The organism is Pseudomonas aegrilactucae, assembly GCF_019168305.1.
GTDB lineage: Bacteria > Pseudomonadota > Gammaproteobacteria > Pseudomonadales > Pseudomonadaceae > Aquipseudomonas > Aquipseudomonas aegrilactucae.
On sequence record NZ_JAHTBI010000037.1, the window covers coordinates 112210 to 169880 of the forward strand.

At 63.5% G+C, this 57671-nt stretch carries 53 protein-coding genes, 1 tRNA gene and 1 pseudogene (2 of these 55 only partly in view); 45 read left to right on the top strand and 10 right to left on the bottom strand.

What is annotated here, in order from left to right; all coding sequences use genetic code 11:
• From cyoE to KUO17_RS11305, 14 genes are all read left to right on the top strand, one after another.
• Positions 1-770: the 3' portion of a heme o synthase gene (gene cyoE / locus KUO17_RS11240; RefSeq protein ID WP_043864408.1), read on the top strand. 118 nt of this gene lie to the left of the window's left edge; the window shows 770 of its 888 coding nt (coding positions 119-888); the start codon falls outside the window, past its left edge; it ends in the stop codon at positions 768-770.
• 205 nt (positions 771-975) lie between these two features.
• Positions 976-2103: a hypothetical protein gene (locus tag KUO17_RS11245; protein ID WP_217975637.1), complete on the top strand. Its 1128-nt coding sequence runs from the start codon at positions 976-978 to the stop codon at positions 2101-2103.
• Between the two features lie 126 nt (positions 2104-2229).
• On the top strand, positions 2230-3465 hold the full coding sequence (gene alaC / locus KUO17_RS11250) for an alanine transaminase (RefSeq protein WP_217975638.1): 1236 nt from the start codon (positions 2230-2232) through the stop codon (positions 3463-3465).
• Positions 3466-3645: 180 nt separating this feature from the next.
• Complete coding sequence (locus tag KUO17_RS11255) at positions 3646-4020, top strand: YkgJ family cysteine cluster protein (RefSeq protein ID WP_217975639.1); 375 nt, start codon at positions 3646-3648, stop codon at positions 4018-4020.
• 248 nt (positions 4021-4268) lie between these two features.
• Positions 4269-14504, top strand: a complete 10236-nt coding sequence (locus tag KUO17_RS11260) for an autotransporter-associated beta strand repeat-containing protein (protein WP_217975640.1) — start codon at positions 4269-4271, stop codon at positions 14502-14504.
• 96 nt (positions 14505-14600) lie between these two features.
• The gene (locus tag KUO17_RS11265) at positions 14601-16295 is read left to right on the top strand and encodes a molecular chaperone HscC (RefSeq protein ID WP_217975641.1); all 1695 of its coding nucleotides are present in this window, start codon (positions 14601-14603) and stop codon (positions 16293-16295) included.
• 10 nt (positions 16296-16305) lie between these two features.
• Positions 16306-17913 (top strand): J domain-containing protein, encoded by a 1608-nt coding sequence (locus tag KUO17_RS11270; protein ID WP_217975642.1) that lies wholly within the window; start codon positions 16306-16308, stop codon positions 17911-17913.
• Complete coding sequence (locus KUO17_RS11275) at positions 17910-18467, top strand: GNAT family N-acetyltransferase (RefSeq protein ID WP_217975643.1); 558 nt, start codon at positions 17910-17912, stop codon at positions 18465-18467. The genes KUO17_RS11270 and KUO17_RS11275 overlap by 4 nt, the downstream gene beginning before the upstream one ends.
• Before the next feature lie 73 nt (positions 18468-18540).
• Positions 18541-19086, top strand: coding sequence for a hypothetical protein (locus KUO17_RS11280; protein WP_217975644.1), 546 nt, complete (start codon positions 18541-18543; stop codon positions 19084-19086).
• Positions 19087-19611 carry a hypothetical protein gene (locus tag KUO17_RS11285; RefSeq protein WP_217975645.1) on the top strand — a complete coding sequence of 175 codons (525 nt, stop codon included), beginning with the start codon at positions 19087-19089 and terminating at the stop codon, positions 19609-19611.
• A 17-nt stretch (positions 19612-19628) separates the two neighbouring features.
• Positions 19629-20150, top strand: coding sequence for a hypothetical protein (locus KUO17_RS11290; RefSeq protein WP_217975646.1), 522 nt, complete (start codon positions 19629-19631; stop codon positions 20148-20150).
• Between the two features lie 34 nt (positions 20151-20184).
• Entirely contained in the window at positions 20185-20565 is a 381-nt protein-coding gene (locus tag KUO17_RS11295) for a lysozyme inhibitor LprI family protein (protein WP_217975647.1), read from the top strand.
• A gap of 47 nt (positions 20566-20612) precedes the next feature.
• Positions 20613-20996, top strand: coding sequence for a lysozyme inhibitor LprI family protein (locus KUO17_RS11300; RefSeq protein ID WP_255263527.1), 384 nt, complete (start codon positions 20613-20615; stop codon positions 20994-20996).
• 90 nt (positions 20997-21086) lie between these two features.
• Positions 21087-21632 (top strand): sterol desaturase family protein, encoded by a 546-nt coding sequence (locus KUO17_RS11305; protein WP_217975648.1) that lies wholly within the window; start codon positions 21087-21089, stop codon positions 21630-21632.
• Here the strand turns inward: KUO17_RS11305 and KUO17_RS11310 are convergent.
• Complete coding sequence (locus KUO17_RS11310) at positions 21544-22467, bottom strand: DMT family transporter (protein ID WP_217975649.1); 924 nt, start codon at positions 22465-22467, stop codon at positions 21544-21546. The two genes, KUO17_RS11305 and KUO17_RS11310, sit on opposite strands and share 89 nt — an antisense overlap.
• An 81-nt stretch (positions 22468-22548) precedes the next feature.
• Here KUO17_RS11310 and KUO17_RS11315 point away from each other — a divergent pair, with 81 nt between their 5' ends.
• Together KUO17_RS11315 and KUO17_RS11320 are read left to right on the top strand one after the other, a co-directional pair.
• Entirely contained in the window at positions 22549-23355 is an 807-nt protein-coding gene (locus KUO17_RS11315) for an AraC family transcriptional regulator (protein WP_217975650.1), read from the top strand.
• A gap of 108 nt (positions 23356-23463) precedes the next feature.
• Entirely contained in the window at positions 23464-24000 is a 537-nt protein-coding gene (locus tag KUO17_RS11320; RefSeq protein WP_217975651.1) for a hypothetical protein, read from the top strand.
• Here KUO17_RS11320 and KUO17_RS11325 read toward each other — a convergent pair.
• Positions 23946-24536 carry a hypothetical protein gene (locus KUO17_RS11325; RefSeq protein WP_217975652.1) on the bottom strand — a complete coding sequence of 197 codons (591 nt, stop codon included), beginning with the start codon at positions 24534-24536 and terminating at the stop codon, positions 23946-23948. The two genes, KUO17_RS11320 and KUO17_RS11325, sit on opposite strands and share 55 nt — an antisense overlap.
• Before the next feature lie 14 nt (positions 24537-24550).
• On the bottom strand, positions 24551-25078 hold the full coding sequence (locus tag KUO17_RS11330) for a UPF0149 family protein (protein WP_217975653.1): 528 nt from the start codon (positions 25076-25078) through the stop codon (positions 24551-24553).
• Positions 25079-25316: 238 nt separating this feature from the next.
• On the opposite strand from KUO17_RS11330, the gene KUO17_RS11335 reads away from it, so the two are divergent.
• The 4 genes from KUO17_RS11335 to KUO17_RS11350 all read left to right on the top strand — a co-directional run bounded on the left by KUO17_RS11335 (position 25317) and on the right by KUO17_RS11350 (position 30719).
• Entirely contained in the window at positions 25317-27017 is a 1701-nt protein-coding gene (locus tag KUO17_RS11335; RefSeq protein WP_217975654.1) for a type I secretion system permease/ATPase, read from the top strand.
• Positions 27014-28309 carry an HlyD family type I secretion periplasmic adaptor subunit gene (locus KUO17_RS11340; protein WP_217975655.1) on the top strand — a complete coding sequence of 432 codons (1296 nt, stop codon included), beginning with the start codon at positions 27014-27016 and terminating at the stop codon, positions 28307-28309. The genes KUO17_RS11335 and KUO17_RS11340 overlap by 4 nt, the downstream gene beginning before the upstream one ends.
• Before the next feature lie 4 nt (positions 28310-28313).
• Positions 28314-29633: a TolC family protein gene (locus KUO17_RS11345; RefSeq protein WP_217975656.1), complete on the top strand. Its 1320-nt coding sequence runs from the start codon at positions 28314-28316 to the stop codon at positions 29631-29633.
• A gap of 69 nt (positions 29634-29702) precedes the next feature.
• Positions 29703-30719, top strand: a complete 1017-nt coding sequence (locus KUO17_RS11350; RefSeq protein WP_217975657.1) for a calcium-binding protein — start codon at positions 29703-29705, stop codon at positions 30717-30719.
• Between the two features lie 52 nt (positions 30720-30771).
• Here the strand turns inward: KUO17_RS11350 and KUO17_RS11355 are convergent, their stop codons facing one another.
• The 3 genes from KUO17_RS11355 to KUO17_RS11365 are packed head-to-tail and all read right to left on the bottom strand — an operon-like array spanning position 30772 to position 32463.
• Complete coding sequence (locus tag KUO17_RS11355; RefSeq protein ID WP_217975658.1) at positions 30772-31227, bottom strand: hypothetical protein; 456 nt, start codon at positions 31225-31227, stop codon at positions 30772-30774.
• 28 nt (positions 31228-31255) lie between these two features.
• Positions 31256-31693, bottom strand: a complete 438-nt coding sequence (locus KUO17_RS11360) for a hypothetical protein (protein WP_217975659.1) — start codon at positions 31691-31693, stop codon at positions 31256-31258.
• A 50-nt stretch (positions 31694-31743) separates the two neighbouring features.
• Entirely contained in the window at positions 31744-32463 is a 720-nt protein-coding gene (locus KUO17_RS11365; RefSeq protein ID WP_217975660.1) for an SDR family NAD(P)-dependent oxidoreductase, read from the bottom strand.
• Between the two features lie 167 nt (positions 32464-32630).
• Here KUO17_RS11365 and KUO17_RS26950 point away from each other — a divergent pair, with 167 nt between their 5' ends.
• On the top strand, positions 32631-33347 hold the full coding sequence (locus tag KUO17_RS26950; RefSeq protein ID WP_217975661.1) for a CPBP family intramembrane glutamic endopeptidase: 717 nt from the start codon (positions 32631-32633) through the stop codon (positions 33345-33347).
• Between the two features lie 50 nt (positions 33348-33397).
• Here KUO17_RS26950 and KUO17_RS11375 read toward each other — a convergent pair whose 3' ends face one another.
• Positions 33398-34180 (bottom strand): AraC family transcriptional regulator, encoded by a 783-nt coding sequence (locus KUO17_RS11375; protein ID WP_217975662.1) that lies wholly within the window; start codon positions 34178-34180, stop codon positions 33398-33400.
• 93 nt (positions 34181-34273) lie between these two features.
• Here KUO17_RS11375 and KUO17_RS11380 point away from each other — a divergent pair, with 93 nt between their 5' ends.
• The 4 genes from KUO17_RS11380 to KUO17_RS11395 all read left to right on the top strand — a co-directional run bounded on the left by KUO17_RS11380 (position 34274) and on the right by KUO17_RS11395 (position 39293).
• Positions 34274-35164 carry an EamA family transporter gene (locus tag KUO17_RS11380; RefSeq protein ID WP_217975663.1) on the top strand — a complete coding sequence of 297 codons (891 nt, stop codon included), beginning with the start codon at positions 34274-34276 and terminating at the stop codon, positions 35162-35164.
• A 221-nt stretch (positions 35165-35385) separates the two neighbouring features.
• Positions 35386-35901, top strand: a complete 516-nt coding sequence (locus KUO17_RS11385) for an RNA polymerase sigma factor (protein ID WP_255263528.1) — start codon at positions 35386-35388, stop codon at positions 35899-35901.
• Positions 35898-36752 (top strand): FecR family protein, encoded by an 855-nt coding sequence (locus tag KUO17_RS11390; protein ID WP_217975665.1) that lies wholly within the window; start codon positions 35898-35900, stop codon positions 36750-36752. The genes KUO17_RS11385 and KUO17_RS11390 overlap by 4 nt, the downstream gene beginning before the upstream one ends.
• A 171-nt stretch (positions 36753-36923) precedes the next feature.
• Positions 36924-39293 carry a TonB-dependent siderophore receptor gene (locus KUO17_RS11395; protein WP_217975666.1) on the top strand — a complete coding sequence of 790 codons (2370 nt, stop codon included), beginning with the start codon at positions 36924-36926 and terminating at the stop codon, positions 39291-39293.
• 370 nt (positions 39294-39663) lie between these two features.
• Here KUO17_RS11395 and KUO17_RS11400 read toward each other — a convergent pair whose 3' ends face one another.
• Positions 39664-40533, bottom strand: coding sequence for a hypothetical protein (locus KUO17_RS11400; RefSeq protein ID WP_217975667.1), 870 nt, complete (start codon positions 40531-40533; stop codon positions 39664-39666).
• Positions 40534-40676: 143 nt separating this feature from the next.
• Between KUO17_RS11400 and KUO17_RS11405 the strand changes: the two genes are divergently transcribed.
• Positions 40677-41456, top strand: coding sequence for a hypothetical protein (locus KUO17_RS11405; RefSeq protein WP_217975668.1), 780 nt, complete (start codon positions 40677-40679; stop codon positions 41454-41456).
• A gap of 69 nt (positions 41457-41525) precedes the next feature.
• Positions 41526-41642, top strand: a pseudogene (locus KUO17_RS11410) (IS5/IS1182 family transposase); the annotation flags it as partial.
• A gap of 124 nt (positions 41643-41766) precedes the next feature.
• On the opposite strand, the gene KUO17_RS11415 reads toward KUO17_RS11410, so the two are convergent.
• A tRNA-Leu gene (locus KUO17_RS11415) sits at positions 41767-41851 on the bottom strand.
• Between the two features lie 108 nt (positions 41852-41959).
• On the opposite strand from KUO17_RS11415, the gene queA reads away from it, so the two are divergent.
• The 6 genes from queA to KUO17_RS11445 all read left to right on the top strand — a co-directional run bounded on the left by queA (position 41960) and on the right by KUO17_RS11445 (position 48051).
• The gene (gene queA, locus KUO17_RS11420; RefSeq protein WP_217975669.1) at positions 41960-43009 is read left to right on the top strand and encodes a tRNA preQ1(34) S-adenosylmethionine ribosyltransferase-isomerase QueA; all 1050 of its coding nucleotides are present in this window, start codon (positions 41960-41962) and stop codon (positions 43007-43009) included.
• Between the two features lie 14 nt (positions 43010-43023).
• Positions 43024-44139, top strand: coding sequence for a tRNA guanosine(34) transglycosylase Tgt (gene tgt, locus KUO17_RS11425; protein ID WP_217975686.1), 1116 nt, complete (start codon positions 43024-43026; stop codon positions 44137-44139).
• A 49-nt stretch (positions 44140-44188) separates the two neighbouring features.
• Positions 44189-44530 (top strand): preprotein translocase subunit YajC, encoded by a 342-nt coding sequence (yajC, locus tag KUO17_RS11430; RefSeq protein ID WP_043864455.1) that lies wholly within the window; start codon positions 44189-44191, stop codon positions 44528-44530.
• 62 nt (positions 44531-44592) lie between these two features.
• Complete coding sequence (secD, locus tag KUO17_RS11435; protein ID WP_217975670.1) at positions 44593-46461, top strand: protein translocase subunit SecD; 1869 nt, start codon at positions 44593-44595, stop codon at positions 46459-46461.
• A 9-nt stretch (positions 46462-46470) separates the two neighbouring features.
• The gene (secF, locus tag KUO17_RS11440) at positions 46471-47382 is read left to right on the top strand and encodes a protein translocase subunit SecF (RefSeq protein ID WP_217975671.1); all 912 of its coding nucleotides are present in this window, start codon (positions 46471-46473) and stop codon (positions 47380-47382) included.
• Between the two features lie 120 nt (positions 47383-47502).
• Positions 47503-48051: a glycine zipper 2TM domain-containing protein gene (locus KUO17_RS11445; RefSeq protein ID WP_163944987.1), complete on the top strand. Its 549-nt coding sequence runs from the start codon at positions 47503-47505 to the stop codon at positions 48049-48051.
• Between the two features lie 139 nt (positions 48052-48190).
• On the opposite strand, the gene suhB is transcribed toward KUO17_RS11445, so the two are convergent.
• Positions 48191-49009 carry a type III secretion system regulator SuhB gene (gene suhB, locus KUO17_RS11450; protein ID WP_217975672.1) on the bottom strand — a complete coding sequence of 273 codons (819 nt, stop codon included), beginning with the start codon at positions 49007-49009 and terminating at the stop codon, positions 48191-48193.
• Positions 49010-49156: 147 nt separating this feature from the next.
• On the opposite strand from suhB, the gene trmJ reads away from it, so the two are divergent.
• The 12 genes from trmJ to rlmN form a co-directional block, all read left to right on the top strand.
• A complete protein-coding gene (gene trmJ / locus KUO17_RS11455; protein ID WP_217975673.1) occupies positions 49157-49930 on the top strand; it encodes a tRNA (cytosine(32)/uridine(32)-2'-O)-methyltransferase TrmJ in 774 nt (257 codons plus the stop codon).
• A complete protein-coding gene (cysE, locus tag KUO17_RS11460; protein WP_163972323.1) occupies positions 49931-50713 on the top strand; it encodes a serine O-acetyltransferase in 783 nt (260 codons plus the stop codon).
• Positions 50714-50867: 154 nt separating this feature from the next.
• Positions 50868-51359 (top strand): Fe-S cluster assembly transcriptional regulator IscR, encoded by a 492-nt coding sequence (iscR, locus tag KUO17_RS11465; RefSeq protein ID WP_217975674.1) that lies wholly within the window; start codon positions 50868-50870, stop codon positions 51357-51359.
• A gap of 43 nt (positions 51360-51402) precedes the next feature.
• The gene (locus KUO17_RS11470; protein ID WP_217975675.1) at positions 51403-52617 is read left to right on the top strand and encodes an IscS subfamily cysteine desulfurase; all 1215 of its coding nucleotides are present in this window, start codon (positions 51403-51405) and stop codon (positions 52615-52617) included.
• Positions 52618-52663: 46 nt separating this feature from the next.
• A complete protein-coding gene (gene iscU, locus KUO17_RS11475; RefSeq protein WP_002552476.1) occupies positions 52664-53050 on the top strand; it encodes a Fe-S cluster assembly scaffold IscU in 387 nt (128 codons plus the stop codon).
• Between the two features lie 29 nt (positions 53051-53079).
• On the top strand, positions 53080-53403 hold the full coding sequence (gene iscA / locus KUO17_RS11480) for an iron-sulfur cluster assembly protein IscA (RefSeq protein ID WP_217975676.1): 324 nt from the start codon (positions 53080-53082) through the stop codon (positions 53401-53403).
• A gap of 8 nt (positions 53404-53411) precedes the next feature.
• The gene (gene hscB, locus KUO17_RS11485) at positions 53412-53933 is read left to right on the top strand and encodes a co-chaperone HscB (protein ID WP_217975677.1); all 522 of its coding nucleotides are present in this window, start codon (positions 53412-53414) and stop codon (positions 53931-53933) included.
• A gap of 41 nt (positions 53934-53974) precedes the next feature.
• Complete coding sequence (hscA, locus tag KUO17_RS11490) at positions 53975-55837, top strand: Fe-S protein assembly chaperone HscA (RefSeq protein WP_217975678.1); 1863 nt, start codon at positions 53975-53977, stop codon at positions 55835-55837.
• A 3-nt stretch (positions 55838-55840) separates the two neighbouring features.
• Positions 55841-56182, top strand: coding sequence for an ISC system 2Fe-2S type ferredoxin (gene fdx / locus KUO17_RS11495; RefSeq protein ID WP_217975679.1), 342 nt, complete (start codon positions 55841-55843; stop codon positions 56180-56182).
• Between the two features lie 14 nt (positions 56183-56196).
• The gene (gene iscX, locus KUO17_RS11500; RefSeq protein ID WP_217975680.1) at positions 56197-56397 is read left to right on the top strand and encodes a Fe-S cluster assembly protein IscX; all 201 of its coding nucleotides are present in this window, start codon (positions 56197-56199) and stop codon (positions 56395-56397) included.
• 91 nt (positions 56398-56488) lie between these two features.
• Positions 56489-56914 carry a nucleoside-diphosphate kinase gene (gene ndk / locus KUO17_RS11505; protein ID WP_043864469.1) on the top strand — a complete coding sequence of 142 codons (426 nt, stop codon included), beginning with the start codon at positions 56489-56491 and terminating at the stop codon, positions 56912-56914.
• Positions 56915-56942: 28 nt separating this feature from the next.
• On the top strand, positions 56943-57671 hold the 5' portion of the coding sequence (gene rlmN, locus KUO17_RS11510) for a dual-specificity RNA methyltransferase RlmN (RefSeq protein ID WP_217975681.1). It continues 420 nt past the right edge of the window; 729 of the gene's 1149 nt are visible here — the first part of the coding sequence; its start codon is at positions 56943-56945; its stop codon lies beyond the right edge, outside the window.

Sequence of the window (57671 nt, forward strand, 5' to 3'; positions counted from 1 at the left end):
TTGCCACGGTGATTGGCACTTCGCTGGTGGTGGCGTCCGGTTGCGTGTTCAACAACTGCATCGACCGTGACATCGACATCAAGATGGAGCGCACCAAGAACCGTGTGATGGTTCAGGGGCAGGTCTCGCTGAAGATCGCGCTGGCCTACGCCACCCTGCTCGGGGTGGCCGGGCTCGGCCTGCTGTATGTGCAGGCCAATGCCCTGGCGGCGTTATTCGGCCTGATCGGGTTCATCATCTACGTGGGTTTCTACAGCCTGTACCTGAAGCGCAAATCGGTGCACGGCACCCTGGTGGGCAGCCTGTCCGGTGCCATGCCTCCGGTGATCGGCTACTGCGCCGTGAGCAACAGCTTCGACCTGGCTGCGTTGACCCTGCTGGTGATGTTCAGCCTGTGGCAGATGCCGCATTCCTACGCCATTGCGATCTTCCGCTTCAACGACTACCTGGCGGCCTCGATTCCGGTATTGCCGGTCAAGCGTGGCATCCTGGTGGCCAAGAAGCACATCCTCTGGTACATCGTGGCGTTCCTGGCCGCGACCCTGATGTTGACCATCGGTGGTTATGCGGGCATGAGCTACATGGCCGTCGCCGCGGCAATGGGCATGTACTGGCTGTACATGGCCTGGACCGGCTACAAGGCTGTGGATGATCGCCTGTGGGCGCGCAAGCTGTTCGTGTTCTCCATCTTCACCATCACTGCGTTGAGCGTGATGATGTCGCTGGACACCAAGGTGCCGACCGAACTGCTGCTGACCTACGCGCATTGATCTGATGTGCTGAAAAAAGACCCCGGGCCGAAAGGTGCCGGGGTTTTTTTTGCCTGAACATTCATGCCGAACTGGCGCCGGACAAACAAGGCTGGCAGCAGCGTTCTTTGTACCGGCACTCCCTCCCAGCGCGGCACCACTCCCTGCTGAATGCCCGCGCCCCGCATTGCTAGCGTGGCAGCTCCCACCTCAAAGGAGCACGCCCATGAGCGTTTTCACTGTGTACTTCTGCGGCACCGGCTCGCACCGCTTCGATGACCAGAACCCTGATTTCTGGAACGGCGAACTGGTCTCGACCCTGGCCGCCAACGATCAGGGCCGCGAGTTCGCGCACTGGATCGCCATCGACGGCCCTGGCAGCGGCAACCTGCAGGCCGACGACCTGTTCATCGAAAACAAGGAATACGGCCTCACCGGCACGCTGTTCGGCGCCGGCTGGGAACAGAACGTCGCCCATGCCCTGCAGGTGATCAAGGGGCGCTGCACCTGGCAGCGCGAAAAGCTCAGCGAGGCCGATTACGATCGCCTCAAGTCTGCCGGCGTGCCGATCGAGGACGTGAAGCAAGAGGGCTCCTGGTTCTGGCGCAAGTACGACTACGGCGACCGTGGCGTCACCCCGCAGCAGTTGCAGGAAGGGATCATCAAGATGTACCGCAAGGACGGGCTGATCCCCAGTCAGGTCAATATCGTCGGCTGGAGCCGCGGCGGTATCAGCTGCCATATGCTGGCCAACGCAATGGCCGAAGACCCGGAGCTGGCCGATGTGCCAGTGAATATCTTCGCCATCGACCCGGTGCCCGGCATCAACAACCTGCAAGCGCACCGCCTGCACCTGAAGTCCAACGTCAAGGAGTACGTCGGGTTCTTCTCGCGCGATGAGCGCTCCAAAGGCTTTGCCTGTGTGATCCCCACCACCTACCCGGACACGCGCACGCATATCTATCCGCTGCCAGGCCGCCATGCCACGCTGGTCGGCAATGCCTCGGCCGATGGCAAAAGCAACGGCAAGGTGGTGCCCGAGCCTGGTGTGATCGTGCGTCACTTCGCCGAAACCTGCCTGAACCGCTGGGGGGCGACCCTGCACAAGTGCCTGGGCCTGAGCGACCAGCAGGTTGCCGAGCAGCAGGACGCGATGGACCGTGACGACGCACTGTACGCAGGCATGCGTCGGCATTCCTACACGCTGCTGACCGAGTCGGAGGAAGGGCACCGCTTTGTCCATCAGGGGGATGTGAGCAAGGCATTCCCTTACGTGCGCGGGCCCCAGATGTCACCCCAGGTCGGCCTGGATGTGGCTACCTGGCGCTCGGTGTCGTTCGACGACATCGGCTGATCGACAGGGCAGGGGTGGCAAAATCCACTTTACAGCCACCCCCGCCAAGCCCTATCTTCTGCCTCGGCCACCGCAGTGGCCAACGTCGCTCGGACGGTTCCGGGCGCTTACGTCCTCGAGGTAACCATGGCTGACCAAGGTTCGCCGCGCCGCTTTGCGCGCATAGATCGTCTCCCCCCTTACGTCTTCAACATCACTGCCGAGCTCAAGATGGCTGCACGCCGTCGTGGCGAGGACATTATCGACCTCAGCATGGGCAACCCCGACGGGGCCACGCCACCGCACATCGTCGAGAAGCTGGTACAGGTCGCGCAGCGCGAAGACACCCATGGCTATTCCACCTCGCGCGGCATCCCGCGCCTGCGCCGGGCTATTTCGCGCTGGTACAAGGACCGCTATGAGGTCGACATCGACCCCGAATCCGAAGCCATCGTCACCATTGGTTCCAAAGAGGGCCTGGCGCACCTGATGCTGGCCACCCTGGACCATGGCGACACCGTGCTGGTGCCCAACCCCAGCTACCCGATCCACATCTACGGCGCAGTGATTGCCGGCGCCCAGGTGCGTTCGGTGCCGCTGGTGCCGGGGGTGGACTTCTTCAACGAGCTGGAGCGGGCGATCCGCGAGTCGATCCCCAAGCCGAAGATGATGATCCTGGGCTTCCCTTCCAACCCCACCGCACAGTGCGTGGAGCTGGATTTCTTCGAGCGCGTGGTGGCCCTGGCCAAGCAGTATGACGTGCTGGTGATCCACGACCTGGCCTATGCCGACATCGTCTACGACGGCTGGAAAGCCCCCTCGATCATGCAGGTGCCGGGCGCCAAGGACATTGCGGTGGAGTTCTTCACCTTGTCCAAGAGCTACAACATGGCAGGCTGGCGCATCGGCTTCATGGTCGGCAACCCGGAGCTGGTCAGCGCCCTGGCGCGGATCAAGAGCTACCACGACTACGGCACCTTCACCCCGTTGCAGGTGGCGGCGATTGCTGCGCTGGAGGGCGACCAGCAGTGCGTGCGCGATATCGCCGAGCAGTACCGCCAGCGGCGCAACGTGCTGGTCAAGGGCCTGCACGAAACAGGCTGGATGGTCGAGAACCCCAAGGCCTCGATGTACGTGTGGGCCAAGATCCCTGAACAGTACGCACACCTGGGCTCGCTGGAGTTTGCCAAGAAGCTGCTGGCCGAGGCCAAGGTGTGCGTGTCGCCGGGGATCGGCTTTGGTGACTATGGCGACGACCATGTGCGCTTTGCCCTGATCGAGAACCAGGACCGCATTCGCCAGGCCGTGCGCGGCATCCGCCAGATGTTCCGCGCCGATGGCATCGAGGCGCCCAAGGCCGCCAAGCCACCGCGTACGCCGTGATACGCCGTCGCCGGCAAGGCCGACTCTGGCAGGCGTCGGCCTTGCCGGCGACGGGTGCGACGATGTCCACCCGTCGGCCACCGATATTTCTTTCACCGCCCCCCTTCTCAACGCCACGCCGAAGCATAGAATGATCGCCGGGTTTCTCCCTATAACGATAATTCTCCCCCTCCCCAAATCATGTCCGAAAACAATCCCTGTTTGACTTGCGGTGCCTGCTGCGCGTACTTCCGTGTGTCCTTTTTCTGGGGTGAATGCACCTCGGCCGGTGGCGTCGTGCCGGATGAACTGGTGGTGCAGATCAACCCGACCCGGGTGGCAATGATCGGTACCGATGCCAAGCCATGCCGCTGCATCGGCCTGGAAGGGGAAATCGGCAAAGGCGTCAATTGCTCGCTCTACGCCCAGCGCTCCAGCCCTTGCCGCGAGTTCGACGCGGCCTGGGTCAATGGCCAGCCCAACGACGACTGCAACGCCGCGCGCGCCGCCCACGGCTTGCCCCCGCTGGAGGCCAACGAGCCGTTCTGGCCGGCTGAAGACCCGGAGGTGGCCTGACCGTTCGTCGGTTGGCTGACGCTGTAAGTTTGACATCGCCCTTTATCCACGGGGGCTATTGCCAAAGTATTAACACTATTTGACGTACGACCTTTCCTATAGGGCTCCAGGAAAGCGGCTACACATTCCAGTCAATGGAACCGTAGTCGCCAAGGTCAGGCTTTCGACACTAGTGTGTAGTTTCCAGGCTTCCCCCTAGCCGGCACGCATTTAAGGACCGAACCGCCTGATCCACGAAGGAGTCACCCGTGGATAGACGTGCCGTCACCCTTTCGCCCGCCCGTGTTCGCCCGTTGTCGCTGGCCGTGAGCCTGGCGACCGCCGGGGTTGCGTTGACCCTGTTCAGTTTGCCGGCCGATGCTGCCTGTGTGGTGGCGGGCTCGACGGTGACCTGTACCGGCACGCCGGTATTGGGGCTGCCCAACGCCTATAGCAGTGCCACCAACGGCCTGACGCTGGAGCTGGCGGCGGGCTCGCAGCTCAATGCGCCCCTGCTGGGCACGGCAGTGAACCTGACCGGCAACAACATCACCCTGAACAACCGCGGCACCATCGACCCGGCGTTCCTGGGGATACTGGGCGGGCTCAGTTCCGGGGTGAAGATCGGCAATGCGGCGGCCAGTACGGTCAGCATCACCAATTTCAGTGGCGGCGTGATCAAAGGCACCACCGGCTTGCTCAGCGCCAGCCTGCTCAACCTCAACGGCCTGGCCCTGAGTGTGCAGAACGGCAGCGGGGGTGTGACCACGCTGCTCAACAACGGCAGCATCGGCTCCTCCAACATCGTCGGCGTCAGCGTGCTGGCCGCTGACGCCCCGGTGGTCGCGGTGTATGGCGGCGGCAGTGTCAACATGACCAACACCGGGACCATTACCGGCCGCGTGGCGTTCCAGGCATCGGGTACGACCACTGGCAACACCTTCACCAACAGTGGGACGATCACCGGTGGTGTGTCGATGGGGGCGAACTCCACCAACCGCTTCAACGCGATTGCAGGTTCCAGTGTCAGCGCGGGCGCGGGTGTCGGCGTCAACCTGGGGGTCGCCAGCATCGACCTGCTGTACGCCCCCACCGGGCTGGTCGATGGCGGCGCCGGCGGCAACAATACCCTGGCGCTGCAGAACGCCATTGGCGGGGGGACGGGCACCACCGGCGACGGCGCGATTTCTGCGGCCAACTACGTCAATTTCAACAACCTGGTGGTGCAGAGCGGTACCTGGACCTTGTCCGGCGCATTGACCGGGATCACCAGCACCAGCCTCAACGGCGGTGCACTGGTATTCGACAATGCCTCGACGTTCGGCAGCGGCACCATCGCCGTCAATGGCGGTGCGCTTGGTGCGGGGGCGGCAAACCTGTCATTGGGCAATGCCATCGGTGTGAGCGCCGGTGGCCTCAGCCTCATCGGCGACAACAACCTGACCCTCAACGGCATCGTCAGCGGTACGGGCGGGCTGACCAAGACGGGCGCAGGCACCCTGAGCCTGAATGCAGCCAACACCTTCCTTGGCGGCACCGTCCTCAATGGCGGTGTGCTGTCGCTGGCCAGCGCTGCGGCGCTGGGCACCGGTGCCCTGAGCGTCACGGCCAACAGCAGCCTGCAAGGCACGGTGCCACTGGTGCTGGCCAACGCCGTGCAACTGACGGCGGCACTGAGCCTGCCTGGCAGCAACGCGCTGACCCTGGGCGGGGTGATCAGCGGCACCGGCTCGCTGAACAGGACCGGTAGCGGCGACCTGACCCTCAATGGCGCCAACACCTATCAGGGCGGCACCACCGTCGGCGGCGGTACCCTGACGCTGGGCAACAGCGCGGCGCTGGGCAGCGGCGCGCTGAACGTGACTGGCGTTTCCAGGCTGGCCACCAGCAGCCCCATGACCCTGGGCAACGCGATCAACCTGGGCGCCAACCTGAACTTCACAGGTGCCAGCAACCTGGTGCTCGAGGGGGCCATCGGTGGCACCAGCGGCCTGATCAAGAACGGCCCGGGCAGCCTGACCCTCAATGGCAGCAATACCTATCAGGGCAGCACCACTCTGAGCGGCGGCACGCTGATCGTCGGCAGCAACACGGCGCTGGGCAGCGGCGTACTGAATGCGCAGAACGGCACATCGCTGGACGCCAGCAGCGCCGTTGCGCTGGGCAATTCCATCAGCCTGACCGGTGTACTGACGGTGGTTGGCAGCAATGATCTGGCCCTGACCGGCAATATCATCGGCAGCGGCGGGCTGACCAAGAATGGCGATGCCACGCTGACCCTGTCGGGTATCAACCTTCAATTGGGCAACACGCTGCTCAATGACGGCCGCCTGATCCTGGGCAGCGACCAGGCCCTGGGCCTGGGCTCCCTGGTGGCCGCGGATGGCACCACCCTCGACAGCAGCCAGGATGTCACCGTGGGCAATTCGGTGTCGCTGGCAGGCAACCTGAACATCGGTGGCCCCCGCGACATCACCCTGCTGGGCCTGGTCAATGGTGCAGGCAGCCTGACCAAGCATGGGGCGGGCAACCTGATCCTCAATGGCGCCAACAGCTATCAGGGCGGCACCACCCTGAAGGCCGGCACCCTGACCGTGGGTGATGCCACCGCACTGGGCAGCGGCGCGTTGACGGTCAGCGGCGCTTCGACCCTGGCCAGCAACACGGCGCTGGCCCTGAACAACGCCATCGGCCTGGGGGCCGACCTGACGGTGGCCAACAGCACCGCGCTGACCCTGGGGGGCGACATCAGCGGCACCGCCGGCCTGATCAAGACGGGGGCCGGTGTGCTGACCCTCAGTGGCGACAACACCTACGAAGGCGGCACGGCGCTGAATGCGGGCGGCCTGCTGCTGACCTCGGCCACGGCATTGGGCAGCGGCACGCTGACCGCTGCCGGTGCGACCACGCTGGACACCAGCACCGCACTGACCCTGGCCAACGCCCTGGAACTGACCGGCAGCCTGAGCCTGATCGGTGCACAGAACCTGGCGCTGACAGGCGTAATCAGTGGCGCGGGTGGCCTGGTCAAGAGCGGTACCGGCGACCTGACCCTGAGCGGCAACAATACCTATCAGGGCGATACCCTGCTGGGTGCCGGCACGCTGATTGTCGGCAGCGATAGCGCCCTTGGCGTCGGCACCCTGCGCACCAGCACCAGCACCACGCTGGATGCCAGCACCGCAGTGGTGCTCGGCAATGCGCTGGATATCGTCGGCAACCTGAACATCGGCGGCACGGCCGACCTGACCCTCGATGGGGTGATCACCGGCCCCGGCGACCTGACCAAGAGCGGCGCTGCGACCCTGACCCTCAACGCCAGCAACCTGTACGCCGGCGAGACCCTCCTGACTGCCGGCACGTTGGTGCTCGGCAACAACAACGCGCTGGGCAGCGGCGTGCTGTCGGTCACCGGCGCCTCGACCCTGAGCAGTGGCGACAGCGCAGTGGTGGTGAACAGCCGCATCGGCCTCAACGCCAACCTCACCGTCGACGGCAGCAACGACTTCGGCCTGAGCGGCGCAATCAGCGGCAACGGCCAGTTGATCAAGGCCGGCACCGGCAACCTGACCCTGAGCGGCGTCAACACCTACAGCGGTGGCACCGCACTGAGTGGCGGCACCTTGTCCGTCGGCAACAACGCTGCGCTGGGCAGCGGCGCCCTGACCGCCACGGGCACCAGCACCCTGAAAAACACCCAGTCGATTGCGCTGATGAATACCATCGTGGTGAACGGCGACCTGACCCTCGACACCGCAAGCAACCTGACCCTGGGCGGGCTCATCAGCGGTACAGGCAACCTGATCAAGGCCGGCGCCCAGGAACTGGTGGTGTTCGGCAACAACACCTTCAGCGGCACACTCGATATCGCCCAAGGCATGGTGACGACCTTGAATGCCAACGCACTGGGCAACCCCGCCAGTGTCAACCTGGGCAGCGGCACCGACCTGAACCTGAACGGCAACACCAGCATCGGCGCACTGACTGGCAGCGGCACCACCAACATCGCGCTGGGCAACACGCTGAGCCTGGGCAGTACCAACCTGGACAGCGTGTTCGCCGGTGCATTCGTCGGCTTTGGCCGGCTGAACAAGGTGGGCAGCGGCGTACTCGAGCTCAGCGGGGTGAGTACCCTCGGTGGCACCAGCCAGGTCAGTGCCGGTACGCTCAACGTGTCGGGCACCCTGAATGGCGGCGGCCTGACGGTCACCAACGGCGCGACCCTCACCGGCAGTGGTGGCCTCGGTGGGCTGGTCAGCATCGGCAACGGCGGGCACCTGGCCGGCACCAGCGGGACCCAGTTGAGCCTCGGTTCGCTGGTGCTGGCACCGAACGCCAACATCGACGTGGCATTGGGCTCACCGGTGACCGGCGCCACCTCGCTGTTCAAGGTGGCCGGCACCCTGACCCTTGACGGTACGCTGAACATCACCGATGACGGTGGCCTGGGCAATGGTATCTATCGCCTGTTCGACTACACCTCGCTGGTCAACAACGCACTGAGCCTGGGCAGCCTGCCGGGCAGCGTGACACCGGGCGAGCTGCAACTGCAGACCGCCATCGCCGGGCAGGTCAACCTGCTGATCAACTCGCCCAACCTGATTGTGCAGTTCTGGGACGGTGCGGGCGTGGTGCCCAATGGCACGGTGGAGGGCGGCTCCGGCACCTGGAACAGCAGCGCTACCAACTGGACCGAGCTGAACGGTGGGGTCCAGGACATCTGGCTCGGTCAGTTCGCCGTGTTCCAGGGCGCGTCGGGTGTGGTCACCGTGGAAGGCAGCCAGACCACCAACGCACTGCAGTTCATCACCGATGGCTACACACTGGTCGCAGGTACCGGCGGCGAGCTCACTGCCATCAATGGCAACAGTGGCAGCTTCGCGGTGCGGGTCGACCCGAACGTGACCGCCACCCTCGACCTGCCCATCAATGGCACGGGCACCCTGGCCAAGCTCGACACTGGCACCCTGGTGCTCAATGGCGTGAACGGCTATACCGGCGGCACGGCTCTCAACGGCGGCACGCTGATCGTCGGCAACGACAGTGCGCTGGGCAGCGGCACCCTGACGGCGGCCGCCGGCACCACCCTGGACAGCAACACGGTGGTCAGCCTGGCCAATGACGTGAGCCTGCTCGACCAACTGCGCATCGGTGGCAGCAATGCTCTCACGCTCGGTGGCGATATCAGCGGCACTGGCGGCCTGCTCAAGGCCGGCGCGGGCACTCTGACGCTCAACGGCGACAACACCTACGTCGGGCCGACGGCGCTGAATGCCGGCAAGCTGGTGCTGGGCAGCGACACCGCGCTGGGCGCAGGCGCCCTCACCGCGGCGGCGGGCACGCAACTGGACACCCGTACTGACCTGACGCTGAGCAATGTACTCAACCTGGCCGGTGACCTGACCCTGCTCGGCAGCAACGACCTGACCCTGGACGGGCTGGTCAATGGTGCCGGCACCCTGATCAAGCAGGGCGCCAGCAACCTCACCCTCAACGCCACCAATGGCTTTACCGGCGGTACCGACCTGCAAGCCGGTACCCTCACGGTCGGCAACGCCGGGGCACTGGGCAGCGCAGCGCTCACCGTCAGCGGCGCCTCCAGCCTGGTCAACAGCGGTGCACTGTCGCTGGCCAACGACATCGTGCTCAATGCCGGCCTTAGCCTGCCGGGCAACAATGACCTGACCCTCGCCGGTGTGATCAGCGGTGCCGGTGGCCTCAGCCACAGCGGCACGGGCGGCCTGACCCTTGCCGGCGCGAACACCTACACCGGCGGCACCCAGCTGGGCACCGGCGACCTCACCCTGGGCACCGGTGGGGCACTGGGTACGGGCGCCCTGAGTGTCAACGGCACCTCGACCCTGACCAATACCAGCGCCATGAGCGTGGCCAACGCGGTGGACGTCGGCGGCACCCTGGATGTGGCCGGCACCAGCAACCTGAACCTGGCGGGCGTGCTCAGCGGCAGCGGCATCCTCAACAAGAACGGCCTGGCCAACCTCACGCTCAGTGGCAACAACACCTTCAGCGGCATCCTCAACATCCTGTCCGGCAGCCTCAGCACCGTGGGCAACAATGCGCTGGGCAACCCTGCCGAGCTCAACCTGGGCAGCGGCGCCACCCTCAATCTGGGCGGCAACACCAGCCTGGCTGAGCTTGCCGGCGACGGTAGCGTGAAGGTCGCGACAGGCACCGGCCTGCAAGTCGGTGGCGGCACCTTTGGCGGCGTGCTCAGCGGTACCGGCACACTGGACAAGGTCGGCGGCGACACGCTGACCCTGGGCGGCAACAACACCCTCAGTGGCGGCACGACCGTCAGCGGCGGCAGCCTGATGGTCGACGGCAGCCTGGCCAGCAGCAGCGTGACGGTGAACAACGGCACCACCCTGGGCGGCAGCGGCAGCCTGGGCGGCGCCGTTACCATCGCCAATGGCGGGCACCTGGCGGTCAGCAGCGGCCGTACGCTGACTATCGGTTCGCTGGTGCTGGGTTCGGGGGCCAACCTGGATGCAGCGCTGGGCGCACCGGTGGTCGGTACCCCGAGCCTGATCGATGTGGCCGGCAACCTGACCCTGGACGGCACGCTCAACGTCACCGACATCGGCGGCTTCGGCGCAGGCGTGTACCACCTGATCAATTATCAGGGCGCCCTCACCGACAACGGCCTGCTGGTCGGCAGCGTGCCGAACGGTGTGACCCCGGGCGCCCTGGAGGTGCAGACCAGCATCAACAACCAGGTCAACCTGGTGGTGGGCGGTGCCAACAACAACGTGCTGTTCTGGGACGGCAGCCAGACCCTCGGCAACGGTGCGGTCGACGGCGGCAGCGGCGTATGGAGCGCTGCCGGCAACAACTGGACCAACGCCAGCGGCACCCTCAACCAGAGCTGGAACGCTACCTTCGCAGTGTTCCAGAATTCCGGCGCCACGGTCACCCTGGACGGCGTGCAGACGGTCAATGGCATGCAGTTTCTCGGCAACGGCTACACCCTCGCCGGCGATGCACTGGAGCTGATCAATGGTGCCGGGGGCACCACCAACGTGCGCATCGGCACCGGCATCAGCGCAACGCTGGACGTGGCCGTCAACGGCAGCGGTACCCTGGCCAAGGTCGAAGGTGGCGCCCTGGTGCTCAATGGCAACAACGGCTACACCGGTGGCACCCAGCTCAACGGCGGCACCCTGGTGGTGGGCAGCGACACGGCGCTGGGCAGTGGCGCACTGACCGCCGCCAATGGCACCACGCTGGACGCCAACAAGGCGGTCACGCTGGGCAACGCAGCCGTGCTCAATGGGGCACTGACCCTGGGTGGCAGCAACGACCTGAGCCTGACGGGCGTGGTCAGCGGCAGCGGCAGCCTGCTGAAAAACGGCGCGGCCGACCTGACCCTGAACGGCGTCAATACCTATCAGGGCGGTACCCGCTTGAATGCCGGCAGCCTCACCCTGGGCGACAACAGCGCACTGGGCAACGGCGTGCTCACGGTCGGTGGCAACGCCGCACTCGACGGGCCGGTCGACCTGCAACTGAGCAACGCCATCAGCCTGGCAGCACGCCTGACCCTGGCCGGCAGCAACGACCTGGCCCTGAGCGGCGTGATCAGCGGTAACGGCAGCCTGGTGAAAAACGGCAACGGCGAGCTGCTGCTCACCGGCGCCAACACCTACAGCGGCGGCACCACCCTCAACGCGGGCAGCGTCGTTGGCAACACCCGCAGCCTGCAGGGCGCGATCCTCAACAACACCGCATTGACCTTCGAGCAGGCCAGCAATGGCAGCTACACCGGCAACCTCACCGGCAGCGGCACGCTGGTCAAGAGCGGCAGTGGCCAGTTGCTGATGACCGGCACCAGCGGCTTTACCGGCAACACCACGGTGAATGCCGGCAGCCTGCTGGTGAACGGCAGCCTGGCCAGTGCCAATGTGCAGGTCAACAGCGGTGCGACCCTTGGCGGCAGCGGCACTTATGCCGGCACCGTCAACGTCGCCAGCGGGGCGACCCTGGCGGCGGGTGGCAGTGCCACGGCACTCAGCGTCGGCACGCTCAACCTGGATGCCGGCAGCAAACTGAACGTGGTGCTCGGCCAGGCTGCGGCGTCCACCACCGTGGTCAAGGTGGCGGGCGACCTGCAGCTGGACGGCACCCTCAACATTGCCGATGCCGGCGGCTTTGGCAGCGGCGTGTACCAGCTGTTCACCTATGGCGGCAACCTGACCGACAGCGGCCTGCTGTTCGGCCTGCTGCCAGGCACCACCGTGCCGGGCCAGCTGACCCTGCAGACCGCCATTGCCCAGCAGATCAACCTGGTGGTGCAGGGCACGGCCGGCGAGTTGCAGTTCTGGAACGGTGGCAAGAGCAACGCCGATGGCACCCTCGGTGGCGGCAGCGGCACCTGGGGGCCAGGCACCAACTGGACCGACCTCAACGGCAACCTGAGCGAAGCCTGGGACGCGCAGTTCGGCGTGTTCGGTGGCCAGCCGGGCACCGTCACCGTGGCCGGCAAGCAGTCCTTCACCGGCCTGCAGTTCCTCACGGGCGGCTATCAACTGGTGGCCGGCACCGGGGGCAGCCTGGCCCCGGTCAACGCGGCCGATGGAGCCCTGGCGGCCGTGCGCGTGAATGCGGGCGCGAGCACGCAGATCTCGGCACCGCTGGTGGGCACAGGCGGCATCGAAAAACTCGATGCCGGCACGCTGATCCTCAGTGGCGCCAATACCTACACCGGCGGCACCAAGGTCAGCGGCGGCACGCTGGTAGGTGACACCACCAGCCTGCAGGGCAGCATCGTCGACAACGCCATGCTGGTGTTCCAGCAGGACGCGAACGGGCGTTTCAGCGGTGTGCTCAGCGGCACCGGCAGCGCCATCAAGCAGGGCAACGGCAGCCTGCTGCTGACCGGCAACCAACCCTTCAGCGGCAAGCTGGCCGTCAACCAGGGCCTGCTGCAGGTAGGCAACGCCGCCAACCCGGGCACGGTGCTGGGTGCACAGGTCACGGTGGGGGCCGGTGGCGCGCTCAGCGGCAATGGCAGCGTGGCCTCGCTGGTCAACGGCGGTGGGGTGCAGCCTGACCCGGCCAGTGGCCTCACCGTCAGCGGCAACTTCACCAACAGCCCGGGCGGTACGCTCAGCGTGGTGGTCGGCAACCCGGCCAGCAGCGGCCTGACGGTGGGCGGTACGGCGAACCTGGGCGGTACGCTGGTGGTGCTCAACTCCGCACCGGCCTCGGGCAGTGCGCAGTACGCCGTGGTCACCGCCGGCGGCGGGGTGAACGGTACGTTCACCACCGTGAAACTGCCGGACACGCCGTTCTACGACACCACCCTGAACTACGGCAACAACCAGGTCGGGGTGACCGTCAGCCGCAATGACACCACCCTCGCCAGTGTGGCCGTAACGCCCAACCAGCAGGCCGTGGCAGGCGCACTGGGCAGCAGCGGGGCGCCGGCAGCCGTCCTGGGCGCGGTCATGGCGCAGAACCGCGGCGGCGTTCAGGCGGCGCTGGACAGCCTGTCGGGCGAGATCCATGCCAGCACCGCCAGTGCCTTGATCGAAGACTCGCGCTACCTGCGTGAAGCGGTCAACGATCGCATGCGTCAACCCGGCTGCAGCCGTGAGGACGACCCGCGCCAGGTCCTGGCACCGAGCAACAGCCAGCTCACCAGCCAGGGTTGCCAGGACGAGGCCGTGGGGTGGGCGCGGGCACTGGGCACCTGGGGCGACATGGACGGCAACAGCAACAGCGCCCGCCTGGACCGCAACCTGGAAGGCTTCCTGCTCGGGGTCGACCGCAGCCTGGACGATGCCTGGCGTGTCGGTGTGGCTGCCGGTTATACCCGCAGCGACCTGGACGCCAAGCAGCGCCGTTCGGATGCAAGCATCGACAGCTACCACCTGGCAACGTACCTGAGCTACCAGCTCGAGGCCTTCTCGGCGCGCATGGGGGCGGCGTACAGCTGGCACAACATCGAGAGCAAACGTGACGTGACCATCGGCACCTATGACGACCGCCTCAAGGCCAAGTACAAGGCGCGCACCGCGCAGGTATTCGGTGAAGTGGCCTACGCCATCGATGCCGGCGGTGTGGCGCTGGAACCGTTCGCGGGCCTGGCCTACGTCAACTACGACAGCGACACCGCGCATGAGAAGGGCGGCGCGGCGCGGCTCAAGGCCAACGCCGACCAGGACATCACCTTCTCCACCGTGGGCCTGCGTGCAGGCAAGGCGTTCATCCTGGCCAACGGCACCACCCTGACCCCGCGCGGCAGCCTCGGCTGGCGGCACGCGTTGGGTGATACCAAGCCCGACGCAGACCTGCGCTTCATCGAGGGCGGCGCCGGCTTTACCACCCAGGGCGTACCGATCGCACGTGACAGCGCGGTGGTCGAGGCAGGGCTGGACATGTCGGTCGGCAAGGCGGGCAAACTTGGCCTGGGGTACTCGGGCCAGCTCTCCAGCGACACCCGCGACCATGCCGTGACGCTGAGCTTCAGCATGGGCTTCTGAACCGGGGAGCACGATCGCCGCGAGTGATGGCAGTGGCCTGAACCCAGGCACCTCAAGTACCATCGGCCTCTGATTTGTTGAGAGGGAAACTCGCTGATGATCGTCGGTATCGACCTGGGAACGACCCACAGTCTGGTGGCCATTTGGCGGCATGGCGCCTCTGAACTGGTGCCCAACGCCCTTGGCCAACTGCTCACCCCCAGCGTGGTCGGGCTCGACGACGAGGGCCGAGTACTGGTCGGCCAGGCGGCGCGTGAGCGGCTGCACACCCATCCCAAACAGACCACGGCGCTGTTCAAGCGCTACATGGGCAGCAACCAGGAAGTGCCTCTGGGCGGGCGTTCGTACCGGCCCGAAGAACTCTCGGCGCTGGTGCTCAAGAGCCTCAAGGAAGACGTCGAACGGGCGTTCGGCGAGCCGGTCACGGAAGCGGTGATCAGCGTGCCGGCCTATTTCAGCGATGCCCAGCGCAAGGCCACCCGCGTGGCCGGCGAACTGGCGGGCCTGCGGGTCGAGAAGCTGATCAACGAACCCACGGCGGCTGCGCTTGCCTACGGCCTGCACCAGCGTGACAAGGAAACCTCGTTCCTGGTCTTCGACCTGGGCGGCGGTACCTTCGACGTGTCGATCCTGGAGCTGTTCGAGGGCGTGATGGAGGTACGTGCCAGCGCTGGCGACAACTACCTGGGCGGCGAAGACTTCGACCAGGTGCTGCTCGAACACTTCGTGCAGAGCCAGCAAGGTCAGGGGTTCCCGGGTGTCGAGTCGCTGCTGCAACCGCTGCGCCGCGAGGCCGAGCGCGTGCGCAAGCAGCTTGGGCAGGCGCAGGAGGCCGAGTTCGTGGTGCGCCTGGACGGGCGTGAATGGCGCCACAGCTATACCCAGGACGCCATGGCCGATCTGTTCGCGCCGCTGCTGGCGCGCCTGCGCGCCCCGATCGAACGTGCCCTGCGCGATGCCCGCATCCGCGCCTCGGACCTTGACGAGGTGCTGCTGGTGGGCGGCACCACGCGCATGCCGCTGGTGCGCAAGCTGGCTGCCGGGCTGTTCGGGCGCTTCCCCTCCATCAGCCTCAACCCCGATGAAGTGGTGGCCCATGGCGCCGCGGTGCAGGCCGCCCTCAAGGCCCGCGACGCGGCGCTCGAAGAAGTGGTGCTGACCGACGTGTGTTCCTACACCCTGGGCATGGAAACCGTGCGCCAGTTCGGCGAACGCCACGAGAGCGGCCACTACCTGCCGATCATCGAGCGCAACAGCGTGGTGCCGGTCAGCCGGGTGCAGACCGTGTACACCGTGAGCGACCAGCAGGAGCAGGTGCTGGTCAAGGTGTTCCAGGGCGAGAGCCGGCTGGTCAAGGACAACGTGCTGCTGGGCGTGCTGGAGATTCCGGTGCCCAGGCGCAAGGCCGGCGAGGTGGCGCTGGAGGTGCGTTTCACCTACGACATCAACGGCATCCTCGAGGCCCAGGTGAGCATCCCGCTGACCGGCGATCAGCACGCGCTGGTGATCGAGAACAACCCCGGCGTGCTCAGCCCTGACGAAATTCGCGAGCGTCTGGTGGCGCTGGCCGAGCTCAAGACCCATCCGCGTGATCAGCAGCCCAACACCCTGTTGCTGGCGCGCCTGGAGCGCCTGTACCAGGAAAGCCTGGGCGAGCTGCGCGAGAGGGTCGGGGCCTGGGCCGCGCACTTTCAGCGTGTGCTGGAAACCCAGGACGAGCGGCAGATTCGCGAAGTGCGCCACGACCTGAGCCAGCGCGTGAATGAACTGGGCCAGGACAGCTGGCGCTGAGGGAACGGCAATGAGTGATGTGATCGACGACTGCTGGAGCGTGCTGGCCCTGGCGCCCGGCGCTGATGAACGCAGCATCCGTCGCCAGTATGCACGCTTGCTCAAGGTGCATCGCCCGGATGAAGACCCCGAGGGTTTCCAGCGCCTGCGTGAGGCCTACGAGCAGGCCCTGGCGCAAACCCGTTGGGAGATGGAACGCGAGGAGGTCGAGGCAGCGCCTGCGCCGATCGCCCCGGTGGCTGCGCACGAACCCTCTGCAGTGTTTGCCGAGCCGCTGGTCGAGGCCGCGCCGGACCCGTTGCAACAGGCCCTGGCCCTGCTCGACGGGCTGGTCCCGGCGCAGCTCGACAGCCGCTGGCAGCAGGCGCGCACGCAAGGGTGTGAAAGCGCCTTCGAGTACCAGTTGCTGCAGTACTGCCTGAGCGATGATGCACCGCGCCTGGCCATCCTGCACTGGGCGGTGCAGGCACGCGGCTGGTTCACGCCCTGGCAGACGGTGCCGATGACCGCGTACCAGGCCGACGAACTGCTGGGCAGCCTGTGGCACGCCTGCCATGGCGAGTTGCAGGCGCAGTTGGTGGCTGGTGACGAGCGTGGCGTTTATGCATGCCTGCAAACCTGGGGCGGGCAGGCGTGGCTGGAGCCGTTCGACCGCCGCGAGCAGTTCCAGGCCATGCTGCTGGAGCTGCTGCACGAACACGATACCTGGGGCCATGGGCTGTTCGAGCACGTCTGCCAGTACTTCAACTGGAGCGACGACAACGGCGGGCCGAAACCGGCCTACCTGTGGCAGGCACTGAACGAGCGCTGCCAGCGTGACGCCTGGTTTGCCCATCAGCAGGCGCTGGCCGAGCAATGGCACTGGAACATCAAGCCGGAAGGCAACGCAGCGTACCTGCTGTTGCGCCCGCTTGAACTCAAGCAGCAGGTGGCGCTGGCCCAGGGCTTCAGCGAGGCCGACTGGACGGCCTGCGAGCAGTTGACTCAGGACCTGCTTTACCGTTACCCCGAGCTGCTCGACCAGGTACCGCACCGCGACCTGTATTTCTGGCGCAAGCTGGCCCCGCGGCCAATGCACCCGCGCAGCTATCTGCGGGTGATGAGCACCATGTTGGTGGCGATCCTGCTGTGGATGGCGGGCCCTGGATTTTTCGACAGCCTGCAGAACGTGCTGATCGCCGCCGTGGTCGGCTCGCTGCTGACGGTGCAGCTGTCATCCGTGTTCATGCGCCTGTGGCAATGGTTCTCGCCCAGCCTGCTGGCGCTGGACCTGCGCCTGAGCGAGTGGCTGATTCCACCATGGGCCAACCCGCATGGCGAGCGCCTGTTGTTGCGCCACGGCGTGCCACGCCTGATGCTGGCGCTGCCGATCTACCCGATGCTGGCCGGTACCCATGCACTGATCGCGGTGGTGGGGATGGTGGGCTATTTTGGCGTCGGCCTGCTCGGCCTGCTGCCCTACACCCCACCTTCAGGAGAAGGCAGCGGCGTGGTGCACAAGGCGTGGCGGGCACTGCACGAACTCTATGAGTTCAACTGGGCCCAGGTGGCGTTGCTGGTGGCGACGGTGGTCGTGGTGGTCTGGTGGCAAGTTCAACTACCGGAGTTTGTGTCATGAGCTGGACAGAAGGTTTCGACACCGGGCTGTGCCTGAACGGCGCGAGGGTGCAACTGCGCCCGATGCGCGCCAGCGATGCCGAGCAATGGCTGGGGATCATGGCCGACCCCGAGGTGATGCGCTACTGGCACCACGGCCCCTGGCAGACGCTGGCCGAGGCCGAAGTGGCGCTGCTGGCCGACCGCGCCGCGTACCTGGCCGGGCGCAGCCTGAAGCTGGGCATCTACCCGCAGGGCAGCGACCTGCTGCTGGGCATGTGCCAGTTCTTCAGCATCGACGCCGAGTCGCGGCGCGGCGAGATCGGCTATTGCCTGGCCAGCGCTGCCCAGGGCCAGGGCTACATGCGCGAGGCGCTGGAGCTGTTTGTCGAGTACCTGACCATCGGCCTGGGCATGCGCCGCCTCGAAGCCGAGATCGACCCGCGCAACCACGCCTCGGCGCGTACCCTGGAACGCATGGGGTTCGAGCGCGAAGGCCTGCTGCGCGAGCGCTGGTGCATCGCGGGCGAAGTGTCGGATTCGGCGTTGTACGGGCTGCTGCTCGAATCGAGCTGAATCACTTGGACAGCGGGGGAGGCGATGGGCTATCGTCGCGCCCCGCTTTCTACCCGGCCAAATGGACTGACTGGTGCGCCTGGATTATCGCTCGCTGAGCTTGTTGCTGTTTCTTGTGTGCCTGTACCCGGAAGCCTGTGGCTGGGGGGCCGACTCGGTATTGCGTGGCATGCACGCGCTGTCGATGGGCTGGCTGGCGGGTGGGCTGTGGTTCGCCAACCCGCTGCTGCTGGGCGCATTCGTGACCCATCGCAGCGATCCCTTGACCGCTTACCGGCTGGGCTGGGCGGCAGTGCTGCTGACCAGCATGGCGCTGGTGCTGGGCTGGACCGATTGGGCACTTCTTCCGCGTGGCCCGCTGGGGCCTGAGGTACGCACCGGGTACTTCCTGTGGCTGGCCTCGATGCTGGTATTCGTCATCGGTCAGCACCGCTACCGGCACCAGCCCAAAAACAGTGTGGCACCGGTGGGCTGGCTGCACTGGGTACTGCTGGCAGGTATCGTGCTGACCATTCCGCTGTCGTTCGTGAAGGCCACCGTGGCGCCCTCGCGGCCGATCTACATGGAACTGGGCGAGCCTGCGCCGGCGTGCGACGACTGTGAATTCGAGGTCAACTAGATGCTGCTGATGTTCAAGCGTCACTACGTGGTGCTGAGCCTGGCGTTGTTCCTGGGCAGCCTGTACCTGGACGTGCTGCCGGTGGGCGACCTGACCATGGTGCGCGGTATGCACGCCCTGACCCTGGGCTGGCTGGGTGGCAGTGCCTGGTTGGCCAACCCGTTGATCTGCCTGGCGCTGATGATGCGCCGCAACCGGCCGCAGCTGTCGTTGTTGCTGGCGGGCATGGCGCTGTTGCTGGCGGCGCAGTGGTTGCCCGTCATCGGCTGGGGCCAGTCGCGCATGCTGCCGGTGCAGGCCGACGGCCTGCCGCGGTTTCTGGTCGGTTACTACGTGTGGGTGGGGGCGCTGGCGGTGTATGTGGCCGGGCAGTTCCTCAACCGCCGCCAGGTACCCGGCGGTCCTCGCCAGGGCTGGCTGGCCTGGGTGCTGGTCGCCGCGATCCACGCCACGGCGGCGCTGTCGTTCACGGCGTGGAGCGACCGGCCGCACCTACCACCGCCGATTCCCGCCAATGCAATCTGACCCCTGGATGTTGTTCAGTGAAACGTAATTACCTGACGTTCAGCCTGCTGCTGTTCGTGTCGTGCCTGTATTTCAGTGCCTATTTCACCGACAACGGCGGGCGCATGAGTTCGGTGTGGCTGCTGGTGTTCGGCCTGTGGGGCATTCCGTTCCAGATCTACGGCTGGTTCGCCAACCCGCTGTTCGGCCTGGCGTTGCTGACCCATCGCTGGTTCCCACGGGTAGCCCTGGGCCTGTCGGTGCTGGCGCTGTTGCTGGGGCTGTCGTTCCTGCTGGTGGGCACGGTGCCGGACAACACGCCCCAGTCCTATGCGTTTGTACAACTGACGGCCCGCGGCGTGGGTTACTACCTGTGGATCGGTGCGTTCGTGCTGATGACCCTGGGGCAGGCGCTGCACTGCCGCGACCGGCGTGAGGTGCGCCAGCTGCCGCGCCTGCGCATCATCGACTGGCTGCTGTTGCTGGTGGTACTGGCAGTGATCCTGTTCACCGCGTTCCCCGAGCACGGCTATGTGATCGAGCGTACCCACCCCTGGTGAGCCAATCGCCGTTGACTACAGAAAGGATGCAGTGATGATCAAGCGAATGATGGCCCTTGCCGTGCTGGCGGTTGCGCCCTGGGCGCTGGCGCAGGACAACGAGTCGGCGGCGTTTGCCGCGTGCATGGACACGGCACAGACCACGCCGGGCGTGATCGAATGCAACAACGAAGAGATCGCGCGCCAGGACCTGCGCCTGAACCAGGCGTATGCCAGGGCCATGGGGGCGCTGGGTGCCGTGCAGCAGGGCAAGTTGAGTGATGCCCAGCGGCTATGGGTGACTTATCGCGACAGCAATTGCGATCTGTACTACAGCCTTACAGGTACCAGCGGGGATATGTTCGCGGGCGGCGGGTGCCGGTTGAGCATGACCACGGCGCGCGCGGATGAGTTGGAGGCGTTGCAGTTGCCGTAAGGCCGCCTCCATCATGCAGGGGTGAATACATCAAGAGGGAAGGCAGGATGATCAAGCGAATGATGAGTGTGACGCTGTTGTCGCTGCTGGCGGCTGCGCCGTTTGCGCAGGCCAGGGAATCGGCGGCGTACAAGGCCTGTCTGGACACCGCCAACACCACGGTGAGCATGAATGAATGCAACAACGCCGAGATCGCCCGCGAGGACAAACGCCTCAATCAGGCCTACAAGAAGGCCATGGGGGCGCTGGGGCCGCTGCAGAAGGGCAAGCTGAGGGATACCCAGCGGATATGGATCAAGTACATCGACAGCAACTGCGACTTTTACTACACGCTGACCGGCGGCAGCATGGACATGCTCAACGGCGCTGGCTGCCGCTTGCGCATGACCTCGCAGCGGGCCGACGAGCTGGAGGCCTTGCAGGCGCCGTGAGACCGCCTGCATGAAGGCCGACGCAGGGCATGGACCGGCAGGCGCCGATCACATACCCTGACGCCTTCATTTCTCAGCCCCGTACCGCCGATGATTGCCCACTTCGCGATATTTCTCTGCACCCTGGTCGCCATGGAAGGTGTCGGCTACCTGGCGCACCGGTATGTGATGCACGGCTGGGGCTGGTTTGTGCACCGCTCGCACCATGAAGCCCAGCTGGGCGCGGTGGAAACCAACGATATCTACCTGGTGATCCTGGCCCTGGCCGCGATCACCCTGATCGTGCTGGGCAATGCCGGCCACGACCCGCTGCAGTGGGTGGGCGCCGGGGTGGCGGCCTTCGGCGTGATCTATGTGGTGGTGCACGACGGTATCGTGCACCGCCACTGGCCGGTGCGGCCCAGGCCGCACCACCCCTACCTGCGCAGGCTGTACCAGGCGCACCTGATGCACCACGCGGTCAAGGGGCGCCGGCACAGCGTATCGTTCGGCTTCCTGTACGCACCGCCCATCCGCACCCTCAAGCAGCAGTTGCGCAAGCACCGGCTCAGGCAGCCTCGCCCAGCGGCGGCGCCTTGTGCGGGGGCTTTATCGACCCAATGTACACCGCCACCACCGTCACCAGCGCGCCCGTGATCTGCAGTGCGGAACTGGCCTTGCCCAGGAACGCCACGTCGATGAAGTAGGTGATCACCGGCTCCAGCAGCAGGATCAGGCCGGCCAGGCCCAGGCTGATCGCACCGATCGAACGGTTGACCATCAGCCAGCCGACGAACTGCACCAGCACGCCGTAGATCACCAGCATGTACAGGGTCTGCTGGTCGTTGATGGCCAGGCTTTCACCGCGCAGCAGTGCGTACCCCAGCATCACCCCCGCGGCCCACAGGCTCAGGTGCAGCATCTGCGCGATCTTGTCGCCACCGGCCTGTGGCAGCTGGGTGGTGACCTTCAGGTAGTACACGCACACCGCATAGGCCAGCCCCGACAGCACGCCATAGATCACGCCCTGGATACCGAGCGCGCTGCCCATCTCCGGCAACAGCAACAGGTACAGGCCGACGAAGGCCAGGCTGATCGATGCCACGAAGTACATCGAGGGTTTTTCCTTGAGCAGACAGAACCCGAGCAGGGTCATGAAGAACACCTGGCAGTTGGTCAGGATCGAGCCGATGCCGGGGCCCACGATGTAGATGCTGTGGTGCCACAGGATCAGGTCGATGGCCAGGAACACCCCGGCCAGCGCGGTGTAGCGCCGGGCCTTGGGGTGGGCCAGGCTGGCGGGTACCTTGCGTACCTTGAGCAGCAGGTAGAACAGTACCGAGGCGATCAGCATCCGGTAGAAGCCTGCGCCTCCCGCGCCGATGTTGGCGAACGCCACCGCCAGCGCCGACAGGCTCAGCATCAGCCCACCGATGGTCAGTTCCAGCACGGCCCTGTTGCTCGACAGGGTGACCCCCTTCAATTCCTGCATGACACCCTCTGTTCCAGTGGTTGAAAGAGGGCTAACTTAGCCGCGCGCGGTTCGAGCGTATTGCACAAAACTGGACAGGCCATGGAACAGGATTTTTCGCGCTTCTGGCGCATCCCCGAGGGCGATTGCGAACTGCTGGCGGCGCGTTACAGCACGCGTGCCTTCGGCCGGCATTCGCACGAGCGCTACGCGGTCGGGGTGATCAGCGCCGGCGTGGAAAAGCTGTTCTACCGCGGTGCCCAGCACCTGGGCACGGCGGGCAGCATCGTCACCCTGACGCCGGGAGAGATGCACGACGGCCTGCCAGGCGGCCCCGAGGGTTGGCGCTACCGCATGCTCTACCTCGACCCGCACTGGCTCAACGGCGCGGTATTGGGCGGGCGTGTGGCCAGTGGGCACATCCATCTGTTCAGGCAGGCGTTGACCCATGACCCGGTGTTTGCCCAGGCGTTCGTGCAGCAGCACCAGGCCATCGAGCAGTCGTGTTCGAGCCTGGAGCGCGAGAGCATTCTGCTGCACCTGGTGAGCGAGTTGCTTGCGCGCTGCGGTGGGCCACAGCCGGCGCAGCTTGCGACTGAGCGTGAGGTGGTGCGGCGCATCCGGCATACGCTGGAAGACGCGTTCGACCAGACCATTGCCTTGCACGAGCTGGCGCGACAGGTAGACCTGGACCCGTTGTACATGATCCGTGTGTTCAAGAAGAGCGTGGGGGTGTCGCCGCACAGCTACCAGATCCAGCGGCGCGTGGCGCATGTGCAGCAGTTGCTGCGTGAGGGCGTAAGCATTGCCGAGGCGTCATTGCGCTGTGGCTTCTTCGACCAGAGCCACATGACGCGGGCGTTCAAGAAAGTGGTGGGGGTGACGCCGGGGAGTTTTCGCAGGGGCTAGCGAATTGCGCTACTGTAGGCGCCAGCGTTGCTGGCGAAGAGGCCAGCCCCTCACCACAAACCCGACTCCCCCAAGGAAGGTCTCTACGTGCATCGGACTGCTGTGATCTTGTCTGCGCTGCTTTGCCTCGGTGGCTGCACCGAATACAAATGGGGCCACGACTGGACGGTCGATCGCCCGGGTGGCTGGCAGGATCACAGCGATCCCAGCCTGCGTTTCGGTGCCACGCTGGACGCAAGCTGCAACGCCAGCCCGCTGAGCCTGAAAGTGGAGACCCTCGCAGAGTCCACCTACCAGTCGGTGTTTTTCATCCCGCTGTTCCATCACTGGAGTGGCGGTGACTATCCGGTAATCATCACGCTGAGGCACCCGGACCTCAAGGCCTGCACCTCGCCTGCGCTCAACCCCCTGGTGGTGAAACTGGATGGCAAGCCCATTCCTACCCTGGGCCTGGCACGCAACCCCCAGCAGGACGGACGCTGCAGCATGACGTTCGACGACACCCGCCCGTCGGGCAGCGAGCTGTCGATCGAGATCAACCCGGCGGTACTGCCCTGCGCCATCGCCCCGGTGACCCTGAAGAAGGACCGCTACTTCTGCATCCGCCACATGCGTTGGGGGGGCTCGCCCAGCTGCAGGGAATAGCCTGCGCTGATGTCGGCAAAGGCGCGCCACAGCCGGCCGCCCACATAGCCGCGCAGGGTCGGATGCCGGGTGCGGTGGTAGCAGTCCCAGTAGCTGATCATGCGGGCGCGGGTGGTGTTGAAGTAGGCGGGGTTGGCCCTGAAGAAATCCCCGTAGAGCTGCGGGTCGAGTGCAGGCACATGAGCTTCGCACACCTCCAGCAGCTCGATCACGTACTCGCCGCACAGCTGGAACACGAAGGGCACGACCCAGGGTTGTTGCACCTTGATGATCTGCTGCAGGGCGTGCTGGCGCACGTGGCCGTCGGGATGGCGGGTGAGCAGGCAGGCGTGGAGCAGGCGCTGCAGCGGTGGCAGTGCGGCGTCGCTGCTGGCGGGCAGGTGCAGTCGGTAAGGAATGACCAGCTGTTCGCCGCCCAGGCTGACGGCGATGCCCTGGTCGGCGTTGGGCAGGTTCAGGGTGCGCGCCAGTGACTCGACCTCAGTTGCCAGGTGGCGAGGGAATGCGGTGGTGATCGAGGTGGGGTGGTTGAGCATGCGCAGACCCGCTGTCAGCGCTGAGTGGCCCAGTACGCCAGCAACGCCCGCGCTGCCGGCTCGATCGCCGCCACACGCTGGCGGTGCAGCACCACATCCAGGTCGACCGGCAGCTCGAAGTTGTCCTGCTCGGCACAGGTCGCAATCACGTCCAGCGCCACCTGCTGCGCCGCCGGCAACGCCGGCCAGTCGGCCAGGCCCACGCCGCGCAGGTAGCCAAAGCACCACTCTTCGGCCAGCGTCAGTGGCTGGCCGTTATGCTCGGTCTCTTCAAAGCGCGGCGAGATCTGCTCGGCCAGGCTGTTCAGGTGGCGCGTGGTCAGTTCGATGAACGGCTTGCACTGTGCAGGGCTTTCCCACTCAGGCTGCTGGCCACCGAAGATCCCCGGGAACCACGCGTCGATAGCCACCGGCGCGGGGCCGGACACCAGCGCGGTCAGGTAACCGTCGAGCTCTGAGGCATTGAGCACCGAATGGTCATCGCCATACTGGAGCAGGATACCGTCGATGAACTCGACTTCGTGGTGGGTGAGCGTCGGCATGGCAAAGGTCCTTCACAGAGCGGGCGGCGCACCGCCGGGGGCGCCTCGAAGGCGGGCAGCATGGCGTGTGCGGCAGGATTTATCCAGCCTTGTGCCAAGCGCATGTCCGATTAAGGTTGGATTCAGATTGTTCACGTACCGTACCTGCGTGATGGCTGATTGCCCTGTCGCGTGGCGTCTGCCCCGCCAACCGGTGCGCTGAGGCTGTTCGTACCTTCAATTGCGCCGGCCCGTACCCATGACCTCAGTCCCTCTCCCTGCCCTTGAGCACGCGCTGCTCGCGTGCAAGCGCAGTTTTGCGTCGGTGGCAGGCTTCAGCCTGTTCGTGAATTTCCTGATGCTGGCCCCCTCGTTCTACATGCTGCAGGTCTACGACCGGGTGCTGGCCTCGGGCAATTACGCCACCTTGCTGATGTTGACCCTGATACTGGTCGTGCTGCTCGCGACCATGGGCGCGCTGGAGTGGGTACGGGCGCGGATTCTGGTGCGGGTCAGCACGCGGCTGGATACGCTGCTGGGGCCGCAACTGTTCAACGCAGGGTTTGACCAGGCGCTGTACAGCAGCGGTCACCACGCCAGTGGGCAACCCTTGCAGGATCTGGCCGGGTTGCGCCAGTTTCTGACCGGCAATGGCCTGTTCGCGTTCTTCGATGCGCCCTGGATACCCCTCTACATTGGCGTGATGTTTCTGTTTCACCCCTGGTTCGGCTGGTTCGGCGTGGCGTGCGCAGTCGTGCTGGTGATGCTGGCGTGGCTCAACGAGCAACTGACCCGCGAGCCCCTCAAGCACGCCAGCCAGGACAACCTGCACGCCAGCACCTTCGTCGGCAAGAGCCTGCGCAATGCCGAAGTGGTGTGTGCCATGGGCATGCTGGAGCGTCTGCGCCAGCGCTGGCTGTCGCGCAATCATCAGGTGTTGCTGGCCCAGCAGGTGGCCAGCGATCGGGCGGGGGCAATCGCCGGGGTGTCGAAAACCGTGCGCATGCTGGTGCAGTCGCTGATTCTTGCGCTGGGGGCGTGGTTGGTGCTGCGCCAGGAAATCAGCCCGGGGTTGATGATTGCAGGTTCCATCCTGCTGGGGCGGGCGCTGGCCCCGATCGACCTGATGATCGGCGCCTGGCGCGGTTTCTCCGGGGCACGCCTTCAGTACGCGCGGCTGAGCGAGGTACTGGAGCACAATCCGCCGCAACCGGCGCGCATGCCATTGCCGGCGCCCAGTGGCCAGATCAGCCTCGAAGGCCTGACGCTGGTGCCGCCCGGCGCGACCCAGGCAGTGTTGCGCGACCTGAGCGTGCAGGTGCCGGCGGGTACAGTGGTGGGCGTGATTGGTGCCAGTGGCGCCGGCAAGTCGAGCCTGGCCCGTGCGCTGCTGGGCATCTGGCCGGCGACCTGCGGCACGGTGCGCCTGGACGGTGCCGAGATCGGCAGTTGGGCGCGTGCCGAGCTTGGCCAGCATGTAGGTTATCTGCCACAGGATATAGAACTGTTCGACGGCAGCATCAGCGAGAACATTGCACGCTTTGCCGAGGTCGACCCGCAGGCGGTGATCGCTGCCGCGCAGATGGCGGGGGTGCATGAGCTGATCCTGCGTTTGCCAGACGGCTACGACACGCAACTGGGGGCCAGCGGCGGGGTGCTGTCGGGCGGTCAGCGCCAGCGCGTCGGCCTGGCCCGGGCACTCTACGGACGGCCGCGCCTGGTGGTGCTCGACGAGCCCAACGCCAACCTCGACGAGGAAGGCGAGCAGGCCCTGCTGCAGGCGTTGGATGCGCTCAAGGCAGGTGGCAGCAGTGTGTTCGTCATCACCCATCGCAATGGCGTGCTGGCGCATGTGGACAGCCTGTTGCTGCTGCGTGACGGCACACTGGCCTTGTACGGCGCGCGCGATGCCGTACTGCGGGCCTTGCAGGGGCCACGTCCGCTGGAGGTGGCGCAATGAACGCCACGCTGCAGGTGACGGACGGCCGTGAGCGCTGGATCGGCTGCGCCATTGTTCTGTTGACCTTTGGCGTGTGTGGCGCCTGGGCGGCCTTTGCTCCGCTGGACAGTGCCTCGCTGGCGCCCGGGGTGATTACCGTCCAGCATTCGCGCAAGACCGTGCAGCACCTGGAAGGCGGCATTGTCAGCACGCTGCACGTACGTGATGGCGACCGGGTCAAGGCGGGGGATGTACTGATTACCCTGAATGACTCGCGTACCTCGGCCGAGCGCGAAATGCTGCGCAGCCAACTGGCGGCCGTGCAGGCCATGCAGGCACGCCTGGCGGCCGAGCGCGATGGCCTGTCCGCGTTGCCTGCCAGCGATGGTGCAGGTGACGATGAACGCTTGCGCGAAGCACGCGTCATGGAGGCGCGGGTGTTTCAGGCGCGGCGTGCTGCCCGCGAAGGCGAGGCCGGCGTGCTGCACAAGCGCGTTCTGCAACTGCAGGCACAGGTGCGGGGGTTCGAGACGCTGATTGCCGGCAAGCGTGCGCTGGCGGCGTCCTACACCGAAGAGATTGCCGACTTGCGCGAGCTGTTGCGCGAAGGCTTCGTTGACCGCCAGCGTCTGCGTGAACAGGAGCGCAGCCTGGCGCGGCTGCGCGGCGAGATTGCCGAGTTGCAGGCTTCGATCGCACAGAGCCGCCTGGAGGCCAGCGAAACCGAGCTGCGGGTGCTGCAGCTGGACACCCAGTTCGCCCGGCAGGTGGCCGATCAACTGGCCGAGCTGGGCCCGCGTGCGTTCGACCTGCGGGAGCGTCTGGCCGCCGTGGACGAGCGGGCACAACGCACGCTCGTGCGGGCGCCGGACGCGGGTATCGTGCTGGGCCTGCGTGTGCACACGGTCGGCGGGGTGATTACCCCGGGCATGGCGCTGATGGACATCGTGCCCGAGCGCGAGGCGCTGGTGGTCGAGGTGCAGATATCGACCACGGACATCGACCGCGTGATGCCCGGCAACCCGGTCGACATCCGCTTCAGCGCGTTCAGCAGTGCCAGCACACCGGTCATGGCCGGGCGCCTGAGCCGGGTGTCGGCGGATCGGCTGGTCAACGAGAACACCGGCGCTGCGTACTACCTGGGCCAGGTCGAACTGACCGAGGCCGCGCTCGACAGCCTGGCGGCCCATCGCTTGCAACTGGTGCCTGGCATGCCGGCGGAGGTGTTGCTCAAGGTGGGCGAGCGCACCTTGCTCAGTTACCTGACGCAACCGGCCGGCAACCTGTTTGCCCGTGCACTGATCGAGGACTGACCGCATGCGTACAACCTACCTTGTCGTCTGCTGGCTGCTGGGGTTCTGGGGGCCGCTTCACGCCTGCGCGCAACCTCCGGTGGCAGACCTGTGGCAGCTTTACCAGGAAAGCCGCGAAAGCGACCCGCGCCTGCTCGCGGCACAGGCGCGCAGCCGCAGCAGCGCCTGGAGCGAGCGCGAGGCCCTGGGCCAGATGCTGCCGCAGATCGGCGTGAGCGGCGCGTTCAATCGCACCGCCAGCGAGACGGCGCTGCAGCAGGTCAACTACAACGGCGAGCGTTACGCCATCGGCCTCAGTCAGGTGCTCTACAACCCTGAGCTGTGGCACAGCTACAAGCGTTTTGCGGCGCTCAGCGCGGTGCAGGATGCGCAAAGCCGCGACACCCGTGAGGCGGCGGGCCTTGAGCTGGTGGAGCGGTACTTCGCGGTACTGGCGGCCGAGGATGCGCTGGCACTGGCGCAGGCCGAGCAGCGTGCCACACGCCTCAACCTGGACCGTGTGCAAGCCTTGTTCGACAAGCAGATGGTCAAGGTGACCGACGTGCTGGACGCCCGTGCGCGGGTCGATGCCCTGGCGTCGGCCGAAATCGCGGCGGCCAACCAGGTGCAGGTCAGTCGCGAGGCGCTGTCGCAGGTGATCGGGCGACCGGTGACCGAACGTCTGCGGCGTATCGGCGAGCAGGTGCCGTTCAACCTGCCACCCGAAGCGCGCGAGTACTGGGTACAGCGTGCCCTGGCAGACAACCCGGCGTTGCAGGCGCACCAGCGCGCGGTGCTGGCGGCTCAGGCCGGTGCGCGCGAGGCGCGTGCCGGGCACCTGCCCAAGGTCAGCCTCAACCTGACCGGGCAACGCAGCGACATCGGCTATGAAAACAGCCTTGCCCCGCGCACCGATACCTATGTGGCCAGCATCAATGTGCAGGTGCCGCTGTACAGCGGTGGCTCCACCCGCGCGCGGGCCGGGGCGATGCACGAGCAACTGCGGGCCGCCGAGTACGACTACGAAGCGGCGCGCCGTCAGTTGCTGCGCGAAACCCGCGAGGCGTTCTATGCCGCGCACACGAGCCAGGCGCGCATGGCCGCCGCGCGCCCGGCACTGGCTTCGGCGCAGAAGGCCCGCGAGGCGGCTGAACGCGCATTGGGCTATGGCGTGATCGATGCGGTACAGGTGCTCGATACGGTGGAGGCGGAGTACCGTGCGCGCCGCGACCTGCTCAAGTCACGCTATGACTTCGTCATGAGTGTGCTGGCGTTGCGGCGCTGGAGTGGCAGCCTGCTCGACAGCGACATCCGCATGGCCAGCACCTGGCTGGTGGAGGGGTGATGGATTCAGCTTGGTTTAAGCCTCCATGCGTACCGTAACCTGGGCACAGCAACCGAAAAGGATATTTCCATGAGCACTACCAAACAGGGGCGGCTGGACGATGCCTACAAATTCACTCTCGTGGGTGGCAAGGTCAAGGCCGTGTACGAGTACGACGATGGTCGCTTCGAGCGCGAGCAGATGGAGCGCGGCGAAACCTGGACCGTGCAGGGCACGAACGTACGGATGACCGAGCGGGAAAAGGGCGTGACCGAGACCGAGGAGTACGCTGACGTCAACGGTGACGGCATCTACTTCAAAGTGTCGGAAACCCACGTCGGCAGTTCGGGGCACGACCGCATCAGCGGCGACAGCACCCATGACCGCCTGTTCGGCAAAAGTGGCAACGACCAGCTCTGGGGCGGTGCCGGCAATGACTACCTGCGTGGTGATGCGGGCAATGATGTGATCGACGCCGGCGCTGGCAAGGATCAGATCGTGGGCGGTGCCGGCAATGATACCTACAAGGGCGGCGCGGGCGTCGACACCGTTATCTATTCCAGTGCCCGTGCAGGCCTTACCGTTGACCTGAACAAGGGGGTGGCCGGTGCCACGCTTACCCGCGGCGATGCGGCGGGGATCGGGCGGGACACACTGACCGGCATCGAGAATGTCACCGGTGGCGACTTCCATGACCGGCTGATCGGCAACGCACAGAACAATCAGTTGAGTGGCGGTGCGGGCAATGACCTGCTGCATGGCGGGCTGGGGCGTGACGTGCTGAGCGGCGGTGCCGGCAAGGACGTGTTCACGTTCGCCTCGGTGCAAGAGGCTGGCAACAGCAGCAAGACGCGGGACGTGATCACCGACTTCGCCAAGGGTGACAAGATCAACCTGTCGGGCATCGATGCCATTGCCGGGGGGCGCACCAACGAGGCATTCAAGTTTGTGGGTGATGCAGGTGCGGTGAACGCTGCCAATGCCAAGGGCGCGCTGTGGTTCTCCAAGGGTGTGGTGTATGGCAGCACCGATGGCGACGTGACACCGGAGTTCCAGATTCAGGTGTCGGGCGTGAACAGCATGACTGCGGCTGACTTCGTGCTGTGAACGAGCTGCCAGGCCAGCCGTGACGGGTTGGCCCCCTCAAGCGCATAGCGGTTCAGTCGTCCTGCTGGCAGAACCGTGCAAAATCGATACAGTCTTCAGGTGCGAGCGGGTGCGCGATGACCTGTTCCAGCAGGTGGGCGAACTGTTCCTTAGGCAGCAGTTTCTGCGCTTCTCGTTCGGCATCGTCGATGCGCAGGGTGCGATCGAGCCAGCCTAGCACCTGAGTACTGGGCTGGCGCGCCAGCGACTCCAGCAGTGCATGTTCATACGCCTTCACCGGTTTGCGCTCCAGCCAGGAACCGAACGGGCCTGGGCCGCCGTAATCCAGTTCGGGGTAGGTCTCGATCAGTTTCAGCACGCGGGCCAGCACCGCGTCGTAGTCGAACGTGTCCAGTACCTCGAGGTGCTTGCAGGCGCAGTCGATCACGATCCACTGGTCATCCTGGGCGCGAGACTGTGCTGCGGCCTCGAACAGTTGCTCGAAGATGGAATTGAGATAGCTGTCCATGTATTCGCCTCGTAAGACTGGGAAGGGGTCAGGCAATGCGCGCGCTGAACACGGTCGGGATGTACTCCCCGGTTGCGGGTACCGCCGTTGGGTACGGCAGCTCGAACCAGTCTGCATGCACGCGGGTTGCGATCTCGCCGGGGTCATTGGTTTCGCGGATCTCGCGACGGAACGGCAAGCGTGCATGAGCCTGGGACACCAGGCTGAAACGCAGTTGCCGCGCCTGCGCATCGTGCCAGCAATAGAACACCATCGCGCAGCCAGCGAGCTGGACACGCCGAGCCTCAAGGAATGCAGTGATCAGCTCGCACAGGCTGGCCACGGTGATGCCGACCTGTTCGGCCTCGGTGGGCGAGAAGTGCCACAGGTTGCTGTTGGCCTCGTGGTTGATGTCGTCAAGGTCGATGACGGTCTCGTCGTCCTTGGCCATGTCGAGCCACCGTTGCAGCACCGTTGCACGGTCCATCGCGCGATCTCCCGGGTAAAAGATCGCGAGTCTATCAGAGGCCGGCGGGCTCAGAAGCGCTCGTCGAGAATCGCCGGCAGGGTCAGCTCCTTGACGTAGCTGGCCGATGACAGGCTCAGGGCCATGCGCACCACCTGTACCACGTCGTGCACCGGGATCAGGTGGCCTTCACCCCGTTGCTCGGCGACGGCGCGCGGGGTGCTCAGCGGGTCTTCGGTATTGAGGTAGCCCAGGTTCAGGCAGGTCACGCCCAGGCCTTGGGCGCGATAGCCTTCGCGCAGGGCATCGGCGATGCCGCGCAGGGCGAACTTGGACGCGCCGAAGGTGACCTCGGGGCGGCCGCTCTGGGGCAGGCCCGAGGTGGAGCCGGTGAGGATGATGCGCGGGTTGGGACTTTGCAGCAGGGTAGGCAGCAGGCGCTTGATCACCAGCAGGGTGGCGGTGATGTTGCAACTGACGATGGATTGGACCTGCTCGTCGGTGTCGGTGAGGAAACTGTAGGCCGAGTCGAACGCCAGCTCTTCCCAGATGCCCAGGTTGTAGATGAGCGTGTCGAGGCCGCCTTCGGCCACGGCCTGGGCGAGGGTGGCGGCGGCGGTTGCCGGCTCGCTCAGGTTGGCTTCGACCCAGCCCAGTTGCACGCCCGGCATGGCCTGGATGTGCGCAGGGTGCGTGCGCGAGACGCCGATCAGCGTGTCGTCGGCCTGGCCCAGGCCCTCGATCAGGGCCTTGCCCAGGCCTTTGCTGGCGCCTACCACCATGGTTTTCATCGTTCGATTTCCTTATCTGTGTGCGCAGGGAGCAGGGATGCAAACAGAGGGGCGGGATGTAAGCAAACGGAGGGTGTTTCCAGATGTGAATCAAGTCTCGCCCCTGCACACGTGTCTCTCCCATAATGCGTGCCCTACCGTTTTGATGTGATGCCCCGGAGCCAGCTGTGAACAGTTCAGTACATGGAAGTCCCGCAAAAAGCCCTTACATCGCTACCACCCCTCTCAGGCGAATCGCCCTCGCACTGCTGGCGGTGCTGCTGTACGGCGTGGCACAGATCGTCGGGGCGTTTGTGTTCGGCAAGGACATGGACTTCATCCTGTCCCTGTTTGGTGCGCACCTGGTGGCCTGTGCGGTGATTGGCGGGCTGTACTTGTTCCTGCGTCGCAATGCCCTGGCCGGGCATGCCTTCAAAGGCGCCAATTTCAGTGGCAAGGCACTGTGGCTCGGTTTGTCGAGCGTAGTGGTGGTGTACCTGCTGGCCTACAACTACGCCGCATGGGTCAATCAACCGCCCGAGCCGTTCATGCTGCAGTTCATGACGATGCTCAGTGCCGGCTCGCTTGTCGATCGCCTGCTGCTGGTCGGGATGGTGATCATTCTTGCGCCATTGGGCGAGGAACTGGCGTTCCGTCACTTTTTGCTCAACCTGTTTCCATTCAGCAAGCCGCTGTGGGCGGTGGTGGCGATTGTGGTCACGGCGCTGGCGTTTGCCTCGATTCACCTGCAATACACGTTCAAGTCGACCGTGGTACTGCTGTTCGCCCTTGCGCTGATGCTGGCGTACGCTCGCCTCAAGACCGGCGGCTTGTTGGTGCCGATGGCCATGCATGCGTGTGCCTCGACGTTGGCGTTGGTGTTGTATCCGGTGTTTTATCCTTGAGTGCGCAAGGCTGATGCGGGCGCCATGCGGCAGCTTCAGTGGCCAAACCGTCAGAGTCCAGCTTTTGCAAAATACCGACTTGGTGCTTGCCCCAGTGCTCGCCGAAACACACTGGTGAACGCGCTTGGGCTGCTGTATCCCAGGTCCGTGGCCACGCGCGTGATCGCTTCCCCGTTCCCAAGCCGCACCACCGCGCTCAGCAGGCAGGCCTGCTGGCGCCATTCGACAAAACTGATACCGGTTTGCTGGCGAAACAGGCGGGTGAACGTTCGGCGGCTCATGCCGACCTGGCGGGTCATCGCCTCTATCCCCACCTCCAGCGATGGTTGCGCGAGCAGGTGGCGGCAGGCTTCTGCCAGCCTTGGCTCGCGTGGCAGTGGTGCGTTCAGCGACAAGGGCCGCATGCCGGCTATTTCGTGCAGCAGCAGGTTCATCAGATGGCCATCCCGGCTCTGCTCGGCGTACAGCGCCGGCACGTCCACCGCCTCGCCCAGCAGATGGCGCAGCAGTGCCGACACACCCGACACCTGGCACTGCGCGGGTAGCCCGAGGCGCGTGGCGACGGGGGTAACGATGTAGGTGTTGAGCATGGTCACCGGCCCGTTCATGCTCATCTCGTGCGGTACACCGGCCGGTACCCAGATGGCCCGTTGCGGCGGCACCACCCAGTTGCCCAGGTCGGTGTACACCGTGATCACGCCACAGGCGGCATAGGCAAATTGCCCGCGCTGGTGGGTATGCACGGCGAAGTGCTGCCCGTCGGGATAGTCATTGGCCGTGACCACCGCATCGCGGGGCGTGTTTTCGTAGGGATCGATATGAGTGTCGCGCATGGCCCGAATTTAATGATCTCTGACCTGATAGTGCAAGCGAGCCATTGTGTTGATTGCGCATAGTGCCGCCCTGTATTTCGGGATGTGATCGCCATGCAAAGAAAACACCTGGCCCTGGCCGTATTGGTGACGGCCGTATGGGGGCTGAATTTTCCCATTACCAAGCTGGGCCTGGCGGCGGTTGATCCGCTGTTGCTGACGGCGTTGCGCTTTACCTTGGCGGCGTTGCCGTGGGTGTTCTTCATCAAGCGCCCGGTGGTTGCCATGGGGTGGTTGGCCGCTTACGGGCTGATCTTCGGCGTGGCGATGTGGGCGCTGATCAACGTGGGTATCGAAATGGGCGTGCCGCCTGGGACGGCCGCGTTGTTGATTCAGTTCAGTGCGTTTTTCACATTGGGCTGGGGGGTGTTGCTGTTTCGCGAGCGGCTGAGCGTGGGGCAGGGGATCGGGGTGGGGCTCGCGGTGCTGGGGTTGGTGTGCATCATTGCCAGCAGCCCCGGGTACGGATCGACGGTGGGGTATGCCTTGTTGCTGGTAAGTGCGTTCAGTTGGAGCGTGGGTAACGTCATCATCAAGCAGTCGAAAGTGCGGGAGATGTTCGCGTTTGTGGTGTGGGCGAGCCTGTTTGCGCCGGTTCCATTGTTGCTGCTGACCTGGTGGAGCCATGGCACTGCGCCGTTCACCAACATGGTTGCGCAGATCGGCTGGGTGTCGGTGTTGTCGTTGCTGTTTCAGGTGTATGCGGCGACGCACTTCTGTTACTGGGGCTGGAATCTACTGCTGCGCGAGTACCCGGTGTCGAAGGTGGCGCCGTTGTCGTTGCTGATTCCGGTATTCGGGATTGCGGGGTCGATGGTGATGCTGGGGCACAGGATTGATTTTTACGAAGGCGTGTCGATTGGGTTGATTCTGGCGGCGCTGGCGGTGGGATTGATGAAGCGCCCGAGGTTTTTGGCTGGGCGGGCGCCTTCGCCAGCGGCTTAGCCATTCGACAGGGCAGCACTGGCGCAATGACAGCAAAGAAGAACGCCGAGCGACCAACCGATATGCACTTGGCATCTGTTTTACTGCGCTGGACTGCATGTCAGTTCAACGTACAAACGTCAGACGGCTCGCAAACGTCGCAAAGATGACGATATAATGAGATACATTCTCATCAATGCCGTTTGATTACCATGTCGAAGACGTCGCCCAATGAAGAGCTGATGACCGCGCTGACCCTTCACTACGATGCGTTGGTGGAGTACATCCGGCTTCGTTTCAACGGCAAGCATTTTGCTCGTGACCTGGTTCATGACGTCTGTATCCAGATTCTCGAAAAGCCGCCCAAGGAAAAAGTCGCACTGCCCTTGGCATTTCTGCGCAAGGTGAGTTTCAACCGCGCCGTTGATCGTATCCGCGCCGAGCGCACGCGTAGCCTGTATGTTCAAACACACCTGTCACCCGAAGAGGGGATGGACAGTTGGGACGGTGCGCGGGCGGTCGAATTCGAACAGCATGTGCGTGCCCTCCTGGCAATCATCGAGGCGCTGCCGGCGCGCCAGCGCCAGGTATTCTTGCTGCATCGTATCCATGGCATGGCGCAACGTGAAATTGCCGACGAGCTGGATATTTCCCTGAACATGGTCACCCAGCATTTTGGCCGCGCAATGGCCGCCATCATGCTGCGCTGGGAACCTGCACGTCGGCTGATTCAACGACAGGAGCAGGCGCAACCATGAGTCAGCCGGGTGCATTCGACAAAAACAGCCGTCCTGATGTGGCTGATCCGTTGCAGCCATTTGCCGAGGCATTACGCGAACGCGCGCCGTCCAAGGAAGCCCTGCTGGCCGAAGGCAAGGCTATGACGCAGCGTCGGCGCAAACGCCGAAATGCGGCTTGCGCAGGCACCCTGGTGCTGGCCCTGAGCAGCGCTATCTGGTTGCTTGATCCCGCGTGGAACCACGAAGATATCCATGTTGCGATAGGCCAGCGCCAACAGCTTCAACTGGCTGACGGCAGTAGCGTCGAGTTGAATTCCGGCAGTCACCTGATCATTGAAAAGCGCTTGCGCAGCCGTCAACTGGAGCTGGTTCGCGGCGAAGCGCTGTTCAGCGTAGTGCATGCCGATACGCCTTTTATCGTGCGTAGCCAAGGCGTCAGCGTCCGTGATATCGGCACTGTATTTGACGTGCGCAGTGACGTGCGCGGCGTGGACGTGGGGGTCGTTGAGGGCGCCGTTGAAGTCAGCAGCAATCGCACCGCAGCGGTGAGATTGAACGCTGGTCAGCAACTGCGGGCCTCATCCGCGCACCTGGGCGAGGTGAGGCCGGTCGACGTCGCGGCCCTCACGGCCTGGCGACAAGACAAGTTGCGCTTCGACGGCACGCCCTTGCGCGAGGTGATCGCGGACCTTCAGCATTATCGGCACAGACCGCTGCGCTTGGCCGATGCGCAGGTCGGCGAGCTGCGCCTCTCCGGCGAGTTTGACAGCGGCTCGGTCGAGGCGCTGATCGGCCTGCTGCCGTCGATCCTGCCGGTGAGCATCTCTCGCGCCGCAGACGGCACCGTCAGCTTCAGTAAGGCACGCTGATCAAAGACCTCTCATTGTACAAATGGGAATTATTTCCAGGTCGACCTCAACATCTGGCCCTGCCTATACGCCAACCCCATGAAGAACGCTTCTATCGACTGTTCGAATGGGGAAAACATGGGTAAGAACACGTCATCGCTTCGCCTGAGCCTGCTTGCGAGCGGCCTACTGTTGGCAAGCACCGTCCACGCAAAAAGCGCCGTCTATTCGCTGGATATCCCGGCCCAGGCGTTGGATAAATCACTGAACGCCTTGGCGGCACAGACTGGTAGTCGAATCCTGTTCGCTACTGATGTTGCCGAAGGGCGCCAGGCAGCGGCGCTGCACGCGCAGCTCAGTGTCGAACAGGCGTTGGAGCGTATCGTCGGCAACACGGGCCTGATGGCGCAGAAAACCACCGATGGCAGTTATCTGATTGCCGCGCCCAACCAGAGCGATGCACTGGAACTGGGTGCCACCACCATTCAGGCTGGCGGGTTGGGCATCAATACCGAGGACACCCAGTCCTACACGACGGGGGCTGTGAGCATCGGCAAAAGCGAGCGTCCCCTCAAGGATATTCCACAGAGCATTTCGGTACTCACGGCCCAGCGTATCAAGGACCAGAACATCCAGACCCTGGATGACGTCTACAACACCCTGCCGGGCGTGATCACGTACGGCTACATGGTGGGTGACAACCAGCCTTATGCGCGTGGTTTTCAGATCGACAACTACCAGATCAACGGCATACCGCTGCCAAACGGCAACAGCATTACCTCGCAGAACTGGGCTGATCTGGTGCCTTACGAGCGGGTTGAATTGCTCAAGGGCTCAGCCGGCCTGTTTCAGGGGGCAGGTTCGCCCGGTGGCGCCATCAACCTGGTACGCAAACGCGCCTCATCAGACTTCCACATAAGTACCACCACGTCTGCGGGGCGCTGGGACAACTACCGTCAGCAAATCGACGTTCAAGGCCCGCTTACCGAAGACAAGCGTGTTCGGGGCCGCCTGGTAACCTCCTACGGCGACCGTGGTTACTTTTATGACAACGCCAAGACCGAGCGATCCTCCACGTATGGCGTGCTGGAGTTCGACCTTTCGCCTCAAACCCTGATAAGCGCGGGCTTTTCCTATCAGAACGTGAACAATCGCGGGGTGATGGACTTCGGTCTTCCGGCCTACAAGACCGGTGCGAACATTGACTGGAAACGCTCGACCAACCTGAGTTCGCCATCGGACTACAACGATGTGGAAACTACTCAGGTGTTTCTCGAAGCCAAGCACCAGCTCAACGACGATTGGCGCATGAGCGTGACCACCAACTACACCAAACTGAATCTGGACACCATTTACAGCAACACCGGCGGCCTGATTGATCCGTTGACCCATGGCGGTGGCTACAACTGGGCGGAAAGCCGTTCGGAAAACAACTATCAGTACAACACCGATGCCTACCTCAATGGCCACTTCGAACTGTTCGAGCGCCGCCACGAAGTGATCCTGGGCGGCAACGTCACCCACGCCAGGCGCGACTCCGGGCGTTACGATACGCAGTGGTACACCGAAACGGAAAACATCCCGAACATCATCGATTTCATCCCGCCGCAATACGATCGCCTGGCCCGCTACCGCACCGTCAAGTCGACGCTCGACCAACAAGGCGTCTACGGGTCTTTGCGTATGAACGTGCTTGATCCGCTGGATGTCATTGTGGGTGCCCGCGTCAGTTGGTGGGACTACAGCCAGGACCAGATTGCCGAACCCAGCGGCGTATCCAAACTCACCGGCCAGAAGACCAATGCCAAGGTCGTGCCCTTCTACGGGCTGGTGTATGCACTGACGCAAAACTGGTCGGCGTATGGCAGCTACGCTGAAATCTTCTCCCCGCAAACCGACTACATGACGTATGCCGGCAACACCTTGGCCCCACGCTCTGGGGAAACCTATGAGCTGGGCCTGAAAGGCGAGTTTTACGAGGGAGCACTCAACACCTCGTTCGCGATCTACCAGACCAACTTCAATGGTCGGGCACAGATCGACCAATCCTATGCATCGCCATGCAACAGCCCATTCACCACGTTGTGTTACATCGCTGGTGGCAAAGTCCGTTCGGAAGGGTTTGAAGCCGAGGTCAACGGCAGGGTCATGACGGGTTTGCAACTGAGTGCCAGCTATACCTACACCCGCAGCCGCTATCTGGAAAACCCGGACGATGTCAGCCTGGAAGGTCGCAGCTTCCTGACCCAGATGCCCGCTCATGCGGCGCGGGTGTGGGCCAACTACACACTACCTGACGAGTTCGCCAAGTGGCAGGTGGGCGCCGGGGCACGTATTCAGAGCGCAACCTACATGCTGGGCAGCGGCGTGAAGCACGAAGGTTCGGGCTACGCCCTCTACAACGCCCGTATCGCCTACGACATCACCCAGAACGTGAACCTGTCGGTGAACATCGAAAACATCTTCGACCGTGTCTATTACGCTCAGACCGGGCCAGTGGAGTCGCAAAACTACTATGGTGCACCGCGAAACATGACCTTTACGCTGCGTACCAATTTCTAGAGTGCCGTCTCAAAAAGCATCATTGTTGAGCCCGTGAAACTGTTGTTTCACGGGCTTTCTGCGTCTTGCTTGACCTATATCCCGCCGAGAGTAACAGCGCTCGTGCCAAGCAGAAGCCAAACGCACAAAAAAACCGACTTCATCAGTCGGTTTTTTTGTGCGTTTGGTGCCCGAGGGAGACTCGAAAAGGCGATGAGATCGTGAAGTAGGCTCGCTGAACTGAGGGTTGTACAAGGGGTGTGTTGATCACCGCCCCAAGCCAGAAAGCCCGTGGGCGGTGAGATTTCCAACACCTGACAGTTAGTGTGCCGTAATGCGGTTTGCCTACTTGAGCCTCATTACACTACACGTGCAGGCCCCGTCGCTCCTTTCAACCCATGGGCGCGCTGTTGATCTGATCCGCTTCCCACGGCTTGATCATATTATTGACATTGTCCTCTACGTCTTTCCACTCCGACTTCAAAATCTGCAAGCGATAGGAAACCACGCTGCAAGTGAAGGAATCGTAGTGGTTACTGACAAACAGTGAGCGCCAGTTATTTTCTGTGTGGTTCATGTACACGAAGGCATAGGCGTAGGCGACGTTGCCATTGATATCTCCAATGGCTGGGCTGAGTGTCAGCTCGCTCCTACTTTCGTTAGTAGACTTTTGAGACCAGAAGAATGTCCCCACGCTATTGACATCCGTTCCACCACTACCGTCACTGAATGTCTTGCTGAGCGCGGTGACCTGCGCTGCGGCTTCGGAGCCGGCCACCAGAGTCATGACATTGGCGATGATGGCCGACATGTTGACTTCGCCGCTGTGCGTCTGATTGTGGCAGGAATTGTTGACTACTAGATCGATGTTGATCCAGGGGCAGTGGTTTTGCACAACATAGGCAATTACATTCCACCACTCCTTCGTATTCTGGACATCCGGATCAGCAATTTTCTCATCGGACCAACCCAGCTCTTTCCTGGCATGTCCGATGGCCGCATGCTTGATAAAAAGAAGACTCTTGCTGTACATCTTTTGCTGCTTTTTTGAGAGTTTGCTGGAGCACGTGAAGTGATCGTTTATCGCGATCACTGTATCGGGAGTGCTTTGATCCGCCGCAGCTGCCGCAGGCACCACGCTTGCCGTGCGTTGCAGGCTCTTGCGCGTGAGATTCATTTCCTTGAAATCTTTTTGCAGGCTCTGTGGAAGAATCAGTCCGCCATTGGCAATGTATTCCGGAACCACAATCCTATTTGCCATGTAAGCTTGCTCCTTGCAGGTTAGAGGCAATATATTTTGCCCGCAGCCGAGTGTAGCAGTCGAATGGAAAAGCGCGAGATTAAATTGGGCGCATTCAGAACTGTATACTCCAACCCGTGAAACCTACGCAAAGGATGGCGACTATGGACAGTACATTGTTAACTGCGAACGCTGTGTTTACATACACGTCTGCATCGGCATTGAGCGCTCAAGAGCTGGAGGTGCTTTCGGTTTTTCTCTGCGGCGTGTCAAAAATCGAAAAGACAGCAGCGCCGATTTTTTCACAACTCAGTTCAGGCCTTCCGGCCGAGATGGCGTGGGCATTTAGCTACTCGTTTGCACTCGAGTCATGCTTCACGGGCGGTGATGCGAGCACGATTCCCCAGCAACGGTACCTACCTGATTGTTCCGGAGTACAGTCGATTTTTAGTAGCGACAATATATATGAGAAGGCGCGTGAGGTTGTTGATCGTTTAGCGCTTGATTTTGCGGGGGAGCAGCTAACTCAAATCAATGATTATGCAAACATGGAGGTGGTGGCGAATAGTCTCACCGATATACTGGAGTCGTGGGAAGGAAACTGGCTTGCCCCAGTTCAAGGGGTTAAGCTGTTTAGCATGGGGCCGTCGGGGCGACGGCTCATTTCTTCCTACACTAACGGTACGTGGAGCAGTCAAGTTTCGACAGCTCTGACCCTGTTTTCATTTCAGAGTGGAATAACCATCAGGGCACTAGATGTCTTCAGGCCTCTACAATTGGAAGGGATTATAGAATTGAGCTATAGAACAGTAGAGTTCTTAAGTCCAGTCCTCGAGTTTGGCTGGTATGGCCAGACGCCCAGCGCCCTGAGTTATATGGATAATTTCAAGCAAGCATTTGATTGTGATCCCGGACAGGAAGTTACAAGTGCTCCGCTTGGATGAGCTTGTTTCAGTTGACGCACCAGGCAAGCTTGATGGATGGTTCGCTAGGGGAATTCGAGCTTTTCGATGATGAAACAGATGTCCTTCGCCGACGCCGAGTGCGCCGGCAAGCGCAAGCAGACCCGCAAGGAGTTGTTCCTGATCGAGATGGATCAGGTGGTGCCCTGGAAGGGTTTGATTGCGCTGCAGGGATACAGGGATACAACGGATAAGGGGAGACAGGGATAAACAGAGAGGCACAAAAAAACCGGCCAAATGGCCGGTTTCTCTGGGGCTGAGAGGCTGGTAGAGACTCTCAGATACTGCTATGTGGTGCCCCGAGGGAGACTCGAACTCCCACTCCTTTCGAAAACGGATTTTGAATCCGCCGCGTCTACCAATTCCGCCATCAGGGCTTGTGGCGGCGAAGTATAGAGAGGCGCCTACCGTTGGTCAATCAGCTTTCATGGTCAATTTTGCAGCTTTCCGCTAAACTTTGCGGCCCTGTCAAACCGAACACCATCATGCGCGTCGCCGATTTCTCCTTTGAGCTCCCAGATTCCCTGATCGCCCGCCATCCACTGGCCGAACGGCGCAGCAGCCGGCTGTTGACCCTAGACGGGCCTACCGGCACGCTCGCCCACCGCCAGTTCACCGACCTGCTCGAGCACCTGCGCCCGGGCGATCTGATGGTGTTCAACAACACTCGGGTGATCCCGGCCCGCCTGTTCGGCCAGAAGGCCTCGGGCGGCAAGCTGGAAATCCTCATCGAACGCGTGCTCGACAGCCACCGCGTGCTCGCTCACGTACGTTCCAGCAAGTCGCCCAAGCCGGGCACGCAGTTGCTGATCGACGGCGGCGGCGAAGCCGAGATGGTGGCGCGCCACGACACGCTGTTCGAACTGCGCTTCAACGAGGAGGTGCTGCCGCTGCTCGACCGCGTCGGCCACATGCCGTTGCCTCCTTATATAGACCGCCCCGACGAAGGCGCCGACCGCGAGCGCTATCAGACGGTCTACGCGCAACGCGCCGGCGCCGTCGCCGCACCGACCGCGGGCCTGCACTTCGATGAAGCGTTGATGGAGAAGATCGCCGAAAAGGGCGTGAGCACCACTTTCGTGACCCTGCACGTGGGCGCCGGCACCTTCCAGCCTGTACGCGTGGAGCGCATCGAAGACCACCACATGCATAAAGAGTGGCTCGAAGTGGGCCAGGATGTGGTCGACGCCGTGGCCGCCTGCCGCGCACGCGGTGGCCGGGTGATCGCAGTCGGTACCACCAGCGTGCGCTCGCTGGAAAGCGCCGCGCGCGACGGCACGCTCAAGCCGTTCAGCGGCGATACCGACATCTTCATCTTCCCGGGCCGCCCGTTCCACGTGGTCGATGCCCTGGTCACCAACTTCCATTTGCCCGAATCCACGCTGCTGATGCTGGTTTCGGCCTTCGCCGGTTACCCCGAAACCATGGCTGCCTATGCCGCAGCGGTGGAAAACGGCTACCGCTTCTTCAGTTACGGTGATGCGATGTTCATCACCCGCAATCCGGCGCCACGCGGGCCCGAGGATCAAGCATGAGTCGCACCTGTCGTATGTCCTTCGAGTTGCTGGCCACCGACGGCAAAGCCCGTCGCGGCCGCCTCACCTTCCCCCGTGGCGTGGTCGAAACCCCGGCCTTCATGCCGGTGGGCACCTATGGCACGGTCAAGGGCATGCTGCCGCGCGACATCGAGGCCATCGGCGCGCAGATGATTCTGGGCAACACCTTCCACCTGTGGCTGCGCCCAGGCACCGAGGTGATCAAGGCCCACGGTGACCTGCACGACTTCATGAAGTGGCAGGGCCCGATCCTCACCGATTCCGGCGGCTTCCAGGTGTTCAGCCTGGGCGCCACGCGCAAGATCAAGGAGGAGGGCGTGACCTTCGCCTCGCCGGTCGACGGCTCCAAGGTGTTCATGGGCCCGGAAGAGTCGATGCAGGTGCAGCGCGACCTGGGCTCGGACGTGGTGATGATTTTCGACGAGTGCACCCCGTACCCGGCCGATGAAGACGTGGCACGCATCTCCATGGAACTGTCGCTGCGCTGGGCCCAGCGTTCCAAGAATGCCCACGGTGACAGCACCGCGGCGCTGTTCGGCATCGTGCAGGGCGGCATGCACCAGCACCTGCGCGAGCGCTCGCTCGAAGGCCTGGACAAGATCGGCTTCGACGGCCTGGCCATTGGCGGCCTGTCGGTAGGCGAACCCAAGCACGAAATGATCAAGGTGCTGGACTACCTGCCGGGCATGATGCCGTCTGACAAACCTCGTTACCTTATGGGGGTAGGCAAGCCGGAAGATCTCGTTGAGGGTGTGCGCCGCGGCGTCGACATGTTCGATTGCGTGATGCCCACGCGCAACGCGCGCAACGGTCATCTGTTCGTCGATACCGGGGTGCTTAAAATCCGTAACGCGTTCCATCGCCACGATGATTCGCCACTGGACTCGACCTGCGACTGCTACACCTGCCAGAACTTCTCCCGCGCCTATCTGCATCACCTGGATAAATGCGGCGAAATGTTGGGCAGCATGTTGAATACCATCCACAACTTGCGGCATTACCAGCGCCTTATGGCTGGTTTGCGCGAGGCTATTCAACAGGGTACATTGGCCGCCTTTGTCGACGCCTTTTACGCCAAGCGCGGGCTGCCTGTGCCGCCCTTGGACTGATGTTCTGTCGAACCTGATACGTACAACAACTTGCAACTTGGAGTGCTAAATGAGCTTTCTGATTCCTGCCGCTTACGCGGACGCCGCAGCCCCAGCCGCTGCTGCCGGCCCAGCCGGTACCGGCTTCGAGTGGATTTTCCTGGTCGGTTTCCTGGTCATCTTCTACCTGATGATCTGGCGTCCACAGGCCAAACGCGCCAAAGAGCAGAAGAACCTGCTGAGCAACCTGCAAAAAGGTGACGAAGTTGTCACCAACGGCGGTATCGCCGGCAAGATCGTCAAAGTGGCCGACGATTTCGTTGTGCTGGAAGTGTCCGACACTGTCGAACTGAAGTTCCAGAAGGGCGCGATTGCCGCGACCCTGCCCAAGGGCACGCTCAAAGCGATCTAAGTTTCAGATTTTTTTAATCGACGGGGCGCGCAAGGCGCCCCGCGTCTTGAACGGGCGGCGTGATGCTGAACAAATATCCTCTATGGAAATACGCACTGATCCTGGTGGTACTGGCGATCGGTTTTATTTATTCCGCTCCCAACCTCTATCCTGACGATGCGGCAATTCAGGTCAGCGGCAACAGCACGGCACTGCAAGTCAGCCAGGCCGATCTGGACCGCGCCAGCAAGGCACTGACCGACGCCGGTATCGCGGTCAAAGGTGCAAGCCTGGGTGAGAGCGGCAAGGGCGCACTGCTGCGTCTGGCCAAGCAGGAAGATCAACTGCCAGCCAAGGACGTTGTGCGCAAGGCACTGGGCGACGACTACGTGGTTGCACTGAACCTGGCCCCGACCACTCCGCAATGGCTGCGCAACCTGGGCGCAAGCCCGATGAAGCTGGGCCTGGACCTTTCCGGTGGTGTGCACTTCCTGCTCGAAGTGGACATGGACAAGGCCATGGCGGCGCGTCTGAAGGTGTATGAGGGTGAAGTCAAAAGCCTGCTGCGCAAAGAGCGTGTGCGCTACCGCAGCCTGCCTCAGCAGGAAGGTGGCATTCAGCTGGGCTTCTCCGACAACGAATCCCGCGAACAGGCCCGTAGCCTGATCCGCAAGAATTTCAACGATTTCGAGCTGACCACCACCGAGCGTAATGGCCTGTCGGTGCTGCGTCTGGCGATTACCCCGGCCAAGGTCGCGGAAATCCGTGAATACTCGATCAAGCAGAACTTGACCACGGTACGTAACCGCGTCAACGAGCTGGGTGTAGCCGAGCCACTGGTTCAGCGCCAGGGTGCCAACCGCATCGTGGTCGAGCTGCCAGGCGTGCAGGACACCGCCGAAGCCAAGCGTATCCTGGGCAAGACCGCGAACCTGGAGTTCCGTCTGGGGGCCGAGCCGGGTGCGTCCAAGGCCACCACCGAGTCCTTCGAGTTCCGTGAAGGCGGTCGTCCGGCCGCTGCGGTCGAGCGTGGCCTGATCATCACCGGTGACCAGGTGACCGACGCCCAGGCCAGCTTCGACGAGCAAGGCCGTCCGCAAGTGAACATCCGCCTGGATGGCCACGGCGGCGAGCTGATGAGCCGCGCCACGCGCAGCAACGTCGGTCGCAGCATGGCAGTGATCTTCATCGAGCAGCGTCCGATCACCCGCTATACCAAGCAAGTGGTCGACGGTGTCGAGAAAGACGTACCGGTGCAGACCTTCGTGGAAGAGAAGCGCATCATCAGCCTGGCGACCATCCAGTCGCCACTGGGCAGCCAGTTCCGCATCACCGGCCTGAACGGCCAGGGCGAATCGTCCGAGCTGGCCCTGCTGCTGCGTGCCGGTGGTCTGGCCGCGCCGATGTACTTCGCCGAAGAACGTACCATTGGCCCGAGCCTGGGTGCCGACAACATCACCAAGGGTATCGATGCATCGCTGTGGGGCATGCTGTTCGTCTCGCTGTTCATCATGGCTATCTACCGTGCTTTCGGCCTGATCGCCACCATCGCCCTGGCGGGCAACATGGTGCTGCTGCTGGCGCTGATGTCGCTGCTGGGGGCTACGCTGACCCTGCCGGGTATCGCCGGCATCGTGTTGACCATGGGGATGGCGGTCGACGCCAACGTGCTGATCTTCTCGCGCATACGTGAAGAGCTGGCCAATGGCATGTCGGTGCAACGCGCCATCCACGAAGGCTTCAACCGTGCCTATACCGCGATCGTCGATGCCAACCTGACCACCTTGCTGGTGGGCGGCATCCTGTTCGCCATGGGTACCGGTCCGGTCAAGGGCTTCGCGGTTACCATGTCCCTCGGGATTTTCACCTCGATGTTCACGGCCGTCATGGTCACCCGCGCAATGGTCAACCTGACCTGCGGCGGGCGGGACATCAAGAAGTTGTGGGTATAAGGGGCTGCCATGTTACGTACCATTAACTTCATGGGTGTGCGCAACGTCGCGTTCGGCATCACCCTGCTGCTGACTGTGCTGGCACTGTTCAGCTGGTTCTACAAAGGGCTCAACTTTGGCCTGGACTTCACCGGCGGTACGCTGATCGAGCTGACCTACGAGCGTCCGGCCAACCTGGGCCAGGTACGTGAGGAGCTGGTCAACGCCGGCTTCCACGAGGCCGTGGTGCAGAGCTTCGGTGCTACCACCGACCTGCTGGTGCGCATGCCGGGTGATGACCCGATGCTGGGCAACAAGGTCTCCGAGGCCCTGCAGAAGATCAGCACCGACAACCCGGCCGTGGTCAAGCGTGTCGAGTTCGTCGGCCCGCAGGTAGGTGAGGAGCTGCGTGACCAGGGCGGCCTGGGCATGCTGCTGGCGCTGGGCGGCATCATGATCTACCTGGCCTTCCGCTTTCAGTGGAAGTTCGCGGTGGGCGCGATCCTGTCGCTGGTGCACGACGTTGTCGTGACCATGGGTATCCTGTCGTTCTTCCAGATCACCTTCGACCTGACGGTGCTGGCGGCGGTGCTGGCGATCATCGGCTACTCGCTCAATGACACCATCGTGGTGTTCGACCGGGTGCGTGAGAACTTCCGCGTGATGCGCAAGGCCTCGCTGATCGAGAACATCAACGTCTCGACCACCCAGACCCTGCTGCGTACCGTGGCCACCTCGGTGTCCACCTTGCTGGCGATCGCGGCGCTGCTGTTCTTCGGCGGCGACAACCTGTGGGGCTTCTCGCTGGCACTGTTCATCGGTGTGATGGCGGGTACCTACTCGTCGATCTACATTGCCAACGTGGTGCTGATCTGGCTGAACCTGAACAGCGAAGACCTGATTCCACCGGTCAAGGCTGAAGGTGTGGACGAGCGTCCATAACGCCTGATTGCTGTCCCGCTGGTCCTGAAGAAGGCGCGAGTATTGAACTCGCGCCTTTTTTCATGCTCCAAGGCTGGGAGAAGCGCGGGCATGGACCCGCTGGTAAATCAGGAGGTTCACGTGAACAAGTCGATGCTGGTGGGTGCGGTACTGGGTGCTGTCGGTGTAACTGCCGGAGGTGCTGTTGCTACCTACAGCTTGGTCAAGGGCGGGCCGGAATACGCGCAGGTGGTAGGTGTGCAGCCGGTCAAGCAAACCATCAAGACACCACGGGAAGTCTGCAAGGATGTCGCGGTCACGCGCCAGGCACCGGTCAAGGACCAGCATCAGATTGCCGGTACCGTGCTGGGTGCGGTGGCGGGTGGCTTGCTGGGTAACCAGATTGGTGGCGGCAACGGCAAGAAGATCGCCACGGTGGCCGGTGCGGTCGGTGGTGGCTATGCCGGCAACAAGGTGCAGGAAGGCATGCAGAACCGCGATACCTACACCACCACGCAAACCCGCTGCAACACGGTCAATGACCTGAGCGAGAAAGTGGTGGGGTATGACGTGAAGTATTCGATCGGCGACAAGGTGGGGCAGGTGCGCATGGACCGTGATCCAGGCTCGCAGATCCCGCTGGACGAGAATGGCAAGCTGGTGCTGACGCAGGCGCAGCCTGGGCAGTGAGGATGGCTGGGGCTGCCTTGCAGCCCATTCGCTGGCAAGCCAGCTCCCACAGGGATCGTCGTCGTTCTGGTGGGCAGGGTCTTGCAGTCAGCCACAAAAAAAGCACCCCGAAGGGTGCTTTTTTTTGCCCACCTGAAACTCAGCGCTTCAGCGTAGCCGGCAGGTGCGGCTGGATCGCCGTCAGTACCGCCTTGAAGCATTTGATGTTGCCGGCAACCACGTGGCCCTTCTCGAGGAAATCGTGGCCACCGGTGAAGTCGCTCACCAGCCCGCCCGCTTCCTGAATCAGCAGCGCGCCCGCGGCCATGTCCCACTCGCTCAGGCCCGACTCCCAGAAGGCGTCGTAGCGACCGGCAGCCACGTAGGCCAGGTCCAGGCTCGCGGCGCCTGCGCGGCGGATGCCGGCAGTCTGGCCAACCAGGGCGCGGAACATGCCCAGGTAATTGTCCAGGCCATCCATCTGGTTGTCACGGAACGGGAAGCCGGTACCCAGCAGGGCGCCTTCCAGGCTGGTGCGGCCGCTGACGCGCAGGCGACGACCATTGAGCTGGGCGCCACGGCCACGGCTGGCGGTGAATTCTTCCTGGCGGACCGGGTCCAGCACCACGGCGTGTTCCAGGCGGCCACGGTATTTGCACGCGATGCTCACGGCAAAGTGCGGTACGCCACGCAGGAAGTTGGTGGTGCCATCGAGCGGGTCGATGATCCACAGGTAGTCCTTGCCGTCTTCGCCGCTGCCAGCGTGCAGGCCGGTTTCTTCGCCGTAGATGGAGTGGTTCGGGTAAGCCTTGCGCAGGGCGTCAATGATGACTTTTTCTGCCGCACGGTCGACTTCGGAGACGTAATCCTTGGCGTCTTTCTCATCTACCTTGATGGTATCCAGGCGCTCGATGGAGCGGAAAATCAATTCACTGGCGCTGCGGGCGGCGCGCAGCGCGATATTCAGCATGGGCTGCATGGACGTTTCACCTGGGTCGTTAAAGAAAGCCGAATATTCTAGCAGAAAACTTTCCGTGAAGAAGGGCGACATTTGCTTTCATAGCGTAAAGTCGGTCGCTTCTGTAATATTTGCTCCCCCTCTTTCCGTGTCTGTGAGCCCCTGCCCGTGCTGCCAAATATTCGTGTTGTCCTGGTCAATACCAGCCACCCCGGCAATATCGGTGGGGCTGCGCGCGCCATGAAGAACATGGGGCTGTCGCGCCTGGTGCTGGTCGACCCGCAGGATTTCCCTTCCCATGACGCCAGCGCACGCGCCTCCGGTGCCGACGATGTGCTGGCCGGTGCGCAGGTGGTGGCCACCCTCGAAGACGCCCTGGTCGGCTGCACCCTGGTGGTGGGCACCAGTGCGCGTGACCGGCGCATCCCCTGGCCGATGCTCGACCCGCGCGAATGCGGCGCCAAGGCCGTGGAGCAGGCCGGGGAGGGTGCCGAGGTGGCGTTGGTGTTCGGTCGTGAGTACGCCGGCCTGACCAACGAAGAACTGCAGCGATGTCACTATCACGTGCACATCCCGTCCAACCCGGATTTCAGTTCGCTGAATCTGGCGGCCGCGGTCCAGGTGCTGGCGTACGAAGTGCGCATGGCCTGGCTGGCAGCCGAAGGGCAGGCGTTGAAGGTGGAGAAGGTCGAAGTGGCCTCGGTGCGCAGCGCGGAGCTGGCGACCATGGATGAAATGGAGCTGTTCTACCAGCACCTGGAGTCCACCCTGGTGGACATCGGCTTTCTCGACCCGACCAAGCCCAAGCACCTGATGCCGCGCTTGCGCCGCCTGTACGGGCGCAGCTCGGTAAGTCGATCGGAAATCAGTATTTTGCGCGGCATCCTCACCGAAACCCAGAAAACGGCCCGGGGCGATGCGCACAAGCGGAAGGATCAGTAAATGTTCGAGCGTCTGCGTGAAGATATCCAAAGCGTTTTCCACCGTGACCCGGCGGCGCGCAATGCCTTTGAGGTGCTGACCTGCTACCCGGGCATGCACGCGATCTGGCTGCACCGCGCGGCACACGCACTGTGGGTGCGCGACTGGAAGTGGCTGGCCCGGCTGGTGTCGAACTTCGGTCGCTGGATGACCGGTATCGAGATCCACCCCGGCGCCAAGGTGGGGCGACGTTTCTTCATCGACCACGGCATGGGCATCGTGATCGGCGAAACCGCCGAGATCGGCGACGACGTCACCCTCTATCAGGGTGTGACCCTGGGCGGCACCAGCTGGAACAAGGGCAAGCGTCACCCCACCCTAGAGGATGGCGTGGTGGTGGGCGCCGGTGCCAAGGTGCTGGGCCCGTTCACCGTGGGTGCGGGGGCCAAGATCGGCTCCAATGCGGTGGTCACCAAGGCGGTGCCTGCCGGTGCCACGGCGGTGGGCATTCCGGGGCGCATCATCGTCAAGTCCGATGCCGAGCAGGAAGCGCGACGCAAGGCCATGGCCGAGAAGATCGGCTTCGATGCCTACGGCGTCAGCGAAGACATGCCCGACCCGGTGGCCCGCGCCATCGGCCAGTTGCTCGACCACCTGCAGGCGGTCGACGGGCGCCTGGAGGACATGTGTGGCGCGCTGAAGAACCTGGGCAGCGACTACTGCGCCAAGGAGCTGCCGGCCCTGCGCGACGAAGACTTCGCCGAGGTGAAGGCCGACGCGCGTAGCGACGCGTCGACGCATTGACAGAAGGGCGTGTGCAGGCACGCCCGAGTTTGCTACACTCTGCGCCGCCTCTCAGGCGCAATCCCGACTAAAGCGCTAGGTCTTATAGTTGACTTAAATGCTCGGGAATCGCATACTCGCACACATCCCGTAACTCCCGTGGTACCAAATAGCCATGCGACTGACTACAAAAGGCCGATACGCCGTGACTGCCATGCTCGACCTGGCGTTGCACGCGCAAAACGGGCCGGTGTCCCTGGCCGACATCTCTGAGCGCCAAGGTATCTCTCTTTCCTATCTGGAGCAGCTGTTTGCCAAGCTGCGTCGCAGCAGTCTGGTTTCCAGCGTGCGCGGTCCAGGCGGCGGCTACCAGCTGTCGCGTGTGATGGAAAGCATCCAGGTGGCCCAGGTGATCGATGCGGTCAACGAATCGGTCGACGCTACGCGCTGCCAAGGATTGGGTGATTGCCACGCCGGCGATACCTGCCTGACCCACCACTTGTGGTGTGACCTCAGCCAGCAGATTCACGAATTTCTGAGCGGTATCAGCCTGGCTGACCTTGTGACTCGCCGTGAAGTGCAAGAAGTCGCCCAGCGTCAGGACCTGCGTCGAATCGCAGGCCGGACACCGTATCTGGACAAGATTGAGACATCCGCCGTCGAATGACCGTTTCGCCAGCGCGATGAGCCCGCCTGATAGGAGATTTTCAATGAAGTTGCCGATTTACCTCGATTACTCCGCGACCACTCCGGTCGACCCGCGTGTCGCCCAGAAGATGAGCGATTGCCTGCTGGTCGACGGGAACTTCGGTAACCCGGCCTCGCGCTCCCACGTCTTTGGCTGGAAGGCCGAAGAAGCGGTCGAGAACGCTCGCCGCCAGGTCGCCGACCTGGTCAATGCCGACCCGCGGGAAATTGTCTGGACCAGCGGTGCCACCGAGTCCGACAACCTGGCAATCAAGGGTGTCGCGCACTTCTACAGCACCAAGGGCAAGCACCTGATCACCTCCAAGATCGAACACAAGGCGGTCCTGGACAGCACGCGTCAGCTGGAGCGTGAAGGCTTCGAAGTCACCTACATCGAGCCCGGCGCCGACGGCCTGATCACCCCGGCCATGATCGAAGCCAACCTGCGTGAAGACACCATCCTGGTCTCGATCATGCACGTGAACAACGAAATCGGCACCATCAACGACATCGCCGCCATCGGTGAACTGACCCGCTCGCGCGGCGTGATGTTCCACGTCGATGCGGCGCAGTCCACCGGCAAGGTCGAGATCGACCTGCAGAAGCTGAAGGTCGACCTGATGTCGTTCTCGGCGCACAAGACCTACGGCCCCAAGGGGATCGGCGCGCTGTACGTCAGTCGCAAGCCGCGCGTACGTCTGGAAGCCACCATGCACGGCGGCGGTCACGAGCGCGGCATGCGTTCGGGCACCCTGGCTACCCACCAGATCGTCGGCATGGGCGAAGCCTTCGCCATCGCCAAGGAACTGATGGCCAGCGAGAACGTGCGCATCAAGGCCCTGAGCGACCGCTTCTACCAGCAGGTCGAAAACCTTGAAGAGCTGTACATCAACGGCAGCATGACTGCGCGCATCCCGCACAACCTGAACCTGAGCTTCAACTACGTTGAAGGCGAGTCGCTGATCATGGCCCTCAAGGACCTGGCAGTGTCTTCGGGTTCGGCCTGCACCTCGGCATCCCTCGAGCCGTCCTACGTGCTGCGCGCCCTGGGCCGCAACGACGAACTGGCGCACAGCTCGATCCGCTTCACCTTCGGTCGCTTCACCACCGAAGAAGAAATCGACTACGCCGCGCAGAAAGTCTGCGAGGCAGTGACCAAGCTGCGCGAATTGTCGCCGCTGTGGGATATGTTCAAAGACGGCGTCGACATCTCCAAGATCGAGTGGGCTGCGCACTAAGTAGTCGCCGGCAAGAGCGGCTCTCTGATGAGGAAGGAATAGCACCATGGCTTACAGTGAAAAGGTCATCGACCACTACGAAAACCCACGCAACGTCGGCAAGATGAATGCCGAAGACCCGGATGTCGGTACCGGCATGGTCGGCGCCCCGGCGTGTGGTGACGTGATGCGCCTGCAGATCAAGGTCAACGAGCAGGGCGTCATCGAAGACGCCAAGTTCAAGACCTATGGCTGTGGTTCGGCCATCGCGTCCAGCTCCCTCGCCACCGAGTGGATGAAGGGCAAGACCCTGGACGAAGCCGAAACCATCAAGAACACCCAGCTGGCCGAAGAACTGGCGTTGCCGCCGGTGAAAATCCACTGCTCGGTACTCGCCGAGGACGCCATCAAGGCGGCCGTGCGCGATTACAAGCAGAAGAAAGGTTTGCTCTAAGTTCGCCTGTTGCAGGTTAAGGAGTCTCGATGGCTATCAGCATGACAGAAGCCGCCGCCAACCATGTGCGGCGCTCCCTCGACGGACGCGGCAAGGGTGACGGCATTCGCCTGGGCGTTCGCACCACCGGCTGCTCGGGCCTGGCCTATGTGCTGGAGTTCGTCGACGCACCCGACAGCGAGGACCAGGTGTTCGAAAGTCACGGCGTCAAGGTGATCATCGACCCAAAAAGCCTGGTGTACCTGGACGGGACCGAGCTCGATTTCGTCAAGGAAGGGTTGAACGAAGGCTTCAAGTTCAACAATCCCAACGTGCGCGGTGAGTGTGGCTGCGGCGAAAGCTTCAACGTCTGAGGCTGCGCGTGGGTACTCCTTGTCATTTCGCCCTGTTTGACCTGCAACCTGGCTTTCGCCTGGACCTCGATGCGCTGGCCGTGCGTTACCGCGAGCTGGCCCGCGAGGTCCATCCGGATCGCTTTGCGGATGCTTCCGAGCGTGAGCAGCGCCTGGCGCTGGAGCGTTCGGCCGGCCTCAACGATGCCTACCAGACCCTCAGGAGCGCACCCAAGCGGGCGCGTTACCTGTTGGCGATCGGTGGTCATGAGGTGCCGCAGGAAGTCACTGTCCACGATCCCGAGTTCCTCTTCCAGCAGATGCAATGGCGCGAAGAACTCGAAGACCTGCAGGACAGCGCCGATCTCGACGGCGTGGCCGCGTTCAAGCGCCGCCTGAAGGTCGCCCAGGACGCACTCAACGAGGACTTCGCCGCCTGCTGGGATGATGCTGCGCAGCGCGAACAGGCCGAGCGCCTGATGCGCCGCATGCAGTTTCTCGACAAGCTCGCCTATGAAGTGCGCCAGCTGGAAGAGCGCCTCGACGATTAACCCGGTGGCGCCGTTGGCGTCACCCCTGGTACCAGATAAGCATGGCCCTACTGCAGATCGCCGAACCCGGTCAGACGCCTCAGCCCCATCAGCGCCGTCTGGCCGTGGGCATTGACCTTGGCACCACCAATTCGCTGGTCGCTGCACTGCGCAGCGGCATTTCCGAACCGTTGCCCGATACCGAAGGTCGCGTCATCCTGCCGTCCGCGGTGCGCTACCACGCCGACCATCTCGACGTCGGCTACAGCGCCCGCGACGCCGCTGCCCGCGACCCGCTCAACACCGTGCTGTCGGTCAAGCGCCTCATGGGGCGTGGCCTGGCCGACGTCAAGCAACTGGGCGAGCAGCTGCCGTACCACTTCGTTGGCGGCGAGTCGCACATGCCGTTCATCGATACCGTGCAGGGTCCAAAAAGCCCGGTGGAAGTCTCGGCCGACATCCTCAAGGTGCTGCGCCAGCGCGCTGAAGCCACCTTGGGTGGCGAGCTGGTGGGTGCGGTCATCACCGTGCCGGCGTACTTCGACGATGCCCAGCGCCAGGCCACCAAGGACGCTGCGCGTCTGGCCGGCCTGAACGTGCTGCGCCTGCTCAACGAACCCACCGCTGCGGCGGTCGCCTATGGCCTGGACCAGAACGCCGAAGGCGTGGTGGCCATCTATGACCTGGGTGGCGGTACCTTTGATATTTCGATCCTGCGCCTGACCGGCGGCGTGTTCGAGGTCATGGCCACCGGTGGCGACAGCGCCCTGGGCGGCGATGATTTCGACCATGCCATCGCGGGCTGGATCATCGAGCAGGCGGGCCTGTCTGCCGATCTCGACCCTGGCACCCAGCGTCAGTTGCTGCAGGCCGCCTGCGCGGCCAAGGAAGCGTTGACCGAGCGTGATGCCGTGTCCGTTGGCCATGGCGCCTGGCAGGGCGAGCTGACCCGTGCCGGCTTTGACGCGCTGATCGAGCCGATGGTGGCGCGCAGCCTCAAGGCGTGTCGTCGCGCCGTGCGCGACAGCGGCATCGAGCTGGATGAAGTCGAGGCGGTGGTCATGGTCGGTGGTTCCACCCGCGTGCCGCGTGTGCGTGAGGCGGTAGGCGCGCTGTTCGGCCGTACCCCGTTGACCGAGATCGACCCGGACCAGGTCGTGGCCATTGGCGCCGCGATCCAGGCCGACACCCTGGCCGGCAACAAGCGTGACGGCGGCGAACTGCTGCTGCTCGACGTGATCCCGCTGTCGCTGGGGCTGGAGACCATGGGCGGGCTGATGGAGAAGGTGATTCCGCGCAATACCACCATCCCGGTCGCGCGTGCCCAGGAATTCACCACGTACAAAGACGGTCAGTCGGCCATGATGATCCACGTGCTGCAGGGTGAGCGCGAGCTGATCAGCGACTGCCGCTCGCTGGCACGTTTCGAATTGCGCGGCATCCCGGCCATGGTCGCCGGTGCGGCGAAGATCCGCGTCACCTTCCAGGTGGACGCCGACGGCCTGCTCAGTGTTTCGGCGCGCGAGCTGGGTTCGGGGGTGGAGTCGAGCATTCAGGTCAAGCCGTCCTACGGCCTGACCGACGGCGAGATCACCCGCATGCTCAAGGACTCCTTCGAGCATGCCGGCCACGACAAGGTGGCGCGCCAGCTGCGCGAGCACCAGGTCGACGCCGAGCGCCTGCTCGAAGCGGTGCAGGGCGCGCTGGATGCCGATGGCGAACGCCTGCTGGACGCCGAAGAGCGCCTGGCGATCGAGCAACAGATGCAAGACTTGCGTGATTTGATGAGCGGTACCGATGGCGCCGCCATCGAGCAGCAGACCAAGCGTCTGTCGCAAGTGACCGATGCCTTTGCCGCCCGTCGCCTTGATTCGACGGTAAAAGCCGCTTTGGCCGGGCGCAACCTGAATGAGATCGAGGAATAACTGATGCCGCAGGTGATTTTTCTGCCCCACGAGACATTCTGCCCCGAGGGGCTGGTGGTGGAGGTGGCGCCGGGTACCAACATCCTGGAGCTGGCGCACGAGCACCATATCGAGATGGAAAGCGCATGCGGCGGCGTGTGTGCCTGCACCACGTGCCACTGCATCGTGCGTGAAGGCTTCGATTCGCTGGAGGAGGCCGACGAGCTGGAAGAAGACATGCTCGACAAGGCCTGGGGCCTGGAGCGCCAGTCACGCCTGGCCTGCCAGGTGATCGTCGGCGAAGACGACCTGACCATCGAGATTCCGAAGTATTCGCTCAACCACGCCGCCGAAGCGCCGCACTGACCGATGGAGCTGTCATGAGCCTGAAATGGGTTGATGTACTTGAAATTGCAATTCAGCTTGCCGAAAGCAAGCCGGACGTCGATCCTCGCTACGTGAATTTCGTCGATCTGAGCCGTTGGGTGCAGGCCCTGCCTGAATTCAGCGACGATCCGACCCGCGGTGGCGAGAAGGTGCTTGAAGCCATTCAGGCCGCCTGGATCGAAGAAGCCGACTGAGCGCACTCGGCAGGTTAGGCAATCCCCTGGAACCCGCGTATAATTCGCGGGTTTAATTTTTCGCTTCACTTACTGTTTCTGGAGTTACACCATGGCTGTTCAACGTACGTTCTCCATCATCAAGCCTGACGCCGTTGCTAAAAACGTGATCGGCGAGATCACCACCCGTTTCGAAAAAGCCGGCCTGCGCGTCGTTGCCTCGAAACTCAAGCAACTGTCCAAGGCCGAAGCCGAAGGCTTCTACGCCGAGCACAAAGAGCGCGGCTTCTTCGGTGATCTGGTTGCCTTCATGATCTCCGGCCCAGTCGTTGTACAGGTTCTGGAAGGCGAAAACGCCATCGCGCTGAACCGTGAGCTGATGGGCGCCACCAACCCTAAAGAAGCGGCTGCCGGTACCATCCGTGCCGACTTCGCCGAGTCGATCGACGCCAACGCCGTTCACGGTTCGGACTCCGAAGCCGCTGCTGCTCGCGAAATCTCGTACTTCTTCGCAGCTACCGAGGTAACCGCTCGCTAAGCGACAGCTTACGAGTGAGGGTGAATCCATGACGACATCGACTGGTAAAACTAACCTGTTGGGCCTGACCCAGCCGGAAATGGAAAAATTCTTCGAGACCATCGGGGAGAAACGTTTCCGTGCCGGCCAGGTAATGAAATGGATTCACCACTTTGGTGTCGATGATTTCGACGCCATGACGAATGTCGGCAAGGCCTTGCGCGAAAAGCTCAAGGCTGTTGCCGAGATTCGCGGCCCCGAAGTGGTCAGCGAGGACATCTCCACCGACGGCACCCGCAAATGGGTGGTGCGCGTGGCGTCCGGCAGCTGTGTCGAGACCGTGTACATCCCCCAGGGCAAGCGTGGCACGCTGTGTGTCTCGTCCCAGGCCGGTTGCGCCCTGGACTGCAGTTTCTGCTCCACCGGCAAGCAAGGATTCAACAGCAACCTCACCGCCGCCGAAGTGATCGGCCAGGTGTGGATTGCCAACAAGTCGTTCGGCAGCATTCCGGCCACCATCGACCGCGCCATCACCAACGTGGTGATGATGGGCATGGGTGAGCCGCTGCTGAACTTCGACAACGTGGTCGCCGCCATGCACCTGATGATGGACGACCTGGGCTACGGCATCTCCAAGCGCCGGGTGACGCTGTCCACTTCCGGCGTGGTGCCGATGATCGACCAGTTGGCCAAGCACATCGACGTGTCCCTGGCCCTGTCGCTGCACGCGCCCAACGACGCCCTGCGCAACGAACTGGTACCGATCAACAAGAAGTAC

Excerpts from the sequence above, each read along its gene's own strand:
- KUO17_RS11245 (WP_217975637.1), top strand. The coding sequence starts at position 976 with ATGAGCGTTTTCACTGTGTACTTCTGCGGCACCGGCTCGCACCGCTTC.
- alaC (WP_217975638.1), top strand. The coding sequence starts at position 2,230 with ATGGCTGACCAAGGTTCGCCGCGCCGCTTTGCGCGCATAGATCGTCTC.
- KUO17_RS11255 (WP_217975639.1), top strand. The coding sequence starts at position 3,646 with ATGTCCGAAAACAATCCCTGTTTGACTTGCGGTGCCTGCTGCGCGTAC.
- KUO17_RS11265 (WP_217975641.1), top strand. The coding sequence starts at position 14,601 with ATGATCGTCGGTATCGACCTGGGAACGACCCACAGTCTGGTGGCCATT.
- KUO17_RS11270 (WP_217975642.1), top strand. The coding sequence starts at position 16,306 with ATGAGTGATGTGATCGACGACTGCTGGAGCGTGCTGGCCCTGGCGCCC.
- KUO17_RS11275 (WP_217975643.1), top strand. The coding sequence starts at position 17,910 with ATGAGCTGGACAGAAGGTTTCGACACCGGGCTGTGCCTGAACGGCGCG.
- KUO17_RS11285 (WP_217975645.1), top strand. The coding sequence starts at position 19,087 with ATGCTGCTGATGTTCAAGCGTCACTACGTGGTGCTGAGCCTGGCGTTG.
- KUO17_RS11295 (WP_217975647.1), top strand. The coding sequence starts at position 20,185 with ATGATCAAGCGAATGATGGCCCTTGCCGTGCTGGCGGTTGCGCCCTGG.
- KUO17_RS11300 (WP_255263527.1), top strand. The coding sequence starts at position 20,613 with ATGATCAAGCGAATGATGAGTGTGACGCTGTTGTCGCTGCTGGCGGCT.
- KUO17_RS11305 (WP_217975648.1), top strand. The coding sequence starts at position 21,087 with ATGATTGCCCACTTCGCGATATTTCTCTGCACCCTGGTCGCCATGGAA.
- KUO17_RS11310 (WP_217975649.1), bottom strand. The coding sequence starts at position 22,467 with ATGCAGGAATTGAAGGGGGTCACCCTGTCGAGCAACAGGGCCGTGCTG.
- KUO17_RS11315 (WP_217975650.1), top strand. The coding sequence starts at position 22,549 with ATGGAACAGGATTTTTCGCGCTTCTGGCGCATCCCCGAGGGCGATTGC.
- KUO17_RS11325 (WP_217975652.1), bottom strand. The coding sequence starts at position 24,536 with ATGCTCAACCACCCCACCTCGATCACCACCGCATTCCCTCGCCACCTG.
- KUO17_RS11330 (WP_217975653.1), bottom strand. The coding sequence starts at position 25,078 with ATGCCGACGCTCACCCACCACGAAGTCGAGTTCATCGACGGTATCCTG.
- KUO17_RS11335 (WP_217975654.1), top strand. The coding sequence starts at position 25,317 with ATGACCTCAGTCCCTCTCCCTGCCCTTGAGCACGCGCTGCTCGCGTGC.
- KUO17_RS11340 (WP_217975655.1), top strand. The coding sequence starts at position 27,014 with ATGAACGCCACGCTGCAGGTGACGGACGGCCGTGAGCGCTGGATCGGC.
- KUO17_RS11345 (WP_217975656.1), top strand. The coding sequence starts at position 28,314 with ATGCGTACAACCTACCTTGTCGTCTGCTGGCTGCTGGGGTTCTGGGGG.
- KUO17_RS11350 (WP_217975657.1), top strand. The coding sequence starts at position 29,703 with ATGAGCACTACCAAACAGGGGCGGCTGGACGATGCCTACAAATTCACT.
- KUO17_RS11355 (WP_217975658.1), bottom strand. The coding sequence starts at position 31,227 with ATGGACAGCTATCTCAATTCCATCTTCGAGCAACTGTTCGAGGCCGCA.
- KUO17_RS11360 (WP_217975659.1), bottom strand. The coding sequence starts at position 31,693 with ATGGACCGTGCAACGGTGCTGCAACGGTGGCTCGACATGGCCAAGGAC.
- KUO17_RS11365 (WP_217975660.1), bottom strand. The coding sequence starts at position 32,463 with ATGAAAACCATGGTGGTAGGCGCCAGCAAAGGCCTGGGCAAGGCCCTG.
- KUO17_RS11375 (WP_217975662.1), bottom strand. The coding sequence starts at position 34,180 with ATGCGCGACACTCATATCGATCCCTACGAAAACACGCCCCGCGATGCG.
- KUO17_RS11380 (WP_217975663.1), top strand. The coding sequence starts at position 34,274 with ATGCAAAGAAAACACCTGGCCCTGGCCGTATTGGTGACGGCCGTATGG.
- KUO17_RS11385 (WP_255263528.1), top strand. The coding sequence starts at position 35,386 with ATGACCGCGCTGACCCTTCACTACGATGCGTTGGTGGAGTACATCCGG.
- KUO17_RS11390 (WP_217975665.1), top strand. The coding sequence starts at position 35,898 with ATGAGTCAGCCGGGTGCATTCGACAAAAACAGCCGTCCTGATGTGGCT.
- KUO17_RS11400 (WP_217975667.1), bottom strand. The coding sequence starts at position 40,533 with ATGGCAAATAGGATTGTGGTTCCGGAATACATTGCCAATGGCGGACTG.
- KUO17_RS11405 (WP_217975668.1), top strand. The coding sequence starts at position 40,677 with ATGGACAGTACATTGTTAACTGCGAACGCTGTGTTTACATACACGTCT.
- queA (WP_217975669.1), top strand. The coding sequence starts at position 41,960 with ATGCGCGTCGCCGATTTCTCCTTTGAGCTCCCAGATTCCCTGATCGCC.
- tgt (WP_217975686.1), top strand. The coding sequence starts at position 43,024 with ATGTCCTTCGAGTTGCTGGCCACCGACGGCAAAGCCCGTCGCGGCCGC.
- yajC (WP_043864455.1), top strand. The coding sequence starts at position 44,189 with ATGAGCTTTCTGATTCCTGCCGCTTACGCGGACGCCGCAGCCCCAGCC.
- secD (WP_217975670.1), top strand. The coding sequence starts at position 44,593 with ATGCTGAACAAATATCCTCTATGGAAATACGCACTGATCCTGGTGGTA.
- secF (WP_217975671.1), top strand. The coding sequence starts at position 46,471 with ATGTTACGTACCATTAACTTCATGGGTGTGCGCAACGTCGCGTTCGGC.
- suhB (WP_217975672.1), bottom strand. The coding sequence starts at position 49,009 with ATGCAGCCCATGCTGAATATCGCGCTGCGCGCCGCCCGCAGCGCCAGT.
- cysE (WP_163972323.1), top strand. The coding sequence starts at position 49,931 with ATGTTCGAGCGTCTGCGTGAAGATATCCAAAGCGTTTTCCACCGTGAC.
- iscR (WP_217975674.1), top strand. The coding sequence starts at position 50,868 with ATGCGACTGACTACAAAAGGCCGATACGCCGTGACTGCCATGCTCGAC.
- KUO17_RS11470 (WP_217975675.1), top strand. The coding sequence starts at position 51,403 with ATGAAGTTGCCGATTTACCTCGATTACTCCGCGACCACTCCGGTCGAC.
- iscU (WP_002552476.1), top strand. The coding sequence starts at position 52,664 with ATGGCTTACAGTGAAAAGGTCATCGACCACTACGAAAACCCACGCAAC.
- iscA (WP_217975676.1), top strand. The coding sequence starts at position 53,080 with ATGGCTATCAGCATGACAGAAGCCGCCGCCAACCATGTGCGGCGCTCC.
- hscA (WP_217975678.1), top strand. The coding sequence starts at position 53,975 with ATGGCCCTACTGCAGATCGCCGAACCCGGTCAGACGCCTCAGCCCCAT.
- fdx (WP_217975679.1), top strand. The coding sequence starts at position 55,841 with ATGCCGCAGGTGATTTTTCTGCCCCACGAGACATTCTGCCCCGAGGGG.
- iscX (WP_217975680.1), top strand. The coding sequence starts at position 56,197 with ATGAGCCTGAAATGGGTTGATGTACTTGAAATTGCAATTCAGCTTGCC.
- ndk (WP_043864469.1), top strand. The coding sequence starts at position 56,489 with ATGGCTGTTCAACGTACGTTCTCCATCATCAAGCCTGACGCCGTTGCT.